The 55,895-nt window shown below is 64.3% G+C and carries 56 protein-coding genes and 3 pseudogenes (1 of these 59 running past the window's edge); 17 read left to right on the plus strand and 42 right to left on the minus strand.

Translation table 11 applies throughout. The features are described 5' to 3' along the window. Positions 1-273: 273 nt before the first annotated feature. From ACLP9N_RS13355 to ACLP9N_RS13370, 4 genes are all read right to left on the minus strand, one after another. On the minus strand, positions 274-501 hold the full coding sequence (locus tag ACLP9N_RS13355; protein ID WP_442407853.1) for a CsbD family protein: 228 nt from the start codon (positions 499-501) through the stop codon (positions 274-276). A gap of 646 nt (positions 502-1,147) precedes the next feature. After that, positions 1,148-1,504 carry a DUF732 domain-containing protein gene (locus ACLP9N_RS13360; RefSeq protein ID WP_442407854.1) on the minus strand — a complete coding sequence of 119 codons (357 nt, stop codon included), beginning with the start codon at positions 1,502-1,504 and terminating at the stop codon, positions 1,148-1,150. Between the two features lie 67 nt (positions 1,505-1,571). Continuing rightward, positions 1,572-2,243 carry a hypothetical protein gene (locus ACLP9N_RS13365; protein WP_442407855.1) on the minus strand — a complete coding sequence of 224 codons (672 nt, stop codon included), beginning with the start codon at positions 2,241-2,243 and terminating at the stop codon, positions 1,572-1,574. Next, a complete protein-coding gene (locus ACLP9N_RS13370; RefSeq protein ID WP_442407856.1) occupies positions 2,225-3,304 on the minus strand; it encodes a PE domain-containing protein in 1,080 nt (359 codons plus the stop codon). The genes ACLP9N_RS13365 and ACLP9N_RS13370 overlap by 19 nt, the downstream gene beginning before the upstream one ends. A gap of 328 nt (positions 3,305-3,632) precedes the next feature. On the opposite strand from ACLP9N_RS13370, the gene ACLP9N_RS13375 reads away from it, so the two are divergent. Continuing rightward, the gene (locus ACLP9N_RS13375; RefSeq protein WP_442407857.1) at positions 3,633-5,060 is read left to right on the plus strand and encodes a PE family protein; all 1,428 of its coding nucleotides are present in this window, start codon (positions 3,633-3,635) and stop codon (positions 5,058-5,060) included. Here ACLP9N_RS13375 and ACLP9N_RS13380 read toward each other — a convergent pair. Further along, positions 5,020-5,406, minus strand: a complete 387-nt coding sequence (locus tag ACLP9N_RS13380; RefSeq protein ID WP_442407858.1) for a transposase — start codon at positions 5,404-5,406, stop codon at positions 5,020-5,022. The genes ACLP9N_RS13375 and ACLP9N_RS13380 overlap by 41 nt on opposite strands. Before the next feature lie 449 nt (positions 5,407-5,855). Here ACLP9N_RS13380 and ACLP9N_RS13385 point away from each other — a divergent pair, with 449 nt between their 5' ends. From ACLP9N_RS13385 to ACLP9N_RS13395, 3 genes are all read left to right on the plus strand, one after another. Beyond that, entirely contained in the window at positions 5,856-6,053 is a 198-nt protein-coding gene (locus ACLP9N_RS13385) for a hypothetical protein (RefSeq protein WP_442407859.1), read from the plus strand. Between the two features lie 1,137 nt (positions 6,054-7,190). After that, positions 7,191-7,457, plus strand: a complete 267-nt coding sequence (locus tag ACLP9N_RS13390; protein ID WP_442407860.1) for a hypothetical protein — start codon at positions 7,191-7,193, stop codon at positions 7,455-7,457. Between the two features lie 33 nt (positions 7,458-7,490). Further along, positions 7,491-7,613, plus strand: a complete 123-nt coding sequence (locus tag ACLP9N_RS13395) for a hypothetical protein (protein WP_442407861.1) — start codon at positions 7,491-7,493, stop codon at positions 7,611-7,613. A gap of 422 nt (positions 7,614-8,035) precedes the next feature. Here the strand turns inward: ACLP9N_RS13395 and ACLP9N_RS13400 are convergent, their stop codons facing one another. After that, positions 8,036-8,875, minus strand: coding sequence for a DUF732 domain-containing protein (locus tag ACLP9N_RS13400; RefSeq protein WP_442407862.1), 840 nt, complete (start codon positions 8,873-8,875; stop codon positions 8,036-8,038). A 431-nt stretch (positions 8,876-9,306) separates the two neighbouring features. Here ACLP9N_RS13400 and ACLP9N_RS13405 point away from each other — a divergent pair, with 431 nt between their 5' ends. Beyond that, entirely contained in the window at positions 9,307-9,915 is a 609-nt protein-coding gene (locus ACLP9N_RS13405; RefSeq protein ID WP_442407863.1) for a hypothetical protein, read from the plus strand. 165 nt (positions 9,916-10,080) lie between these two features. Here ACLP9N_RS13405 and ACLP9N_RS13410 read toward each other — a convergent pair whose 3' ends face one another. The 5 genes from ACLP9N_RS13410 to ACLP9N_RS13430 form a co-directional block, all read right to left on the minus strand. Beyond that, on the minus strand, positions 10,081-11,112 hold the full coding sequence (locus tag ACLP9N_RS13410) for a zinc-dependent alcohol dehydrogenase family protein (protein ID WP_442407864.1): 1,032 nt from the start codon (positions 11,110-11,112) through the stop codon (positions 10,081-10,083). Positions 11,113-11,178: 66 nt separating this feature from the next. Beyond that, positions 11,179-11,943, minus strand: a complete 765-nt coding sequence (locus ACLP9N_RS13415; RefSeq protein WP_442407865.1) for an alpha/beta fold hydrolase — start codon at positions 11,941-11,943, stop codon at positions 11,179-11,181. Further along, the gene (locus ACLP9N_RS13420) at positions 11,940-12,419 is read right to left on the minus strand and encodes a DUF6841 family protein (RefSeq protein WP_442407866.1); all 480 of its coding nucleotides are present in this window, start codon (positions 12,417-12,419) and stop codon (positions 11,940-11,942) included. Before ACLP9N_RS13420 ends, ACLP9N_RS13415 begins: the two co-directional genes overlap by 4 nt. 14 nt (positions 12,420-12,433) lie before the next feature. Further along, on the minus strand, positions 12,434-13,273 hold the full coding sequence (locus ACLP9N_RS13425; protein WP_442407867.1) for an MBL fold metallo-hydrolase: 840 nt from the start codon (positions 13,271-13,273) through the stop codon (positions 12,434-12,436). Between the two features lie 5 nt (positions 13,274-13,278). Then, complete coding sequence (locus ACLP9N_RS13430) at positions 13,279-14,184, minus strand: alpha/beta hydrolase (protein ID WP_442407868.1); 906 nt, start codon at positions 14,182-14,184, stop codon at positions 13,279-13,281. An 84-nt stretch (positions 14,185-14,268) separates the two neighbouring features. Here ACLP9N_RS13430 and ACLP9N_RS13435 point away from each other — a divergent pair, with 84 nt between their 5' ends. Beyond that, complete coding sequence (locus ACLP9N_RS13435; protein WP_442407869.1) at positions 14,269-15,099, plus strand: helix-turn-helix domain-containing protein; 831 nt, start codon at positions 14,269-14,271, stop codon at positions 15,097-15,099. 81 nt (positions 15,100-15,180) lie between these two features. Here the strand turns inward: ACLP9N_RS13435 and ACLP9N_RS13440 are convergent, their stop codons facing one another. Further along, positions 15,181-15,828 (minus strand): S1 family peptidase, encoded by a 648-nt coding sequence (locus ACLP9N_RS13440; RefSeq protein WP_442407870.1) that lies wholly within the window; start codon positions 15,826-15,828, stop codon positions 15,181-15,183. An 18-nt stretch (positions 15,829-15,846) separates the two neighbouring features. Then, positions 15,847-16,596 carry an acyl-[acyl-carrier-protein] thioesterase gene (locus tag ACLP9N_RS13445; RefSeq protein ID WP_442407871.1) on the minus strand — a complete coding sequence of 250 codons (750 nt, stop codon included), beginning with the start codon at positions 16,594-16,596 and terminating at the stop codon, positions 15,847-15,849. A gap of 49 nt (positions 16,597-16,645) precedes the next feature. Between ACLP9N_RS13445 and ACLP9N_RS13450 the strand changes: the two are divergent. Continuing rightward, positions 16,646-18,083 (plus strand): annotated as a pseudogene (locus tag ACLP9N_RS13450) (NAD(P)-binding protein). 244 nt (positions 18,084-18,327) lie between these two features. Beyond that, positions 18,328-19,692, plus strand: a complete 1,365-nt coding sequence (locus ACLP9N_RS13455; RefSeq protein ID WP_442407872.1) for an HNH endonuclease signature motif containing protein — start codon at positions 18,328-18,330, stop codon at positions 19,690-19,692. A gap of 90 nt (positions 19,693-19,782) precedes the next feature. On the opposite strand, the gene ACLP9N_RS13460 is transcribed toward ACLP9N_RS13455, so the two are convergent. The 12 genes and pseudogenes from ACLP9N_RS13460 to ACLP9N_RS13515 form a co-directional block, all read right to left on the minus strand. After that, on the minus strand, positions 19,783-21,021 hold the full coding sequence (locus tag ACLP9N_RS13460) for an acyl-CoA dehydrogenase family protein (RefSeq protein WP_442407873.1): 1,239 nt from the start codon (positions 21,019-21,021) through the stop codon (positions 19,783-19,785). Next, positions 21,018-22,169 carry an acyl-CoA dehydrogenase family protein gene (locus ACLP9N_RS13465; RefSeq protein ID WP_442407874.1) on the minus strand — a complete coding sequence of 384 codons (1,152 nt, stop codon included), beginning with the start codon at positions 22,167-22,169 and terminating at the stop codon, positions 21,018-21,020. Before ACLP9N_RS13465 ends, ACLP9N_RS13460 begins: the two co-directional genes overlap by 4 nt. Beyond that, positions 22,162-22,721: pseudogene (locus tag ACLP9N_RS13470) on the minus strand (carboxymuconolactone decarboxylase family protein). Before ACLP9N_RS13470 ends, ACLP9N_RS13465 begins: the two are co-directional and overlap by 8 nt. A 24-nt stretch (positions 22,722-22,745) precedes the next feature. After that, positions 22,746-23,591, minus strand: a complete 846-nt coding sequence (locus ACLP9N_RS13475; RefSeq protein ID WP_442407875.1) for a TauD/TfdA dioxygenase family protein — start codon at positions 23,589-23,591, stop codon at positions 22,746-22,748. A 34-nt stretch (positions 23,592-23,625) separates the two neighbouring features. Then, the gene (locus tag ACLP9N_RS13480) at positions 23,626-23,961 is read right to left on the minus strand and encodes a hypothetical protein (protein WP_442407876.1); all 336 of its coding nucleotides are present in this window, start codon (positions 23,959-23,961) and stop codon (positions 23,626-23,628) included. 3 nt (positions 23,962-23,964) lie between these two features. Beyond that, positions 23,965-25,227: an aromatic ring-hydroxylating oxygenase subunit alpha gene (locus tag ACLP9N_RS13485; RefSeq protein WP_442407877.1), complete on the minus strand. Its 1,263-nt coding sequence runs from the start codon at positions 25,225-25,227 to the stop codon at positions 23,965-23,967. A gap of 37 nt (positions 25,228-25,264) precedes the next feature. After that, positions 25,265-26,008, minus strand: a complete 744-nt coding sequence (locus ACLP9N_RS13490; RefSeq protein WP_442407878.1) for an SDR family NAD(P)-dependent oxidoreductase — start codon at positions 26,006-26,008, stop codon at positions 25,265-25,267. Positions 26,009-26,047: 39 nt separating this feature from the next. Continuing rightward, a pseudogene (locus tag ACLP9N_RS13495) lies at positions 26,048-26,320 on the minus strand (2Fe-2S iron-sulfur cluster-binding protein); the annotation flags it as partial. Between the two features lie 111 nt (positions 26,321-26,431). Continuing rightward, entirely contained in the window at positions 26,432-26,884 is a 453-nt protein-coding gene (locus ACLP9N_RS13500) for a MarR family winged helix-turn-helix transcriptional regulator (protein ID WP_442407879.1), read from the minus strand. After that, a complete protein-coding gene (locus tag ACLP9N_RS13505) occupies positions 26,871-28,136 on the minus strand; it encodes an amidohydrolase family protein (protein WP_442407880.1) in 1,266 nt (421 codons plus the stop codon). The genes ACLP9N_RS13500 and ACLP9N_RS13505 overlap by 14 nt, the downstream gene beginning before the upstream one ends. After that, positions 28,133-28,462: a hypothetical protein gene (locus ACLP9N_RS13510; protein ID WP_442407881.1), complete on the minus strand. Its 330-nt coding sequence runs from the start codon at positions 28,460-28,462 to the stop codon at positions 28,133-28,135. The genes ACLP9N_RS13505 and ACLP9N_RS13510 overlap by 4 nt, the downstream gene beginning before the upstream one ends. Positions 28,463-28,464: 2 nt before the next feature. Continuing rightward, on the minus strand, positions 28,465-29,730 hold the full coding sequence (locus ACLP9N_RS13515; RefSeq protein ID WP_442407882.1) for an aromatic ring-hydroxylating oxygenase subunit alpha: 1,266 nt from the start codon (positions 29,728-29,730) through the stop codon (positions 28,465-28,467). 70 nt (positions 29,731-29,800) lie between these two features. Here ACLP9N_RS13515 and ACLP9N_RS13520 point away from each other — a divergent pair, with 70 nt between their 5' ends. Further along, positions 29,801-31,252, plus strand: a complete 1,452-nt coding sequence (locus ACLP9N_RS13520; protein WP_442407883.1) for an aldehyde dehydrogenase — start codon at positions 29,801-29,803, stop codon at positions 31,250-31,252. Positions 31,253-31,374: 122 nt separating this feature from the next. Here ACLP9N_RS13520 and ACLP9N_RS13525 read toward each other — a convergent pair whose 3' ends face one another. Both ACLP9N_RS13525 and ACLP9N_RS13530 read right to left on the minus strand, forming a co-directional pair. Further along, complete coding sequence (locus ACLP9N_RS13525) at positions 31,375-31,842, minus strand: VOC family protein (protein ID WP_442407884.1); 468 nt, start codon at positions 31,840-31,842, stop codon at positions 31,375-31,377. Beyond that, complete coding sequence (locus ACLP9N_RS13530; RefSeq protein WP_442407885.1) at positions 31,839-33,074, minus strand: alkyl sulfatase dimerization domain-containing protein; 1,236 nt, start codon at positions 33,072-33,074, stop codon at positions 31,839-31,841. Before ACLP9N_RS13530 ends, ACLP9N_RS13525 begins: the two co-directional genes overlap by 4 nt. Before the next feature lie 109 nt (positions 33,075-33,183). Here ACLP9N_RS13530 and ACLP9N_RS13535 point away from each other — a divergent pair, with 109 nt between their 5' ends. Together ACLP9N_RS13535 and ACLP9N_RS13540 are read left to right on the plus strand one after the other, a co-directional pair. After that, positions 33,184-33,954 carry a sulfotransferase family protein gene (locus tag ACLP9N_RS13535; RefSeq protein WP_442407914.1) on the plus strand — a complete coding sequence of 257 codons (771 nt, stop codon included), beginning with the start codon at positions 33,184-33,186 and terminating at the stop codon, positions 33,952-33,954. A 3-nt stretch (positions 33,955-33,957) separates the two neighbouring features. Continuing rightward, positions 33,958-34,941 carry a zinc-dependent alcohol dehydrogenase gene (locus tag ACLP9N_RS13540; protein ID WP_442407886.1) on the plus strand — a complete coding sequence of 328 codons (984 nt, stop codon included), beginning with the start codon at positions 33,958-33,960 and terminating at the stop codon, positions 34,939-34,941. Between the two features lie 78 nt (positions 34,942-35,019). Here the strand turns inward: ACLP9N_RS13540 and ACLP9N_RS13545 are convergent, their stop codons facing one another. Continuing rightward, positions 35,020-36,174: a TDT family transporter gene (locus tag ACLP9N_RS13545; RefSeq protein ID WP_442407887.1), complete on the minus strand. Its 1,155-nt coding sequence runs from the start codon at positions 36,172-36,174 to the stop codon at positions 35,020-35,022. A gap of 153 nt (positions 36,175-36,327) precedes the next feature. On the opposite strand from ACLP9N_RS13545, the gene ACLP9N_RS13550 reads away from it, so the two are divergent. Beyond that, positions 36,328-36,597: a hypothetical protein gene (locus ACLP9N_RS13550; RefSeq protein ID WP_442407915.1), complete on the plus strand. Its 270-nt coding sequence runs from the start codon at positions 36,328-36,330 to the stop codon at positions 36,595-36,597. Positions 36,598-37,267: 670 nt separating this feature from the next. Then, on the plus strand, positions 37,268-38,842 hold the full coding sequence (locus ACLP9N_RS13555; protein WP_442407888.1) for an LCP family protein: 1,575 nt from the start codon (positions 37,268-37,270) through the stop codon (positions 38,840-38,842). On the opposite strand, the gene ACLP9N_RS13560 is transcribed toward ACLP9N_RS13555, so the two are convergent. After that, complete coding sequence (locus ACLP9N_RS13560; protein ID WP_442407889.1) at positions 38,839-39,630, minus strand: SDR family NAD(P)-dependent oxidoreductase; 792 nt, start codon at positions 39,628-39,630, stop codon at positions 38,839-38,841. The two genes, ACLP9N_RS13555 and ACLP9N_RS13560, sit on opposite strands and share 4 nt — an antisense overlap. 59 nt (positions 39,631-39,689) lie before the next feature. Between ACLP9N_RS13560 and ACLP9N_RS13565 the strand changes: the two genes are divergently transcribed. After that, positions 39,690-40,595, plus strand: coding sequence for an NAD(P)-dependent oxidoreductase (locus ACLP9N_RS13565; RefSeq protein WP_442407890.1), 906 nt, complete (start codon positions 39,690-39,692; stop codon positions 40,593-40,595). Here ACLP9N_RS13565 and ACLP9N_RS13570 read toward each other — a convergent pair. Together ACLP9N_RS13570 and ACLP9N_RS13575 are read right to left on the minus strand one after the other, a co-directional pair. Beyond that, complete coding sequence (locus tag ACLP9N_RS13570) at positions 40,578-41,408, minus strand: SDR family oxidoreductase (RefSeq protein WP_442407891.1); 831 nt, start codon at positions 41,406-41,408, stop codon at positions 40,578-40,580. The genes ACLP9N_RS13565 and ACLP9N_RS13570 overlap by 18 nt on opposite strands. A gap of 135 nt (positions 41,409-41,543) precedes the next feature. Then, on the minus strand, positions 41,544-42,503 hold the full coding sequence (locus tag ACLP9N_RS13575; RefSeq protein WP_442407892.1) for an enoyl-CoA hydratase: 960 nt from the start codon (positions 42,501-42,503) through the stop codon (positions 41,544-41,546). 144 nt (positions 42,504-42,647) lie between these two features. Here ACLP9N_RS13575 and ACLP9N_RS13580 point away from each other — a divergent pair, with 144 nt between their 5' ends. The 3 genes from ACLP9N_RS13580 to ACLP9N_RS13590 all read left to right on the plus strand — a co-directional run bounded on the left by ACLP9N_RS13580 (position 42,648) and on the right by ACLP9N_RS13590 (position 44,927). Beyond that, on the plus strand, positions 42,648-42,812 hold the full coding sequence (locus ACLP9N_RS13580; protein WP_442407893.1) for a hypothetical protein: 165 nt from the start codon (positions 42,648-42,650) through the stop codon (positions 42,810-42,812). Continuing rightward, on the plus strand, positions 42,813-44,276 hold the full coding sequence (locus ACLP9N_RS13585) for an alpha,alpha-trehalose-phosphate synthase (UDP-forming) (RefSeq protein WP_442407894.1): 1,464 nt from the start codon (positions 42,813-42,815) through the stop codon (positions 44,274-44,276). It begins immediately after the preceding gene. Positions 44,277-44,348: 72 nt separating this feature from the next. Continuing rightward, on the plus strand, positions 44,349-44,927 hold the full coding sequence (locus ACLP9N_RS13590; RefSeq protein ID WP_442407895.1) for a hypothetical protein: 579 nt from the start codon (positions 44,349-44,351) through the stop codon (positions 44,925-44,927). 4 nt (positions 44,928-44,931) lie between these two features. Here ACLP9N_RS13590 and ACLP9N_RS13595 read toward each other — a convergent pair whose 3' ends face one another. The 11 genes from ACLP9N_RS13595 to ACLP9N_RS13645 form a co-directional block, all read right to left on the minus strand. Continuing rightward, complete coding sequence (locus tag ACLP9N_RS13595; RefSeq protein WP_442407896.1) at positions 44,932-45,423, minus strand: mammalian cell entry protein; 492 nt, start codon at positions 45,421-45,423, stop codon at positions 44,932-44,934. Next, positions 45,423-46,139, minus strand: coding sequence for a mammalian cell entry protein (locus ACLP9N_RS13600; protein WP_442407897.1), 717 nt, complete (start codon positions 46,137-46,139; stop codon positions 45,423-45,425). Before ACLP9N_RS13600 ends, ACLP9N_RS13595 begins: the two co-directional genes overlap by 1 nt. Next, positions 46,139-47,845, minus strand: a complete 1,707-nt coding sequence (locus ACLP9N_RS13605; RefSeq protein WP_442407898.1) for a virulence factor Mce family protein — start codon at positions 47,843-47,845, stop codon at positions 46,139-46,141. Before ACLP9N_RS13605 ends, ACLP9N_RS13600 begins: the two co-directional genes overlap by 1 nt. Positions 47,846-47,857: 12 nt before the next feature. Next, entirely contained in the window at positions 47,858-49,015 is a 1,158-nt protein-coding gene (locus ACLP9N_RS13610) for a virulence factor Mce family protein (RefSeq protein WP_442407899.1), read from the minus strand. After that, complete coding sequence (locus tag ACLP9N_RS13615) at positions 49,012-50,466, minus strand: virulence factor Mce family protein (protein WP_442407900.1); 1,455 nt, start codon at positions 50,464-50,466, stop codon at positions 49,012-49,014. The genes ACLP9N_RS13610 and ACLP9N_RS13615 overlap by 4 nt, the downstream gene beginning before the upstream one ends. Then, the gene (locus ACLP9N_RS13620) at positions 50,463-51,524 is read right to left on the minus strand and encodes a virulence factor Mce family protein (protein WP_442407901.1); all 1,062 of its coding nucleotides are present in this window, start codon (positions 51,522-51,524) and stop codon (positions 50,463-50,465) included. The genes ACLP9N_RS13615 and ACLP9N_RS13620 overlap by 4 nt, the downstream gene beginning before the upstream one ends. Next, a complete protein-coding gene (locus ACLP9N_RS13625) occupies positions 51,514-52,560 on the minus strand; it encodes an MCE family protein (RefSeq protein WP_442407902.1) in 1,047 nt (348 codons plus the stop codon). Before ACLP9N_RS13625 ends, ACLP9N_RS13620 begins: the two co-directional genes overlap by 11 nt. Continuing rightward, positions 52,560-53,762: a virulence factor Mce family protein gene (locus tag ACLP9N_RS13630; RefSeq protein ID WP_442407903.1), complete on the minus strand. Its 1,203-nt coding sequence runs from the start codon at positions 53,760-53,762 to the stop codon at positions 52,560-52,562. Before ACLP9N_RS13630 ends, ACLP9N_RS13625 begins: the two co-directional genes overlap by 1 nt. A gap of 19 nt (positions 53,763-53,781) precedes the next feature. After that, positions 53,782-54,624 (minus strand): MlaE family ABC transporter permease, encoded by an 843-nt coding sequence (locus tag ACLP9N_RS13635; protein WP_442407904.1) that lies wholly within the window; start codon positions 54,622-54,624, stop codon positions 53,782-53,784. 7 nt (positions 54,625-54,631) lie between these two features. Further along, a complete protein-coding gene (locus tag ACLP9N_RS13640; protein WP_442407905.1) occupies positions 54,632-55,396 on the minus strand; it encodes an MlaE family ABC transporter permease in 765 nt (254 codons plus the stop codon). A gap of 245 nt (positions 55,397-55,641) precedes the next feature. Next, positions 55,642-55,895, minus strand: partial view of a 3-oxoacyl-ACP reductase gene (locus ACLP9N_RS13645; protein ID WP_442407906.1) — the final stretch only. 658 nt of this gene lie beyond the right edge of the window; 254 of the gene's 912 nt are visible here — the last part of the coding sequence; the start codon falls outside the window, past its right edge — the gene reads right to left on this strand; its stop codon occupies positions 55,642-55,644.

Raw genomic sequence — 55,895 nt, forward strand, 5'->3', positions numbered from 1 at the left:
CTGCGATTGCCAAACTGCCCCAACAAGAACAGGATAATGCCGACAATGAGCAGAATCCAACCTCCCCAGACACATATCGTCTCTACGTTGAGCGGCACCCCGGTTAGCTTAGGCAAAAGTAGGTAGCCGACCAAGAGCAAGATGATGCCTAAGATAATCATGCTGCCTCCATATTCTGATAGACGCCGACACGTTGACGTGTCTTGGAAGCGCGAATCCAGAATACGGACTCCAAGCGCGCTTCTTCTTCCATTTGCATCGCTTGCGAGTAGGTCACGGCTGTGACTTCTTGTGGAAGACGTCAATGACCTTCTCGCCGGCTTCCTTAAGTTTCTCGCCGGCCTCCTTAACCTTCTCGCTGGCGTCTTTGAGGTGAGACTTCGTCTGTTCGCGCTGGCCCTCATATTCAGTGCTCTTGTCGCCGGTAACCTTGCCGAGCGCTTCCTTGGCCTGACCGCCAAGACCTTGGATCTTGTTCTTCGCCTTATCCGTATCGCTCACAGTGTGTCTGCTCCTTCTTTTTTGTGGGAATGGATCGAGGGGTGGCCCATACCTCACTGACTCCGAACGCTAATCGCCCTGGTGGTTGGCCAATAAGGGCGAAGGTCACAGAGGAGGGAGCCGATGGTCCCTGGGGCCGGAAGCGAGGGACGCATAGCATCCGACGACAGGCGCAAGATGATTGAGCACGTCGATAGGGGCAAGTTGATTCAGCACGTCGAGTAGGAGGTCGTCATGCTCCGCGAGGCGGGTATCTACCTTCTGGTAGACGGCGGCGATTGCCGCTTTGTGTTGTGAATTGCCCCGGCCACAGACCCGGACTACGGGCCGGGTGAGGCGCTGCTACAGGCGCAGCACTGCCTTAGACGAATCCGGAAATGGAGCCAGAGCCGCTTGGCGTGGAGATCGCGATGAGGCCATGACGCTCATCCGCGCCGCCGTCGATCATCTGTTCCGCCGTGCCCACATATTGCCCACAATTCGCCCACAGTTACAGACATCTCCAGTGATCTCGGGTGATTAACTTCCGCTGTTAGAAAGGCTTTTCGGCCTCGTGTGCTGGGGCGTCAGGCGAGTTCAATCCTGACAGGGGGCTCAACCTGGCTTGTATGACCTCGGCTTGAACCGCCCCGGGCGATTCAACGGTTTATGTGCAAAGGGTGGGGGCGTCGCAGTCATTACCGGGGCAATAGATCGAGTGTGCGGCGTCGACCATGGTTCCGACGTCTAACAACGTGACGCCCCTCGCGTTCATGTGGGCGTGAATGTCGTCGGCAATCTGTTGTGGCTGCCAACCCCAAGTGAGGTCGTAACAGATCAGGTGCGCCTCCCCAATAAGTGCCTCTTCCGAGTTGGGCGGCCAAGTGAGGCCGACGGCGCGCAGTTTTGCGAGGTATGCGTCATCAGCGGGAGTGGTGGCATTGGCAATCGCAGTGCTGCTAACCAGGGCAGCGCCAGCCATCATGGGGATGGTAAGTCCGGCCAGCCAGCGAGGTGAGGGCATTTGATTCCCTTCCTTCCTTCTTGCGTGGGCGATGCCGTCAGTCATGTGCGGATGACAGGCCACCGCGTCAGGAACCAATCAAAGCATCGATCAGGCTCTGGGTGACCGTGAACGGGAATTCGATTGCAGCCGTGCCTACTTGCACAACGCCGTACCGGACCGCGTTCACGATCGTCGCCGGATCGCCGGTGAGGAGGGCCTGCAAAACGTCGTAGGACGCAAACTGTGGCGCCGTGATGAGGTTACGCACATCGACGAACAGCGAGGTCGGCAATGACGCCGGCGGGACGGGTGTCCCGTCCCAACTTTCCATCGTCCAACCACCCTGAGGACTGCCGTCCACCACTACAACGCCGGTGTTGGGCAGCGGGTGGGTGAGCATCAGTAAGGGCTCGGGGTTGTTGACGGACATCAACGTCCCGACCTCGATTGCAAGTTCGCTCGAGTACGCCACGTCGGTGATCTGGCCGTCCGCGGCCACGACCGGGTTCGCCATCGCGGTGTTGTACATCGTTTCAAGCGCACTGTTAAAGCCCTGGTAGAAAACCACCCCGTTGGGGTTGGTGGAGCCCGGGATCAGCATCGCCGCGAGGGGAAGTCCGTGAGTCCATGCGATCGGGCCCACGATGTAGAGGAGCCCCGCGGGAATCTGCCCCTTGCCCTCGAAAATGCCGGCATTGATCTCGTTGAGCCCGGGCAATTGCTGCGCGGTCAACCCCGTCAGGGTTTCCAACGGCATGGCGGTCTGCTGCGCCTGATCAACTGCGAGTCGAAGATCCCGGCGAAGGGTCCCTGCGACTTCAGCACAGCAGCGATCGCGTTGGCCTGTTGCTGGCCCACCGTGTTGAGTGGAGCTCCGGGTATCGCCGTGTCGATGATGTCCGATGCGTTGCTGTTGGTCTCCCCGTGCCGCACGAATTCAATTTGAATCGGCTGATGGCTGCCGCCGGTGCCGGTGAAGGCTGTAGCGCCGGTGCCGATGACCAGCCCGCGATAACCAGCGGCTCTAGCGACACCGCCAGCACCGGCGGCACCGCCCGCGGCGCCGTTGCCGAATAACAGCGCCTGGCCGCCGTTGCCACCGTTGCCGCCGACACCGCCCGCGCCGCCCACGCCGCCGTTGCCCATCAACAGGCCACCGTTGCCGCCGACGCCGCCAGCTCCGCCGGCAAACCCGCCACCACCGGCGCCGGCGTTGCCGATCAGCCCGGCCTTCCCGCCGTTACCGCCGTTCGCAGCCATACCGCTGGTCTGGGTGTAGCCGGCCCCGCCATCACCGAACAGGAGACCGCCGGCGCCGCCATTGGGGGCCGTCGCCGTTCCGGGGGCCCCGTTGCCGATCAGATCGCGCCCGAACAGCGCGTCGGTGGGCGCATTGATAATCGGGTCGAGTGCTTGACCGGTCGGGCTGCTGATCCAGGCTTCGCCGGTCGCGTGTATCGGCCCGTAGACCAACGTCTGAAATCCGTTGGAAGCGGCGGTATTCACCGCAGTCACGACCCCCTGCAGCGTCGTGTCGATGGTGGCCTCTGTACCCGCATACGATGTCGCCGCCGCGCTCAGTCCGCGCACAAACTGCTCGTGATACGCCGCCGCCAGCGCTGCCACCGCCTGATACTGCTTGGCGTGCGTGCCAAACACCGCCGCGATGGCCGCCGACACTTCATCGGCGGCCGCTGCGGTTACCTGAGTCGTCGGTGCGGCTGCAGCCAGATTGCCGGCACCCAGTGTCGAACCGATCTGCGCTACATCGGTCGCGGCCGTCTCCAAGATTTCCGGAGCCACGAGCATAAGTGGCATCTCCCTCCTTGGTGTTACCGCCTGTCAGCTAGCCATATTGCAACGCACCGCCGGAAAAGACGGGTGTATCCCGAAAATGAACAAGCAATGGATTTGCAGTCCAGGACCAACCCCGACTGACACCCGCCAAGTGCCGATAGTCCTCATGTCGATAGACAAATCACCATCCGCGCAGGCAACTATCCCGTAGCCCCGTAAGCGGGTGCGGCGGCTCATGGGAATCGAACGTGATAGCGCGTTTGCCGAATTTTCTGACGCGTCAATCTGACGCGAGTACATTTTCGAGCTGTCCTGAGGTTGTCAAACCACCGCGGATCGGAGCTCGCAGATGTCGTCATACATGATCGCAGCACCGGAGGCTTTGGCCGTAGCGTCGGGGGACTTGACCGGGATCGAGGAGGCGATCAACGAGGCCACCGCGGCGGCGGCGCCCTCGACGACGGGGATTGTCGCGGCGGCTGGCGACGAGGTGTCGGCGGCCATCACGAGTTTTTTTGGCAGCTACGCCCAAGAGTTTCAGACGCTGAGCGCGCAGGCGACGCAGTTTCATGCCCAGTTCGTGCACGCGTTGGGCGCGGCTGGGGCCTCATACACTGCCGCTGAGGCTTCGAATGTGTCGCTGCTGGTGCAGGGGCTGCAGCAACAGTTCTTCGACCAGGGATTTTTTTCGCCTTTCATCTATCTGACCGGGCAACCGCTCTTCGGTAAAGCTGCCGTCGGGCCTGCCGTCACCGGCACCACCGGCCCCGGTCTGGGCGGCAGGCTGCTCACCGGCTTTTTCAACGGCAGTCTCGGGAGCGGCAGCGGCGGTGTGTCGCCGGGGCCGGGGACCCCCAACGGGGTGACCGGGGTCCGGGAGGGGTTCTCCTACCTGGACATTCCGGTCGGTCCCCATGGCTACGACGCCCCGGCACGCTGGTACTTCCCGACGCAGGCAAACGGTTCGGTGGATGCCCGCGGTGTCATCTATCTGCAGCACGGCTTCCTGGGAACGGGTGGCTGGTACAGCGATCTGGCCATCGCCCTGGCGGAGGGCACCGACAGCATCGTGGTCGTCCCCACCGTGTCGTCGATTCCGTTGCCGAACGGCGCCTGGCTGAGCGGCACGCAGATGCAGCAGGCCGTCGGCTCGTTGTTCCTGGGCAGCGAGACGGCGCTGAACATCAGCGCGAACCAGGCCGGTTACCACGGCACGCTGCCGCAAAGTTTCATGATGACCGGACACTCCGCCGGCGGCGGCCTCGCCACCCTCGCCGCCGGCGATTACGTCGCGGACCTCGGGGCGAACACGGCCAGCAACCACCTTCTCGGTGTGGTGATGTTCGACGGGGTCGCAACGAGTTCGACAAGCTTCGCGGCTTCGATCGCCAACCTGCAGACGTTGAACATCCCCGACTATGTGGTGGCCGCGCCGCCACAGGCGTGGACCGCTTTCGGTGCCACCACGAATCAACTCGTCAGTCTGTACCCGGGTCAGTTCGTCGGGGTCGAGCTGGTCAACGGCTCGCATGTCGACTCGCTGCTGGGCGATAAACCCGTCGTCGACTTCCTCGCGCAGCTGATCACGAAGTTCTCCCCGGGCGGCAACACCGCGGCCGTGTACACCCTGTCCACGGGCTGGATCGATGACATCTACGCCGGGGCGGGCCCGACCGACCCGATCTACGGCCTCTACGGGACCACCGGCGGCTACCTGCCCCCGGGCGGCCAGCAGATCATCCTGGGCCCGGCCACCGGGATCGTACTGCCGGTGTAATCGACCGCCGCGTCGGCGACGATCTTGGCCACCGCCTGGGGTACATGGCGCCGTAGTCGATCTCGAGCGCCGTGATCGCGACCCGAGCCTTGTCGATATCCTCGGCGCGGTAGATCTCTTTGAGCTCCGCCGGCGCACCGGGATGCGTCGACTTCGGCAGCGCGGCAAGAACATTGGCCTGCTTGGGCCGCCAGCAGCGCTGCTGCGGTGTCGGAGAACACCTCTCGCACGGCCTTCCAGAACCCAACGCGCCGTCAGCGACCGCGAGCACCGGCGCGCGCATGCCGCGGCGGCGGCAATCGCGCAGCAGATCGGCCCAGGCGTCCGAATTGGCAGGAACTCTCAAGGTCCCACGCGGAGGCAGACGACTAGCATTCGTGTTGGTGGGTCGTAACACTTGCCGAGCCTCGGATGCGGAAGTCGGCAACGATATCAATTGCCGTTGGGGCTTTGATGTCAGCGGGAGTGTCGCTCACGCTGCCACCCAATCGCCGGCTCCCACACCGCCACCGGGTACACTGAAGTGCCTGACATCCGACGGCCAGCCGCCACAGCTCAACTACCTGCCGCGTATAAGGTCTGAACAGCGCAAATGCATAGCCCTGCAACTTTCATGCGATTGGGGCACGCTATGGCGGGATCAACATCACGCCGAAGTAAAAGGCATAAACATAGCGTATTGGTATGGGGCCCAACGGTTTTCGTGGTTTTCGCTCTTGCGGCGGCGGCGCCCCTCCCGTATCGTGCCAAAGCGGGAGGGCACCATACGGGGCGCGTAACGGAAGGACAGCACCCATGACCACGACCCTGCCTACCCGCGTCGACATCCTCAACGAGCGCGACGACTTCGGGGGCCCCGTGGTGAACCGGGTAATTATCGTCGCCCTCAAGGGCCACCCCGCCGTCAAGGTTGACCCAGCGACCGCAAGCCGCCTGGCCGCCGACCTGATCGCCGCAGTCGACGAAACTCGACGCCCTGTCGTCGGGCACTGAGGGCACACTGCAACCATGAGCGAGGACATCACCGTCGCGGACGCCACAGAGGCGGCGCGCCTACAACAGCGGAGCCAAGGAATGGGTGCGCTGCTAAGGCGGGCGAAGGTTGGGTTATCCGGGCACGGCCGTCGCCGTGGGCGGATAAACCCGAAGTCTTAGTTGATTAGGCTTGTGCATGCGGTAGCAATCCTGATGGAGCGGCGTAGGTGAGCGGCTTCGGACTCGGCCAAGGCGGTCCTGAGAGGCCCTAAGTCTTGGGTTGGACGCTTAAGCGTCGCGGTTATTGACGCGAACGTCGCGATTCACGCACGAGTCTTTTCTGTTCACGCGCAACGGAGGATCGTGGGTCAGCAACAACTGTGTTGTTGGGATCGGTAGCCACAAGCGAACGCAAGAATTTCGCAAGCGGTCGGAGGCAACCTAACGACGCGCTCCGACATGTGAGAACCGAAAGGAACCAACCATGAACACCCCTCGCACCCTGAAGCGGATCATCGCCGGGGCGCTGCTATCAGGCGGCGTCGCGGTGGCCGGTTTAGGTCTGGGCGCAGGTGCCGCCCAGGCCGACGATTGCATCCCTGCACGGGGCGGTTGCTGGTGCCCAGGTATGCAGTTGCCGCTTAACTCAACTCAAATAAATTGGGACATGAGTGTCTGCCACAAGTTCCACGAGGTTCGCGGCCCAAACGGACAGTGGCAGGTTCTCGAAGGGTGGGGTCCTCCTTCGCCCGGCTTCCCGTGGCCATGAAAATGTCTCCACCCGCCGCCCGCGTCTCAGTAAGTCTTTTCAACCACAGCCTTGGTCGGCACGCCGGCCAGATGGTCATAGCGTTTCTGGGCCATGATTTTTTTCCAAAACGTGCTTCGGCTTACAGTCCACCGGAACGGTCGTACTGTAAGGCTTACGGTAGCGATTTCGACCCAACCGGGGTACCCCCCTCCACCAGCCCAGACGGGTGCCGGTACGGCTCTCCGCGAGAATAGCCCCCGACCGTGGTCGAGATCGACTGCAATGCAATGGATCTCATGCACAACGCGAATGCCGCATGGCAAGCGGTGTTTGGCGGGTTTGCCTCCGTGGAAAACAGAGGGATGGGACGGTCTCGTCATAGTGACTGTGACGTAGCCCAAGCTGTGGAGTTGGTCCGCGCGCTACACCATCAACTGCGCGAGATGACCAAACGGTTGGCCTGGGTCGAACGCGAGCATGTCACCCACTCGCACGGCCGAGCATGCGCGATGCGGCTGGAAGCAGTCAGGCTGCGCCGAGACATCGCAGAGGCACAGGTTCACATCGATCGGCTACAGCGCCGCTACCTGAGCGGCGACGAGCGCACCCAGCAGTCGGGCCCGCATTACCGCGTCGCACTGGCGCAAGAATTTCGCAAGCCGTGGCGGTGACCTATGGCCCAAGGGCGGAGAAAGGAACCCGCCATGCACACCATCCGCACCCTGAAGAAGATCACTACCGGGGCGTTGCTATCGGGTGGCCTCGCGGTGGCCGGTGTCGGCCTAGCCGGAGGTACCGCCCCCGCAGATGCCGGTCATCCCGAATAAGTAGTAACTGCCAGCCCACTCCTCTGGTGGGGCTGGGGAAGGGGAATGTCCGCCATCGGTCTTAGTCGCTCACGGCCGATTCTGTGGCCACTACGGCGTATTGCTGAAGCTTCCCAAGGCGGGGCGCGTCACTGGCGAAATCAACAATGCGCGCAAGTTCGGATGCGGACAGGACGACACGGAAGCCATGGTCTCACCCTAATCCCGTACAAGATTCGTGCAAGAAACATGTCTATTTGCGCCTAAAGTGTCCCATACTGCCGCATGGGTGAAAGCGCTGAAACCGCATTTGGAGACACAGAAACCCAAGGTAGAGAAACCGGCACCGCCGATATGCATGACAGCTGAACTATTTGCCGTGCGGATGGACGACGGATGGCAAGCGATGGACTCCGCCGCCCCCGCCCGGCCCGTGATCGAGGTCACGCATGGTGGCAACCCTCGGTGCTGAAACCGTTCTGGTGGCGTGACCCGGAGTATTGGCGGCCTGGGATGGCCGGTAGATCACCTCCGATGCCCTGCAGATCACCTTGGATGCGTTGCAGATCACCTTGGATGCGTTGCAGATCAGAAAGAGCATTCTGGAAGCCCGGCTGGATCTGGTCAGGGCTTGCAGGTTCGTATTGAGGGCAGTACGAGACCACGGCACCGGCCGTGAAGTTGGCGCTTTGATTGGCGTCCCATACCGTCGATCGCTGCACAAAGCGAACGGCCTCTGCGAAGTTGGGTTGCTGCGTGAGGAAATCGCAGACTGCGTGCCCGTGGGTCGTCACGTATTCGTGGCTGGGAACTGGCACGCCGTCCTGATTCAACGCATCGATGAACGACTTGTCGACGATGTCAAGCGGCGGAGCATGTGCTTGCGGCGCAGCCGGGTTCGGTCGCGCACCCGACGGCGGCGGGTCGGCCGCCGGCTGCGCTGGGGGTGGTTTGTGCACCCCGAACATCACCACAAACACGGTGGCGACGGCCAGCAGAGATAGCGGCAGCGCCGCGAGCGGGCCGTAGCGGCGCAGCACACCCGTACGTCGATAAGGCCTGATGTCGCCGGTTTCGTCGCGCTGCGGCCGGGTGTGGGCGATTACCTGGGTCTCACCCGCCGCAACCGCCTCGGTTTCCGACGCCTCGGCGCGGTGGCCTAGGCGCTCGTCGAGCAGCTCGTCGACCTGCCGGCACGACAGCTCACCGCCCTGCTCACGGATCGATTGGCGCCGTAGGGCGATGAGCCGCAATTCTGAGTCGATCGTCTCGCGATCGCGCATATCAGTCAGTCTGAGGGTGTCACGACGTTGTCACAAGTCCCGGTAAACACCGTGCCGACACCGGCAGATACCGGCGAACGTCATTGGATGGGTTTTCCCTGGCCAAAGCCGACTTTCGCCCCTGCGGCGGATACCGACGACCGGCCGATACCTGGCCCGGAGCCGCCAGGGTCGCAGCCGTTCAGCAACGCTGAGATCAGTTGCTTGTTACCGGCCCGCATTTCCAACCGTTTTGGACGTTCCCTGCCTGGACCGGCTGCGAGAAGATAGACGCATGTTCGATGCGTGCACCGAGTGAAGGGCAACCGGGCTTGGCAATACTTCTCCACCAGTGCATCACCTGGGACCAGAAATGGGCGCAGGGTTAGATGTTAAGTACAGTTCTGGGCGTTATTACGGGCGGTGGCATTACATTCCTCACGACAACATACGTGAACTGGCGCAAAGAGAAGAATGACCGAGAACGGCAACGACTGGCTCGCGCAGCCGATCGAGAACAGAAACGATTGGACCAGCTGCGCGATGTCGCTATAAGGTTCGTCCAGAGCGTTGCTAAGCATTCTGTCATTGCGGTGAATGCGGAAAGCCAAAGTCCAGAATTGGTTGAATTGGTGCAACGACTCAAGGATGGCGAGGATCTTGCAACGGCACTGACGGCCGTCAACCTTCGAGGCACCGACTCAAGTGATTTTCAAGTCAATGGACCAACAGCACAGGTAGAAGCCTTGGTAGGGCTGGTCGGGGGAGTCCAAGCGGCACAAGAAGCCGTATCACAGACGCACGCACTTGTGTCCGAAATGCGACTCTGCCTACCAAATCATCTCGTCAATCTAGCCGAGTTAGTTTCCATGGTCAGCTTCCTTCTCCACATGACCTCGAATTTTCCCGAGAACCAGAGATTGCCGGCAACAGCGCTGAATACAGTCCTCGCCGCCTTTGTGAGGGCAGTGCGTAGAGAAATGGGCCTGGATAGGTACGTATCGCAGGGCATAACGTTGACAAATTTGAGTCAAAAAGTACAAGAAATCCTGGGCGAATGACGTCGTTTGCGACTACACCGCACGACGCAAACACCGCACCGGCCGAACCGCGTTGCAGGCGAAGTTCAAAAAGGTCAAACAAGACAAAGAATTACTTCCGGCGCAGCGGCCCAAACGGCTAGAGCCTGTCTAAGACTTACTTCAAGCAGCTGACACCGAGCACCGTCAGCGGCCTTCGGCGTTGGGCGCCAGGAATACCTTGCCGTCGCGTGCGACTGTTTCGGCTTGGGTGACCGCGGCATGAATGTCGTCGAGGGTGAACCTCTTGCCCGGGGACGTTTCCAGGATCCCCTCGCGAATCAGCCCGACAATCTCATCGATCAGTTGTGGAATGGCGGGCCGTTCGGGTGCAAAAAAGCCGGACTTGTCCAGGCGCGGCAGCCAGTAGCCCAGCCAGTAGACCTCGAGGGTGCGCCGGCCTGAGAGGGTGAGCCGCGGGTCGTCGCCCACGCTGATCCCCTCACCGGTAAGCGATCCGTAGACCAGCATATGGCCGTCCTCGGACAACGATCGAAAGATCTCGGTGCCGGTCTGACCTGCGACCGGGTCGATCGCGAAGTTAACACCCTGCGGCCCAACGATTTTGCGCACCTGTTCGTCGATGGGCCCGTCAGTGGACACGATCACTTCGTCTGCGCCGAGCTCCTTGAGTTCCTGCACGGCTTCGCGACGGCGCACCACGTTGATGGTCCGGATGCCGTCGTGTTTGGCCAGCCGGATGATCATGCGCCCCAGTTCGCCGCCGGCGGCGGACTGCAGCAGCCAATCCCCACGGGGAACGGCCAGCACGTGGCGCACCATGAGGATCGCCGTCGCCGGATTGATGAGAAACGACGCGATCTGCTCATCGGCGATGTCGTCGGGGACCGGATACACCTTGGCCGCCGGCACCACCGCGTACTGCGACCAGTTACCGCCGTCGGAGTTGCGGGCGAAGACCCGCTGCCCGACTGTCAGGCCCTCGACTCCTGGTCCCAGGGCGTCGATGGTGGCGACTCCCTCGAATCCGGCGCCGGACGGGAAATGTTCCGCCACACCGGAATAGTGGCCCCGAACGTAGAGCAGGTCGGAGGGGTTGATGGGGGTGAGTCGGATCTTCACCCGTACCTCGCCCGGGCCGGGTTGCGGCATGGGCCGTTCGCTAACGATGAGAACGTCTGTCGGTTCTCCGTAATGATCGAAGCGGATGGCTTTCATTTGCATAACCTTTCTGTGCGGTTTTTCTGTGTGCGGTTGGTGTTAGGTGTGGGTCGTGGCGACCCGTCAGGCCAGGCTTGTCAGGAAGTGCGTCAAGAGCTGGGCAACGGCACCGGGTTGTTCGACGTGGGGCCAGTGGCCGGCGCCGGCAACCTGGACTGTGCGGATGTCGGCGAATCGGGGTGCCACGGCATCGCGGATCAGTTCGGTGGAGGAGAAGGTGTCCTCACTGCCGATCAGCAGCACGGGCGCGCTGACAGTGGACGGTTGGTCTCCGAGCGGATGCCCGGCTGTCCAGGCGTCGAGTTGCTGCTCGGCGGTCACCGGAGGTGTGGCAAGTGTCGCGCTGACCAGCGCCCGCATCACCGGCGCCGAGTCATTGACCAGCCGTGCACGCCGATTCGCCGCGGCGGAGGCCACGGTGCGATCGTGCGCTGCGTGACCGAAGCGGGCTGCCTGCTCGGGGGTTAGCCGGTAACCCGCCAGCGGAACCGGGGTGATCAGCGCGAGCCCGACGGTGATGTTTGGCCGTGCCGCTGCGACCAGTTCGGCAACCTGTGCACCCATGCTTTGGCCCACGACGACCACTGGGCTCTGCGTGGTGGGATCGATGCCGTGGAGCACGTCGAGCACCTGGTCGCGGTAGCCGTCCAGGATCGCGCCGCGGCGAGGCGGACTCGTGTCGTCGACGTGGCGTAAGTTGACGGCCCGCGCGTGCCATCCGGGGTTGGGCAACCGGTCGATCACCTCGTCCCACAGTGCGGCGTTGTCCTGATATCCGGGGATGAACACCACCGTCCCGGCCGTGCCGCGGCCCCAACGCTGTTTCATCGTAGGCCTCCGGTGCCTGTCTCACCCCATGCGTCAGACAGCACGTCCGCACGCGTAGGTCGAAGTTGAATACCGGCGATCCGCCAGCCGGATTCCGCACGTATCACCTCGAAATGCACTGCCAGCCTTTCGATTTCGCTATCATCGCTGCGTCGTCGTGACCAGATCACCTCGATAGCCGCTCCATTGTGGTGGTAGGCCCGCACGGCCTGGTCGACCACGTTGGTGTAGGCGTAACCATTAGCCTTCAACCTGGTGTGCGTTGTGTTGAGCAGCCCGACGACGCTGTCGGCGTCCAGTGCCCACTGGCCACCGTCGGGGTGGTATTTGTAAAGCGGTACGCCCCAGTAGTTCAGGATGAACTCGGGTCCCCTGTCGATGTCCCGGCTGCCGACGCCAACCCAGGTGGGCAGGTAGTCGTCGAAGAACCATTCGGCGACCTCGGCGGTCACGGTTTCTGTTTCGTTGTCTGACATGGCTTTTCCTTGCCTCACGACAGAAGCTCCAGCGCCGAGTACCACACCGGGCCGGGGTTGAGTCGATCCGGATACAGGGCCAGCATCCGTTCGAAATATTCTCGTGGCGTGGGCTTTTCGCCCAGTAGGCGCTGCGCGTCAAGAAGGTATTGGCGCGTCTGGTCGAGGATCGCCCGATCGTCGGGCAAGTCGCGGTTCTTGTGGCCGGCGACCACCGCGCGCGGCCGTAGTGCCTCGACGATCTCGAGCGCGGCCAGCCACGCCTCGATGCCGCCGCCTCGACTCTCCAACAGGTACTGGTGCACCCCGTTGTAGGCAACGTCGCCGGCCACCACCAAGCCGATCGAGGGAACGTGCAGCACGGTGGTGTCGTCGGTGTCGGTGTGCCCCACTTCCACCGCCTCGCACCGATGCCCCTCCAGCATGAAGCCCTCTGCCGGGATCGGTTCGAACACCACCGGGCTATCGGGAATCAGCCCGGGGAAGTCGACGTCCCAGCGCTGCGCGCGGCCAACGGTGGCCTGCTGGTGCATCATCGCGATGGTCTTCTCCGTTGCGAAGGCGATCGCGCCGGGGAAGTGCCGGATGATCCTGTCGGCGCCGAACCAGTGGTCGCCGTGCCCGTGGGTGGCGTATATGTAGGCCAGCCGCTTCCCCGAGCGCTCGATCCAGTCACCCACCCGCTCGATCTGGTCGTAGGTGAATGGCGGGTCGACCAGGACCGCATCGTTTTCGCCGAGCACCAGCGTGGAGGCCACCGGCGAGGACACGATGGGGCTGCCGTCCGGCAGCCGCATGCCCCGCTCGCGGCGCACTCCGTCGTTGACCAATACTTTGTAGCGCAGATCGTTCACGATGATTACTCCTTTGCGGCCAGGTGCTCGACGAACCAGTCGCGGGCCGCGACGCTGGTCAGCTCGAACTGGCTCAGGTACGCGTCGAAGTGACCGCCGGGGATCGTGACGAGCTTCTTGGGCTGCAGAGCCCGTTCGTAGGCCGCCAAACCGGTGTCGGCCAGGGTGATGGTGTCGTTGAGCCCGATGATCATCAGCAGCGGCGTGGGCGACACCCGCGAAACCCACTGCCCTGGTTCATACATGCGCGCGGCCCGACTAGACCGCACGGTGACTCGGTTTTCCCAGTGCACCCCTTCGGGCACCGGTTGGTGGTAAAACGCCACCGCGTCCGGCGAGTGATATGCCGCAGGCGTCTCTGGGTCGGCACTGACGATCAGCTGAGTCGCCGGTGCTGCACCTGCGAACTGGGCCCGGTCGTCGTCGATGAAACTGGCTTCCAGGCCGGCCACCCGATCGGGCGCCACCCGCCGCAGGCTCTGCTGATAGCCACTGATCGTCGGCACCTGGGCGACCACGGCCCGGAGGCGCCGGTCGGTCGCGCCCAGCACCAGCGCGTGGCCGCCGGCATAGCTGGTGCCCCACAGACCTATCCGGTCGGCGTCCACCGCTGGATGGGATTCCAGGTAGGAGATGGCGTAGCGCCAGTCAGCGATCTGCCGCCAGGGGTCAACGTCGAAGCGGGGCTGGCCATCGCTGGCCCCGAAACCACGGTGGTCATGTACCAGCACCACGAAACCGGCCTCTGCGAACACTCGCGCGAACCGGTCCAGGCCGTGCTCGCGGATCCCGGCAAAGCCGTGCGCCATCGTGATCGCCGGTCGCGGTCCCGGCATGTCGGGGACAAACAACCAGCCGCGTAGCGTCACATTTCCTTCGACGCCGAACTCGACATCAATTTGATTGACCATGGATTCGATCCTGTCGAGCAAGCGCCGGGTCCGGGTAACCCCATTGAGGCTGGTAGCGGCAGGGCGACCCTTAAGCTTGGCGGCATGGGCAAGCCCAACCACCTCGGCGACTACCTGCGGGCCCGGCGCGGGCAGGTCACACCGTCGGAGGTGGGACTGATAGCGGGCCCGCGGCGCCGAGTCGCCGGCCTGCGGCGCGACGAATTGGCCCTGCTGGCCGGCATCAGCAGCGAGTACCTGCAACGCCTGGAGCAGGGCCGCGACAGACACCCCTCCACCGAAGTCCTCGACTCGATCGCCCGGGCGCTGCGCATGGACGCCAAAGCGACTGCCTACCTGCACCAGCTCGCTCATCAGACTTCCCATCCGCACCGCCAGCCGGACGCCAAGGATGTTTCTACAGCGATCACAGAACTCATCGATCAGTTCCCCATGCCGGCCATCGTCGTCAATCGCTATCAAGACGTGCTGGCCGCGAACCCGATCGCCCGCGCGTTGTCGCCGGGATTTCAAGTGGGACAAAACCTCTCGCGTTGGCGCTTCCTTGATCCTGCGGCCAAGCACGTGTACGCCGACTGGGACGAAGCCACCGCGCTGGCCGTCGGCGGCCTAAGGGAACTCTCCGCCGACGATCCCGGCGACCCTCGGCTGCGCGCACTCATTAGCGAGTTATCGAGTAGCAGTGAACGATTCAAGCAGCTCTGGGAACGGGCCGATGTGGGATACACCAAAGGGATCACCCGCATGCGCCATCCAGACGTCGGCGATCTATGCCTGTCCCGCACCAAACTTGACCTCCCCCACTCCGGCGGCCAACACATCCTGACCTACCACGCACCACCTGATAGCGCATCGACGCTCGCACTCGACCAGCTCCGAGCATCGTTGCCACGCACTCCGGTGCCTGACGACTGAGAAACGTTGTCCCTTCACCGCCGAACACTGTGATCGGGTAACGCTCGGTGACCAAGTGGGCGCTCGGTCGACCAGCGCACTTCACTGCAGAATGTGCAGGCCCCACTTACCGAGCAGTGGATCCACGGGCACGAAGTATGTCGTGTAATCGTCACCCGGTGGCGAAGACATCAACAGGCCGACCGCACTCACGGTGCCGTCTGGGTTTTTCACGAATCCAGGACTGCCACTGTCGCCCGACAGGCTGTACACGCTGGCTTCGACCACACCACCGTCTGTGCTTTTGACTTCGCCACAGGTCTCACCCGTGACCGCACCGACCTTGCAGAACGGCATGCCGACCTTGACCTGGGACAGGCTCAACACATCCCGGACCGAATACTGGCCGCCGACGTTACCGACTGGCGCACCGACGCTGGGGTCGAGGAGGATGATCGCGGCGTCCTTCTTGTCGCCTTCTTCCTCGCTGGCGGAGATCTTCCCGAGCGGGACGCCATCCCCGTAAGTCCATACCGAGCCGTCGTGCTTGTCGCAGTGCCCGCTGGTCATGAGATAGTAGCTGCCGTCGTTGCTCTGGGCGGCGAAACCCGCTGTGCAGTTGCTGCTTTCATCCGCGACCTGGATGCCCGGCTGCACGGCCTCGGCTGCCCGCGCGGTGCTCGAAAGCATCGTCGCGGCCAGCACCGTAGCGCCGACCAGCCCCAGCCCCCGCAACCAACCCATCATCATCCCGTTCTCCATCTCCGACTAGAGTTTGCAGATCAGTGCGGTAGCGCGCACGTCCTCGCCAACACAAAACCAGATGTGCACTAGGTTATTTCGGCATTCGGAGCGAATCGTTATCGATTCGTCGAGTTTGATCGGCTTACGGTATTCCACGACCGCGCGGTAGGGCGGTTCCGAAAGCTGGGCAAGATCGGGAGCATGCGCAAGCACCTCGTGCACCCCCTGCCAGTACACGGTGTTGTTGACGTGTTCGAAGTGATCGCCATCGGTGTGCCGCAACGCGAACGGCGTAGCCGTCGCTGCGGCCTCGAGGGGACGGGTGAGCCAAGGACGCCACTTGAGGCGATGGTTTTCCGTCGTGGTCGCCAGACGGTTGAAGAACCCCTCGGCCATGCGCGAGGGCGTCAACGTGTCCTTGTTCATGTTGATCCAGAACCCCTCGGTCTCGATGCGGCCACCGGTGGATCCGTCGAGTCGCACGCGCATGCTGCACCATCGCGACGAGATTCCCGAGCACCAGCGCCGGAACGTAATGTCATTCGGCCAGTCGAGCGGCTCGATGACATCGATGACCGTGCGCTGAACGATCCAATGTGGATGAATTTCGGCGTACTCAGCGTCGACCAGGTGCTCGGCACCGACCTCTTGGATATAGCGCGCGATCCCGTCGAGGCGGACGCGTCGCTGGTCGTCGATGTCGCTGGTGAACAGCTTCCAGCCGGTACGGAATACGTAGCCGCTGTCGGGCAGATCGCTCAGCGGTTCACTCACGTCAAGGCGCCTCCCTTGGTACGCATCCTGCCGGTGGGCACGCGCTCGTATGGTAACGGGGGACCGGACGCGGCCGGAGCGGAGGCGAATGATCAAAACGGACTACGTGATCGTCGGCGCGGGCGCCATGGGTATGGCCTTCGCTGACACCGTGGTGTCCGAAAGCGACGCCCACCTGGTGATCGTCGACCGGGGTCACCAGCCAGGTGGGCATTGGACGCGGGCCTATCCGTTCGTGCGTCTGCACCAGCCGTCGGCGTTCTACGGCGTCAACTCGCGCAAGCTCGAAACCGGCGCCATCGACCGGGTGGGGTGGAACAAGGGACTGCACGAGTTGGCAACCGGCGGCGATGTTTGTGCGTACTTCGACCGCGTCATGCAGCAGGAACTCCTGCCGACCGGGCGCGTGTCGTACTTCCCGATGAGTGAGTACCTGGGTGCCGGCCGGATACGAAATCTCGCCGGGACGCAGTTCTCCGTCGACGTGCGGCGGCGCGTTGTCGATGCGACGTATTTGCAGACGTTGGTTCCGTCGATGCGCCCGCCGCCGTACCACGTTGCCGACGGTGTGGAGTGCGTACCACCCAACGCGCCGCCCCAGGCCGCGCCCGGCCACCAGCGCTTCATCATCGTCGGGGCGGGCAAGACCGGCATCGACGTCTGTCTTTGGCTGTTGCGCAACGGAATTGAGGCTGAGCACCTCACCTGGGTCATGCCCCGCGACGCATGGCTTCTCGATCGTGCCAACGTGCAACCGGGAGCGGAGTTTGCAGACCGCTTCAAAGCCAATTTCGCGGCGCGGCTGGACTCCATCACCGCGGCCACCTCGCTCGACGACCTGTTCGCCCGGCTGGAAGCCAGCGGCGTTCTGTTGAGAATTGATCCGAACGTCCGGCCCACGATGTACCGGTGCGCCACCGTGTCGCGTCCAGAGTTGGATCAATTGCGCCGCATCGAGCGGATCGTCCGGATGGGCCACGTGCAGCGGATCGAACCCGGCACGATGGTGCTCGCGGGCGGCACTCTCGGCGTCAGCGGGCCGGCCCTCTACATCGACTGCAGTGCGGATGGCCTTGAAAGACGCTCCGGCGTGCCGGTATTCGATGGCGACCGCATCGCCTTGCAGAGTGTGCGCGGTTTGTCAGCAGGTGTTCAGCGCCGGGCTCATCGCTCACGTGGAGGTCAGCTACGACGACGATTCGACCAGGAATTCGCTGTGCGTACCGGTGCCCCACCCGAACACCGACCTGCATTGGCTCGACATGACACTGGCCGAGCAGCGCAACGAAATCAGCTGGATCGAGCGGCCCGAATTGATGGATTGGTTGGCGACGTCGCGACTCAACCTGATGCGTGGCCTGTACGCCCCAATGCTCGAGCGGCAGCGCGCGCGAGAACGGCTGCTCGGGATCGTCAAATCTTCGCTGCGCAAAGCCAACGACAAGCTCGAAGAACTGATCGACGCGTCCGGAATACGACCCTTGTAATCTTGCGGGGTCGAGGCCTGGGGAATCACCGAATGCGCGCAGGTGACCCGGCCCGGCCACCGCACGCACAGATCGGGTAACAGTTGCTCGAAGACAGGCGTGTCCCTGAAACAGTTTCGGTGTTGTGCCTGAGGTACGGGTATCGCGGTTTCTCGTTCGGTCTCTGTAATCCCTTGGTTCACTTCGGTTTCAATAGTCACACGGGGGGGCATTCTTGTCAGTGGGCGCTCGTAAAATTTGAGGCATGGGTTCGAGTACGCGTGAAGAGATCGTCGAGGTCTTCAACGCGTTCGATAGCGACGTAGACCGCTTGTGCGACTTGTCATTTGACGTGTTCACCACCCCGGAACGGTTGCGGGCGTTGGAGCGCCTGGAACGGGCGGCGCGTCGCCTGCGGGCACCCCAGCACGCGTTGATCAACCAACTCGCCGAACAGGCCGGCGCAGAAGAGCTCGGCGGCACGTTGCGCGGCGCGTTGGCCGACCGGCTGCATATCAGTCCCGCCGAGGCCAGCCAGCGTATCGCCACGGCCGAAGATCTCGGTGAACGCCGCGCGCTGACCGGGCAACCGTTAGCGCCCCAACTCGGTGCCACCGCAGCAGCCCAGCGCGACGGACTGATCGGCGACGGGCACGTGAGGGTGATCCGCAGCTTCTTCAAGCAACTGCCCGCCGAGGTGGACCCCGGCACCCGCCAGGCCGCCGAAGCCGATCTGGCCGGCAAGGCCCGCGGGCACCGCCCCGACCAACTGGCCGATTTCGCACAGCTGCTGATGTGCTTTCTCAACCCCGACGGCAACTACACCGAACAGGACGTGGCCCGGCGGCGCGGAATCACCCTGGGCAAGCAGGAATTCGATGGCATGTCCCGCATCAGCGGCCTGATCACCCCGCAGCTGCGCGCCGCGATCGAAGCCGAACTGGCCAAGCTGGCCGCGCCCGGCATGTGCAACCCCGCAGACGACACCCCCGTCTTCGACGCAGAACCCGACGACCAGACCCGCCGCCGCGACACCCGAAGCCAGGCCCAACGCAATCACGACGCTTTCCTCGCCGGCTTCCGAGGCCTGCTCGCCTCCGGCGACCTCGGGCAGCACAACGGCCTACCGACCACCATCATCGTCACCACCACGCTCAACGAGCTAGAAGCCGCCGCCGGCCGCGCCCTGACCGCCGGGGGCAGCGTGCTGCCCATGTCCGACGTCATCCGCATGACCGGCGACGCACACCACTACCTGGCCATCTTTGACGGCACCAAGCCTCTGGCCCTCTACCACACCAAACGCCTGGCCTCCCCCGCACAACGCATCATGCTGCTGGCCAAAGATCGCGGATGTACCAAACCCGGCTGCGATGCGCCCGGCTACTGGACCCAGGTCCACCACGTCAACGGCTGGGCAGCCACCCGCCGCACCGACATCAACCAACTCACCCTGGCCTGCGGACCCCACAACCGACTCATCGAAGACAGCGGCTGGACCACCCGCACCAACGCCCGAGACGAAACCGAATGGATCCCCCCACCACACCTGGATCACGGCCAACCCAGAACCAACACCTTCCACCACCCCGAGAAACTACTAACGCCCGACGACGACGAACCCGTTTGACGCCAGGAAAACGCGCCTGCTCGACATGTGCCGCGCGCCCCCTCCCATCCAGCCCAGCTGTTGCGACGTCGCGGCATCGTAAGACATGCGCTAACGGCGTCCGGCGCGTTCGTTGTGCCTGACTTGGTTGAAGGGCAGGCCGCGATCTGCGGCGTACTCGCGTGGGAAACCCAGCACCCGTTCGCCGATGACGTTGCGTGCCATCTCGTTGCTGCCGCCGCCCAGCGCGACGGTCTGGCGAGAAAGGTAGCGCTCCCCCACCTTGAGTAGGTCGTGATCGTCGTCCACCACGCCGCTACCGCCCGTGATGTCCATGGCCGTGTCCACTTCCAGGAAGGTGACATCCGAGTGAAACAGCCGAATGATCGACCCGGCCGCCGGAGGTAATGACCCATCACGGACAGCGCGGGACACGTGGTCGACCAGTCGGTCGCGCACCATCCGGCGGGCCAACACCCTTCCCACCTTGTCCTGGGTAGCCTCGTTGTCGGCCTGGCCGGCGGCCTCGGCAAGCGCGAAGAAGTCGGTCAGCACAGTCTGGGAGGCTTCGTGGCCGCGGCCACTGGCGAATTCCGATCCGTGTCCGACCGCGCGCTGCTCGTGATACAGCAACCGCGACGCGACTTCCCAGCCCTTGTTGACCTCGCCGACGACGGCGTCGTCACCCACACGCAGGCCGTCGAAGAATTCCTCGCAGAACTCCGTCGACCCGTCGACTTGCTGAATGCGGCGCAGGGTGACGCCGGGCGCGTGGATGGGAACCAGGAACATCGTCAGGCCGTCATGCTTGGGCACCGTCCAGTCGGTGCGAGCCAGCAGCAGGCCGTAGTCGGCTGCGAATGCGCTGGTGCTCCAGGTCTTGGCGCCGTTGATGACCCACGCGTCCCCGTCGCGGTCGGCGCGGGTGATCAGCCCGGCGAGGTCGGAGCCGCCGCTGGGTTCGGAGAGCAGCTGGACCAGCACCTCTTCACCGCGCAGCGCCGCCGGAATGTGTTGGCGCTTCTGCTCTTCGCTGCCGGTATCGAGCAGGCTCGCGCAGCAGATGGTGAAGGTGGGCGTGTTGAGGATCAACGGCATCTCGTATCCGACGGTCTTGGCGTCGAACGCCTTTTGGTAGGCGACGCCCAAGCCGAGACCACCGTATTCGCGAGGGAAGCAGATTCCGGCGAATCCGCCTGAGTACAGACGCTTTTGCAATTCACGGACGCGCTGCCAGGCGGCGTCATCGCCGCGGGCAGCGAGTGGCGGTTTGGCGGGATCGAGCCGCGGCATGTTCTCGGCAAGCCACGTCCGGCCTCGCGTCGCAAAGGCCTCCACAGATTCGGTCATGCCGCCGACTCCGCGTTGCGCAGTCCCGCATAGATGGCCCGATGATGCTCGGCGGGCGTGCCGAACATGGAGCGGTACAACATGATCCGCCGCAGGAACAGGTGCAGGTCGTGTTCCCAGGTGACACCGATGCCGCCATGAAGTTGCACGCAGTCCTGAGCGATCGTGCCGGCATGCTCGCCGAGGTAGGACTTGGCGGCGCTGACGGTGAGCGCCGCCTCGGGGCTACGGGCGCCAACGTCTTCGACCGCACCGTCGGTGATCGCCCGGCTGGCTTCCAGCCACATTTTCATATCCGCGAAGCGGTGTTTGAGCGCCTGGTAGGACGCCAGGGGGCGGCCAAAACTGTGTCGGTCCAGCGCCCATCGGATCGTGATACCCAAGACGGTGTCTAGAATCCCGACGAGTTCGGCGCACTGCAGCACCACCGCGATCTGCGCCTGGCGATCGATCAGTGCGCGCGCCTGCGCTATCGACCCGACTTCCGCGGCCGTGTCGACGCGCACGCCATCGAAAGTCACTCGCGCGTAACGCTTTACAAGGTCCAAGGACCGCTGCGGCGTTACGCTGACTCCGGGAGCGTCGGTGGGTATCAGGAACTGGCGCGGCCCCTCCTCGCTGCGCGCCACCACCAGCAACAGCGCGGACTCGGCGCCCGCCTCCACCCGGTGCTTGACACCGTCGATGCGGTAGCCGGAGCCGGTGGGCGTGGCGGTGACGTTCGGCTGCTGCGGAGCGAAAGGCCGGTCGGGTTCATCGACTGCCCAGGCGGCCACCGTCGCGCCCGCCATCAGGGATTCGATCACCGCGGCGTGCTCATCGCGGTTGTCAGCGTCGGCCAGGCCCGCCAACACGATGCTGACCGGGTGTAACGGTCCGGGAGCGACGGTATGTCCGAGGTTTTCAGCGATCAACGCCAGGTCCTTGACGCCGTCGCCGGACACGCTGCCACCGCCGAGTTCCTCGGGCACCAGCAGGCTGGTCCAACCGAGTTCGGCCGCGCGGGCCCACCACTCGGGGTCGAACGAAACGTCCTGGCCGTGTAATGCGCGCACCTGATCGAGCGATGCATGCTTGTCCAGAAAGGCGCGCGCGGTGGAGACGAACAACGCCGTCTCGGGCCTGGTGGCATCAGTGGCATCAGCCATCTGGGTGTTCGTCCTCGATTCCGAAAGTGTTCACTGCCATGGCCAGTGAGCAATAGCAGCCTACGGTGAACACTAGATCCATGCGCTGCCGGTCATCGAAGTGCCTGCCGAGCTCGGCCCACGTTGGATCGGAAATGGTGCTGTGTTCGTCCAGTTCGTCGACCGCACGCACTACCAGGCGGTCCTGGTCGTTGACGACCGTGCCGTCCGAATCGCGTCGATTTCCGAGGCGGTCAGCCCCGCCCGCTGCGCGATGGGGACGTGGTGCGACCACAGATAGGCGCAGTCGCGCCGGTGGACGATCCGCAACACCGCGATCTCCCGAGCCCGCGCGGACAAGTTGGAGTCGATGAGCAGGTATGCGTTGAACTTCAGATAGGCGCGGGTCAAGTCCGGGTGGCGCACCATGGTCGCCAAGACATTGCCGGCGTCGCGAGCATTGGCGCGCTCGGGCGGCAGCAGGGCGGTTACCGCGGCGCGTGCCCGATCGTCCCATTCCTCGTCAGGCAGTGGCGCCAGCCGCAACGGGTGTTGTGCAACTGACTTTGGCATGTGTTGCTCCTCGGGTTTACGAGATCACTCGATCGGTTGGTCGCCGAGCACGGTGGTGCGCAGCATCTCCCGCGGCGAGTCCGGGTCATACGGGGCGGCGCGGTGCAGCACGCCCTGGTTGTCCCAGATGACGGTGTCTCCGACCGACCAGCTGTGCCGGTAAACCTTGTCGGGACCTGTTGCACGGTTAAGCAATTCGGCCAACAACGCGCGTCCCTCATCGAGGTCCATGCCGACGATGTAGTCGGCGGAGGCGCCCAGGACAAGCGATTTGCGGCCGCTACGGTGCGTCCATACCAGCGGATGTTCATGAGTGCGCCGTTGCCGCCAGCGCTGTACCTGCTCCGGTGTGGGGTTGGGGGTGATGCGGCGCTGTGAGGCTTCCAGGGAATGCACCACGCGCAAGGAGCCGAATCGTCGCTTCTCCTCGTCGGTCAAGTCTTCATAAGCCGCATAGGAGTTCGCGAACTCGGTCTCACCGCCGCGTTCGGCGACCGCAACCGCCGACAGCAGGGTGGCTTTCTGCGGGCACTCCTCGCTGAGGGGGGTACATCCGTCGATGTGCCAGTCGAACGTGGCCCGCAGATAGGCGGCCGAGGAGTTCTTCGAAGTGTCCAGTGTGATCGGGTAAATACCCGCCACTGGATGGTGGCCGTCCGAGGAGTAGTCGACCTCGCCGAGCCGGCGGCAGAACTCCACTTGCGCTTGGGGATCCAATCCCAGTCCGCGAAAGACCAATACACCGTTGTCTTCCAGCGCCTCCATCACTGCCTCGCCGAGCAGGTCATCGGAAGTCAGCCGGTCTGCGTCGACGCCGAGGACCTCGGCGCCGACCGACGAGGTGAGCTTGTTGATGGCGAGCAGACTCATGCTCTGTCCCTTCTCAGTCTGATACGGCGGCCGGTCACGGCACTGGTTCGCCGACGCGGTCGAGGACGGCGTCGGCGGAGTCGGTGGGTTTGGGCTGGCCGAAGATTTCGACCGCCATCGCGACCATCACCAGCGAGTAAATGAGGTGCAGCAGGTTCAGCGCGTCCTCGGGCAGCTCATCCAGGGAGAACTTGTCGCAGTACTCGATGGCCTCCTCCAGGCGCGGGAAGAAGGCGTGGTAGAACTCCCGCATCTCAACCATGCTGCTGGCCAGCCGCTGGTTCCACCGCTCGGCTTCGGTTGGCAGACACCAGGTTTGCGCAAACCCCTCGAGCTCTGCGAACGCACTCGGCAACAGGGTCTCAGCCATCGCTCACACCCCCACCGGTTGGGTTTCGCGCTGATATGCCTCCACCCAATCCACGACCTCTTTGTGGAGATGGCGCACCAGGATCTCCTGGTCGTTGAGGGGAAACTCGTCGACGATGCCGGTTTCCAGGGCCGCCTGAGTGCCCCCGAGCATGCCGGCGTCCTGCAGGGCGAACTCCTTGAGCACCACCGAAGCCACTTCGTGCGCGATGCGTTCCCGCACAGTGCGGGCCGGGTGGAACGCGGTGTAGGCCTCGAATTTGTGGGTGTTGTGCGACGTCGGCCAATACCGGTACAGCAGATACCAGCCGCCGTAGATGAGGATTTCCAGGTTGGGGAAGATCTGAAAGTTGCTGATACCCCAGGGCTCGATGCCACCCGGGCTGAGCCCGGCGGGCAGATCGCCGATGTCGGGAGTACGCCACGGCCCGACAAGCCCACTGCGGGTGGCGCGTTCGATCGGATACATGTATTCCGGCGCCATCAGCCAGCGGCGGGTACCCGCCGTCGACACCACTCGGTGCGGTCCGTCGATCTGGAAGTGCGCGCACTCGAAGCCGGCGTTCGGGTCGCGTACCGCGGAAGGCACCTGCTGGGGATGCAACGACGGGACGTGGTAGTACTCCTGGAACGCGTCGGCGAAGATCTTCCAGTTGCTGTTGTTATGGGCCACGAAGTCGTAGCGTTCGGTGAGCTTGCCGAACGGGTAGTCGTCGAGCCCGGTGACCATCGGGCCGAGGAACTCACGCAAGTTCTGTCGCGGCCGCTCATCGAGGTTGATGAAGATGAACCCATTCCACACATCGCAGTGCACCGCGCGCAGACCGTAGTCGGCGGTGTCGAGGTCGAAGAACTCCGGCTCCTGCTGCACGAACGTCAACGCGCCGTCGAGGCTGTAGCGCCAGCCGTGGTATTTGCAGGTGAACTGCCGGCACGTCCCGCTGGTTTCCTCATGCGGAAAGTCGTTCCACACCAGCTTGTTACCGCGGTGGCGGCAGACATTGTAGAATCCCCGAATCGCCTCGTCTTTGCCCTTGACCACGATTACCGACGTGCGGGCGGCCTCGATCTCTTTGGTGAAATAGCTGCCCACGCGCGGCAGCTCCTCGACGCGGCCGACGTTGAGCCAGGCACGTTTGAAGACCGCCTCACGTTCGAGTTCGTAGAACTCCGGCGATGTCGAGTCCCGAAAGGAGATCGGGCCGGTGCCCAGTTGTGGGTAGTGCTCGGTCCAGCTGCCCTCCGCCGGCTTAGGCCATCGACCCATCAGAACCTGCCTTTCCCTGTCAGTCCCTGCCGGCCGCTCACATCACGGCCCCGCCGTTCACGCCGAGCACCTGACCGGTGATGAAGCCGGCCTCTTCCGAACACAGGAATCCCACCGCCGCGGCGATGTCATCGCCGCTGCCGAGGTGGCCCATGGGAATCCGGCGGGCCATTTCCTCATTGGACCCCAGGTGCCCCTGGGCCTGCGACTGATGCTGCATCGGCGTCTCGATGCCCGACGGGGGGATGTTGTTGACGGTGATGCCCATCGACGCGTATTCGTTGGCCAGCGATTTGGTCAGCGTGATCACCGCGCCCTTGGAGGCCGCGTAGTGCGCCATCCGCGGCGAGCCTCGTTGGGCACTCGATGACGAGATCATCACGATGCGGCCCCATTTGGCCGCGATCATGTCCGGCAGCGCCACCTGACAGCAATGGAACGTGCCGGTGAGGTTGACGTCGATGATGCGCGACCAGTCCTCGGGCGTGATCTCGGTAAACCGTCCGAAGCCGACCATCCCGGCGCTCGTCACCAGAATGCTCACCGGCCCCAACTCGCTGCGCACCTTGGCGAAGGCCTCCTCCACCGCGGGGCGGTCGGTGACGTCGGCCGCCACACCGAGCGCCTCGACCCCTTCGTTGCGAAGGTGCTCCGAAACTCGTTGCGCCGCTTCTTCGTTGACGTCCAGCACGGCAACCTTGTGGCCGCGCCGGCCCAGCTCGTGACAGGTCGCCTCCCCCATGCCGGATGCGCCGCCGGTTACCACCGCCACCCGTGTCATCGCCTGTGCCTCCTTGCTGGGTGTCCAGTCACGCTTGCCTCATTCATAGACCACCGTTACCGAATCAGTAGTAGGCAAGGACTGGCAGGTCAAGACCCAACCCTCGGCTACCTCCTCCTCGGTGAGCGCGTCGTTGTTGATCATCCGTGCGCTGCCGTCGGTCAGCCGTGCCATACATGTTCCGCACGAACCGGTTTCGCACGACGACGGCGCGTTCAGGCCCGCCAGGCGCGCCGTCTGCAGCAAGGTGTCGCCTTCCCGGTACCCCACAGTGGTGGTCCGGCGGTCCAGTTGAATCGTCACCTGCTCCGTCGTCGGGCCCCCGGTTTTCGGAGTCGTGTCGACGTCCCCACGTGCGCTCATCTGCCCCATCGAGGCGAGAGTATCAAGTACTTGTCACAAATATCAAGTACTTGACACCGGCTACGGCTCGGTGCGCTCAGTGAACAAGGTGTGGCCGGTGCCCTTTTCGACGACACGACCCAGCAGGTCGTGCAGCAGCCGCTGCTCGTCGCTCGTCAGCACACCGAAAACCCTTTCATGCGCGGCCAGCGCGTCGGTCAACACCGCCGAGGTCACCGCGCGTCCCTCATCGGTGAGGTAGGCCTGCATGATTCGCCCGTGTTGCGGATCCTGCTTGCGCTCCACCAGACCGCGCCGCTCCAGCGCGGCCAGCGCCAGCTGGGCGCCCTGTGGGCTGATCAACAGCCGTCGGGCCAGCTCGGCGCCGGACAGGCCGGGTTCGTTGGCCAGCTGACGCATCAGACCGATCTGCGCGGTCGTCACGCCGTGGGCGCTGATGGCCTCGTTAACCGTCGTCAGCGAAAAGTGAAAAGCCTGCTTGAGCAGCCACAGGATGTTGTCAGTGAGTTCCATGTTCTGCTCTCGGAGGGTTCCGGTGGATGCGGCCGTCTTTCATGACGAATCGGACGTCGAGCGTGGTCGAGATGTCTTGGGACGGGTCTCCCGGCACCGCAATGACGTCGGCGAGATACCCCGGCGCAAGACGGCCGAGCTCGTGATCGGCCTCGATCAGCTCGGCGCTGGTCACCGTCGCCGCGCGGATCGCCTGCATGGGTGTCATGCCGCGGCGCACCAGAGCGCAGAGCTCCTCGGCGTTTCGCCCGTGCGGGATCGCCGGCGCGTCGGTGCCGCACGCGATGCGCACGCCGGCGGCAATCGCCTTGGGTAACATCGCCTTTGCCCGCGGAAACACCTCGTCGGCCTTCTTGCGCAACTCGGGGGCGATCCGGTCGACGGCCATCGCCTCGGTCAGATAAGTGGTGGAGACCAGAAAGGTGCCGTGGTCGACCATCATCTGGATGGTCTCGTCGGTGGCCAAAAAGCCGTGTTCGATGCAGTCGATGCCCGCCCTGATGCAGGCCCGGATGGCGCTGTCGCCGATGGCGTGGGCGGCGACGCGGACCCCGGCGCGATGCGCCTCGTCGGCGATGGCGACGAACTCCTCGTCGGAGTACTGCTGGGCACCCGGCGCGGTGCTGTGCGACATCACCCCGCCCGAGGCCGATACCTTGATCACCTTGGCGCCGTGGCGAATTTGGTAGCGCACGCACGCGCGTACGTCGGACACCCCGTTGGCGATACCTTCGGCCACGCTCAGCGGCATGACGCCGGGCGCCATCCGCTGGAACACCGTCGGGTCGAGGTGCCCACCATAGGGTGTGACAGCGTGACCCGCGGGCACGATCCGCGGGCCGGCGTGCCACCCCTGGTCGATCGAGCGCTGCAACGCCACATCAAGTAAGTAACCACCGGTCTTGACCATCAGACCGAGGTTGCGCACCGTGGTGAAACCCGCGTCCAGCGTGGTGCGGGCGTTCACCGCGCCCCGCAGAGTTCGGTACACCGGGTCGTCTTGCACACCATGCATGGGGTTGGGCAGACCCTCCGGTCCACCGGGACCGCCGATGAGCAGATTGAGCTCCATGTCCATCAGGCCCGGCAGCAGCGTCACATCGCCCAGGTCGATCTCGGTCGCCGAATCGGGCAGTGGATCAACGGGATTCACGGCGCTGATGCGTTCGCCCTCGATTACCAGGACGGCCGGCGAGTGGACCTGGCCGGCGTCGACGTCGGCCCAGCGGTCGGCACGCAGCACGATGGTCACGGCACGGGTTCGGAGACGCAGTCCAGGGTGGACGCACCCGAGTCGGGCACCCGCGGCTGTTTCCAGCATTCCACCGGGAAGGACACCATGATCATCGAATACAGCAGGTGCATCAGGTTGGTGACGTCCTCGGGCAGGTCGTCGAGCGGGAACTTGTCACAGTAGGCGACGGCCTCCTCAGCCCGCGGCGTAATGGCGTCGTAGAAGGCCTGCATCTCGGCCATCGAGCTGTTCAGCCGCTTTTGATAGCGCTGTGGCTCGCTGTCGAGGCACCAGTCGGAAAACCGTTCCAGGTCGGCGAATTCGCTTGGCAGCTTGGCACTCACGGCTAGACCCCTGCCGTGTTGCTCTGGTAGTCGGCGATCCAGGCGGCGGTCTCTTTGTGGAGGTGGCGCAGCAGTATTTCCTGGTCGTTGAGCAGAAATTCGCGCACTACACCCGACTCGACCATGCTCTGGGTGGCTTCCAGCGTGTTGGCATCCTGCAGCCCGTATTCCTTGAACGTCACCGCGGCGAGTTCCTGGGCGATCCGTTCGCGCGGGGTCCGTGGCGCAGGGAAGTACAGGGTGCCCTCGAACACGTGAGAGTTGTGGGACGTCGGCCAGTAGTGGTAGGTCAAATACCAACCCTGGCCCCAGATCAAGATGACGAAGTTGGGGAATAGCTGAAACGAGTCCAGCCCCCACGGGTCGCATTTGGCCGGGTTGACACCGCGGGGAAGCTCGCCGAGATCGGGCTGGGCCCAAGGCCCGAACAGCCCGCTTTGACAGATGTCGTCGACGGGCTTGCGCATGTCGGGATCCATTTCCCAGGCCCGCACACCCGACGTGCTGACCAAGCGGTGCGGGCCGTCGATGCGGTAGTGCGGCGCCTCGAAACCGGCTTCGGCCGCGGCCTTGGAGTACTTGCTCGGCGATTGGCTCGCGTGCAACACGGGTGCGTGATAAAACTCCTGGAACGCGTCCATGTAGAGCTTCCAATTGGCTTTCACCTCCGCGCGGTAGTACCACCGCGAGGTCATCTGCCCGAATGGGTATCCCTCCAGATCGGTGATCATCGGGCCGAGGAATTCTCGCAGCGACTGCTCGGGCTCCTTGGCGAAGTTGACGAAGATGAACCCTTCCCACACGTCACAATGCACCGGCACCAGCCCGTAGCGACTCTTGTCGAGATCGAAGAACTCGCTCTCCTGTTGCACGTGGGTGAGCTTGCCGTCCAGGTCATAGCGCCAGGCGTGGTATTTGCAGGTGAACTGCCGGCACACGCCGCTGGTCTCCTCCAGGGGCATGTCGTTCCAGACCAGCTTGTTGCCCCGGTGCCGGCAGATGTTGTGAAACGCGTTGACCTCACCCGCGGCGTTGCGGACCACGATGATCGAGGTGTTGGCGACCTTGAGCTCCTTGGTGAAGTAGCTGCCTTTGCGCGGAATGCTTTCCACACGGCCGACATTCAGCCATGCGCGCTTGAAGATCGCCGCGCGCTCGAGCTCGTAGATGTGCGGGCTGATGGAGTCCTCGTAGGACACGGGCCCCGTGCCCAGTTCGGGATAGTGCTGTGTCCAGCTGCCTTCGGGCGGCTTGGGGAAGCGAGCCATGTCTGCTGACCGTATATGCTGAACACCGCCATCGCAAGTAGTTGATATTGCGGGTTGGAGGAGGAGCTACGTGCACCGACACGAGAAGCTGTTCATTGGCGGGTCATGGGTTTCGCCTGAGACCGACGACACGTTCGAGGTGATTTCCCCGCACACCGAAGCGCCCATCGCGCTGGTGGCGGCCGCGGCCCCGGCCGACGTGGACGCGGCCGTGACCAGCGCACGCACAGCGTTCGACCAAGGCCCGTGGCCGCGTCTGGATCCCGCCGATCGGATCGACGCGATGCGCCGACTCGCGAAAATCTATGCGGCACAACAGTCTGCGATGGCCGAGCTGATCACCGCCGAAATCGGCGCGCCCATCAGCTTTGCCCAGCGCGCCCAGGTCGGGCTGCCGTCGATGATGATGAACGCGTTCTGCGATCTCGCCGAGGGGTTCGGGTGGCGGGAGACCCGGCGCGGTTTCTTCGGGTCCGACCTCGAGCTGCGTCGTGAACCCGTCGGCGTGGTCGCCGCGATCGTGCCGTGGAACATGCCGCAGTTCCTCATCGTCACCAAGCTCATCCCTGCGCTGCTCGCCGGATGTTGTGCGGTGGTCAAGCCGGCTCCGGAATCCCCGCTGGACGCGCTTCTCCTTGCCGACTTGATCGAGCAAGCCGACTTGCCGGCAGGTGTGGTGGGCGTGCTGCCCGGCGACGCGAAAGTCGGCCAGCAGCTCATCGGCCACCCCGGTGTCGACAAGGTGTCGTTTACCGGCTCCACCGCCGCCGGGAAGGCGGTCGCGGCGGCCTGCGCGGCCGACCTCAAGCGGGTCAGCCTGGAACTGGGCGGTAAGTCCGCTGCTGTCGTCCTCGACGACGCCGACCCGGCCGCCGTCGCGACTGCCGTCCGGTCGGCGAGCCTGTCCAACTGCGGCCAGATCTGTAATGCGCTCACCCGAATTCTGTTGCCGGCCAAACGAAGCGACGAGTTCGTCGAAGCCCTGGCCGCCGAGATGACCTCGCTGCGCATCGGTGACCCGACCGACCCCTCGACACAGCTCGGCCCGCTGGTCGCCAAACGACAACGGGACCGCGTCCGCGACTACATCACCGAGGGCCAGCGGGAGGGCGCCCGCGTTGTCGTTGGCGGTGCCGACATGCCCGACGGTATCGGGCGGGGCTGGTACGTGAAGCCGACACTGTTCGCCGACGCCGACAACGCCATGCGTATCGCCCGGGAGGAAATCTTCGGCCCGGTCCTCACCGCGATCCCCTACCGCGACGAGGACGACGCCGTCGCCATCGCCAACGACTCCGACTACGGTCTGGCCGGCTCGGTCTTCACCGCCGACCCCGACCGCGGACTGGCCGTTGCCGGCCGCGTGCGCACCGGGACCTTCGGCGTCAACCAGGGCTACACCATGGACCCGTTCGCGCCCTTCGGCGGGGTCAAAGGCAGTGGATACGGACGCGAACTGGGCACCGAGGGAATCGACGGTTATACCGTCCTCAAGTCGATCTCGGTGGCCGCCAGCCGCTGAATGACATCAAATCACGTGGGCCACATGAGTACCGTCCGCTCGCCATTAGGCAACTCACAAATGCGATATCGCAGGTGACATCACATTCAAGAATCGACTATTGGTCGGTCGCGCAGCGGTCCTCAAGTCACCGTTGCGCCGCCGGCGGTTGACCACCAGTATTCGATGAACGGTTCCATCGCCCTGCTGACCAGCTCGACACGTGGTCCGGTCGGGCCCTTGCAGTACGCCCACAGCAGCGTGCCCGATCCGTCCGGGTTGTACGACTTCGCCTCGTAGCGCATGCCGTTGGATTCCAGTGTCGCCAGATCCGATTCGACGTCGTCGGACCAGTAACCCAGATGGTGGACACCCGAGTCCGCTGGAACCCAAATCGTGCCCGGAGCGGTCTGGATGATCTCCACTCGCGGCGCGTTGCCCGAGTACGCCATCCGCATCGGGATGGTCACTTCGCCGTCGGGAGTCTGCGCGACCTGGTCCACCTCGACCACGTCCGTCCACCGGTAACCGGCCACCTTGGTGAACCAGTCCAGGGTTGCGTCGAGATCGTCGACAACGATGCCGCTGTGGTAGAGATTCTCCGGCTTCACTGGCTTCCCTCGGTTTCTGGGGTTCCGGCGGTTTTGATCGCCTGCTCCAACCACTGCACCTCGCTGAAGTTCTCCCGGCCGCTGCGTTCCAGAAGCGATTCGAGCGCAGGGCGTTTCACCCGCAGGGCAGCGGGGTCGTCCGGTGCGTGTGCAAGGACGATATCGATGAGGTGTAGCGCCTGCAGCGCGTGCCCCTGCCCGAGGTGGGCATCCGCGCGTTCGGTGAGTGCGGTTGTCCCGCCGGTTAATTCGACGATGTCGTGCCACACCGCGGCGGGTGGAGTGTCGTAGAGCTCGGTGGTTGACTCGTAGCGGAACCACCCGACGTGCTCTTCCCAGATGGCCCGTACGATCCACGGCACCTTCCCGTGGACCTGGGGCAGTGCGAGCTCATGCGGAAGGGTGACGTCGCGCATCAGCGTCCAAAGGTCGCTGCCGGCGTTCATTCCGTCGATGGTGCGGTCGCGCAGGTACGCGGTCGCGTCACGCACCTTGGTCATGGTCTGGCGTATCTGGTCGGCGCCGCGGAAAACGTCGTGTCCGTTGATCAGCGTCTCCGGCTCCAGCGCGATGACTCTGTCGATGGACCGGATGAAGGCCATGGCGCTGCGAATCTTGTCTCCCCGCAAGGTGTAGAGATTCGGGACGTGGCCGAAAAACGGCCCCATCAAATTGCCGATGAACACGGTGCGGTGCTCGGGCATCCAGACCACGAGGGCATCGGTGGTCTCACCGCCCGGTGTCGAGTACAGCTCGAACCGGAGGTCACCCAGTTCGAATGCCTGGCTGTCGATGAAGGCGGTGGTGAGCACCGGTTCCGGCGGCAGCTTCATCGCCATCGCGTCGACGTCCATGAACGCACCCCAGAGCGCCATGATGCGCCGGCTGTAGAACGGGTGCAGGCGGCGCCAGTATTCGCGCACGTCGCGGTGGTTGGCCTGGGCGATCGTCTGCACCTCGGCCGCGTTGAACAGATCCCATCCGCCCACGTGGTCGGGATGACCCTGGGTGAACGTGATGACCCGTAATGGCCCGTCGCTCACCCGGGCGAAGCGTGCCTTGATCGCGGGCGCCTCGAAGTCGGTGCCGGTGTTGATCAACACGTCACCCTCGGCCGAGGTGACCAGGTAACTGTTGGCGATGTTCTTGGACATGAAGATCCCGTCGCCGACCTCGACGGCATCCTGGCCGGCCTCACCCTGTTTGATCAGCGCATCTAGGGATTGCGCCATCGCGCCCTGGCCTCCTTGCACGTGGTTCCGGACGTAAACCTAACATTTGTTCTCTATGGCCGTATAGTCTCACTGCGATGGCGACACCCGACGAACTCATCACCCGCGCCTGCGAACGCGCCGGGCTCGACGATTTCGGCGGCGACTCGTGGCGCGAGGGCCTTCACCTGCCGACATCCCGATGGTGCATTGGGATGAGGCCGACGGGCCAACCGAGTGCGTGTTCGTCCAGAACCAGGATTTTAAGGCGTATCTGTGGGAGGCGTTCATGCCTAACTCGGCGTACGCGGACTGGCTGCTGCAGACCGACATGGCCAGCTCCTACGGCTACGAGCGGTCGGTGTTGCAATTGTTGCAGTCGCGCGCGCCGGGCACATGGTCACTCAAGATGCCGTCGCATGCTGTGCACATCGAGGCGCTGTTGGCGACGTTTCCCGACGTGCGCATCGTCTGGGCGCACCGCGATCCGTTCAAGGCCACGGCATCGTTTTTGCGATTGAACTATCTGTCCCGCGCGGTCCTCGGGTGTGCCGTCGACACCGCCGATGTTGTCTCGAATGTGTTGCGGCAGTTGAGAGCACACATCACCCGGCCGATGACGGCGCGTGAACGCATCGGCGACGACCGGTTCTTCGACCTGCACTATTCGGCTCTCATGCGCGACCCCATCGGCGTCATGCGCTCGCTGTACGACTGGGCCGGCGACGAACTGACGGCGTCGACGGAGCGGTCCATGCTCGATTGGGTGCAACGAAATCCCCAGGACCGCTTCGGCGTTCAGCCGTACTCGCTCGACGGGTCCGGCGTCACCCGGGCCGACCTGGAATCCGTCTTCGCCGAGTATCTGGCGGCGTTCGACATCGAACTCGAAGGGATCTGACCAGTGCAGGCAGCGGTCACAACGGAGCAGCACGGATTCGACGTCGTCGACATGCCCGATCCGACACCGGGGGCCGACGAGTTGGTGATCCGTGTCGCGGCATGCGGCGTATGCGGGTCTGACATCAAGGCGCAGCCCTTCATGCCCGCGGGCATGGTCATGGGCCACGAGTTCGGGGGCGAGATCGTCGCGGTCGGGTCGGATGCCCCCGGCTGGCGTGAAGGCACCAATGTTGCTGTCTTGCCGGTTGTTTCCTGCGGCAGCTGTCGGTACTGCGCGGCCGGCGCCGTATCGCACTGCGCACAGACTCGCTATCTCGGGCTAGGACCGGACCGGGGCGGTTTCGCCGAGTTGGCCCTCGTACCCGCCCGGCACGCGTTCGCACTGCCCAGCGAAATGACCAACATCTATGCGGCTTTGGTCGAACCGTTCGCGGTGGGGCTGCACGGTGTGCACAGCGCGCAAGTCGCTCCTGGCGAGGACGTGCTCGTTGTCGGTGCCGGCGGCGTCGGTCTGACGACCATCGCGTGGGCGCGGGCGCTGGGAGCCGGGCGGGTGACCGCCGTCGACCCCGACCCACGGCGACGCGAGTCAGCCGTTGCCATGGGCGCGACCGATGCGCTGGCCTCGGTCGAGGAAGCCGACACCAACGCCTACGACGCGGCAGTGGAATGCGTTGGGCATCAAGGTCTTCTGCAGACATGCCAACCCGCGGTTCGCCCACAGGGCCGCATCGTCATCTCCGGTGCGTGCGCTGAGCCGGTTCCCGTCGAACCGGTGACCGCTCTGCTCAAAGAGCTCAGCATTCGGTTCTCGGTCTGCTACACACCCGCTGAGTTCCGCGAGGTTATCGCCGCGTTCGGTAGCGGCACCGTCGACCCTGCCCCGATGCTGGGACCCGTGCTCGGACTGAACCGGATCGCCGAGGCATTCGACCTCACCCGCGAAGCCCGGGCGCACGGACGGGTTCTGGTCAGGCCCGAGTGACTCCGTGTAACGATCAGCCCCGCGCGGTGGTGGCGCCGGTGGTCGCCGGGGGCGCAATCGCGTCGGCACTCAACGCGATCACGACTGATCAGACCACCGGGTCTTGCTGGCCTTGACCGGTGCGGTGCTCGGCGGCACCTTCATCAGGTTCCCGCGCAGGCTGCCCCGCGCGGTGCGGACGGCCACCAATACCCAGGTGAACAGCAGACCGGCGTAGGCGATGGCCGCGGCCACCCTGAACGCGGGCAGATGGGTATGCGCGGCGAGCTGCGCGGTGCCGGTGACGAAAGTACCGACCGGGAACGTCAGGCTCCACCACGTGAGGGCGAACGGCATCCCGTGCCGCAGCGTGCGCACCGTGAGCGAGGTGGCCAGCGCAATCCACAATACGGCAAAGCCCCATACCGGGACGCCGTAGAGGATCGCGAACGCGTTCATGCTTTGGGCGGTATCTTGGTCGACGGCGATGGCCGCGGCGGCACCGAGAAGCCCTGCGGCCGTGATGGATTGGCCGAGCGGGCCCAACACGATCCACAGCGTCGGCACCCGCGCGCTGCCGGAGGTGCCGTACAGGGTCAGCCGGCTCCAGATCATCGCGATGATATTCAGCGAAGCCACCAATGACAGTCCGAACATCGCGTAGCAGCCATACAGCATGGTCTGGCGTCCAGTTCCGGCCGCCATGTGCGAAAGCAGCAGCGCGCCCGTCGCGGCCGACACCATGGGCGGAACTACCGGCATCAACCATCCGCCGAACGCCGCGTCGGGCTCGACATCGTGCCGGGTGAACATGAGGAAGGGAATGCTGACCGCGGTGAATAGGCCGCCGAGCGTGCCCGACGTCCACAGCACCCAGCCCAGGTCGACGGCAATGCGCTCACCGATCAGGTCCTTGCCCACCAGCACCGCGCCCGCGCCGACCGTCATCAGTGCCATCGGCGCGGCGCCGTAAAAGTGGGCCATCTGCGGATTGCGGGCGTGACTGCGCGCCACGGTCGGGTGGCGCAACCAATGACCGCCGACCACGACGACCAGCACCATGAGCAGCGCGGCCGCGATCACCCACACCACTTCGGCAAATGCGTACAACCCCGCCACACGCACCGGCAGGGTGGCACCGGCGGTGGCGACAATCCCGGTACCCATGACCGAGGCGAACCAGTTGGGCCCGATGTTGCCCAGAACCTCGACGCGCGTCTGCAGCGACGCGCCGTCCTGGTTTGCGGAGGCCATAGCTGTCAGACCCTACTGCCGTTGGCGAAGCCGCGGTCCAGATTCACCGGGTCGGTGGGCACCGGGGCGGCCCGTCGATGACAGTGACGTCGTAACCCGTTGCGGCGCCGGTCATGCCGAGTCAGCTCCAGGTCGCATACACTGCCCCCAATGATGCGTCCGGCGCGACCGAGTCACGCATGGCAGAGGGTCCCGCTTGCGGTCGGGATTGCCGTCGTGTTGGTGATCGCCGTGCTCGCCATCCCGCTCAAGGTACGGTGCGGCGCGCCGGGCCTCGCGTGTGCAGCCGCGGTCGATGCGCGGGGCAACGTTCACTATTACTACGAGGTTGAACCGCTCGGCGTGTACATCGCTGAAACCTTCACGGGCTCGAACATTCGTCTCTGCTACCAGTCGGGCGATGACCTGGAGAAAATCCGCTAGCTCGGGAGGGAACAAGCGCAAACGCCTCAGCAGAACTGGCACGCCGGTCCGTATCGCCGCCCTCGCGGGTTTTGTCGCTACAGCCGTGCTGACCTGTGGTTCCGCCGCAACGGTCAACGCGGCGCCCTCCGATCCGGGTGATCAGACGACCGCGGAACAACGCATCATTGACGGCTACGTTGCGAAGCAGCGGGGTTGCACCCCGGACCTCGCGCCCAACGCCCAGGGCGTCATCTGGGATTCCCCGGGCTTCACACCGAACGTTGGGGCACGGGAACGGTCACGGATGCCGATCCACGACTGGGCGGCCAGTTTCGCGCCGACTGGGTGGACGGCCGCTGGCACATCGTGTATCCGTACTGCTGACGTGCCCGGATCGGGTCGATCTCATCACAAACCGCGCGTGGCCTGCGACCCCGTCCAGGTCTTGTGAGGTTGCCGAACGGTGGTGTGAACATGCTGGTAGCGGGAATATCGTGACGGTGAACCCAACGCCGCTCCGGGTGGGTGAGCCAGCCCACAGTAACCGTTTTGAGGCCTTCTTGATTGGGGGCTTTACAGCAAGCTACCGCATACTTGAGGTCATGCCACCAGCGACATCACCGCAAACCGCCGTTGCGGTATCTGGTGGTGCGCGGGAAATCGGCCCTAGAAATTGGTCAGGTATGTGATGGCGCGCTCCGGCGGCGCGCATCATCGCCATCGCGCCGCTCGTCGGCCGTCGCGAGTCCGCAAGGGGCTAACGCGCGGCTTCATGGCGCTCGCATCGGTGGTGGCGGTGCTGCTGACCGGTGCCGGATATTGGGTGGCCCACGGTGCGCTCGGGGGCATCACCGTTTCGGACGCCCTGAGCCCGGACGACCCGCGATCCAGCGGCGACGACATGAACATCCTGCTCATCGGGCTGGACTCGCGCAAAGACCAGGACGGCAACGACCTGCCCTGGTCGATCTTGAAGCAACTGCACGCGGGCGATTCCGACGACGGCGGCTACAACACCAACACGCTGATACTCGTGCACGTCGGAGCCGACGGAAAGGTCGTTGCCTTCTCGATCCCCCGCGACGACTGGGTACCGTTCACTGGCGTTCCGGGATACAACCACATCAAGATCAAAGAGGCCTACGGGCTGACCAAGCAGTACGTGGCGCAGAAGCTCGCCAACCAGGGGGCGAGCAGCCAGCGGGAACTCGAAACCAAGGGCCGCGAGGCCGGCCGGACCGCGACCCTGCGCGCGGTGCGCAGCCTGACCGGAGTTCCCATCGACTATTTCGCCGAGATCAATCTGGCCGGTTTCTACGACTTGGCCCAGACCTTGGGCGGCGTGGACGTGTGCCTGAACCACGCCGTCTACGACTCGTATTCCGGCGCCAACTTCCCGGCCGGCCGCCAAAGGCTAAATGCTTCACAGGCGCTGGCGTTTGTCCGGCAGCGTCATGAACTGGACAACGGGGACCTGGACCGCACCCACCGACAGCAGGCATTCATATCGTCAGTCATGCGGGAACTTCAGGCTGCCGGCACGTTCACCAACATCGACAAGCTCAAGAGCCTGATGGCCGTGGCGCGCAAAGACGTGGTGCTGTCGTCCGGTTGGGACGAGGAGCTGATCCAACGACTGGGCGGCCTTGCGGGCGGTAACGTCGAGTTCCGGACGCTGCCCGTGGTGCGGTACGACGACATCGACGGCCAGAGCGTCAACATCATCGACCCGGCCGCGATCAAGGCGGAGGTGGCCGCGGCAATCGGCGCCGCCAGCTCGACAGCGCCGACCACGACCACGGCCAGCAAACCCAACCCGGCCACCGTCGTCGATGTGATCAACTCCGGCAGCTTGAGCGGACTCGCCAATGATGTGTCTCGCGCGGTGAAGAAACGCGGCTACACCATGGGTCAGGTCCGTGACCGCAACGCCGGCGAGCCGTCCTCCACCACGATCGAGTACGGTGCCGGCGCAGACACCGATGCCCGTAACCTGGCCTCCCTGCTCGGCCTCGACGCTCCAAACCAACCGGATTCCAGCATCCAGCCCGGACACATCCGAGTCACCGTGGATACCAACTACTCGTTGCCGGCCATGGACGAAACGAGCGACACCACCAGCGACGAAACCACAACCACCACGACGACGACAACCACAACGACCAGCAAGTCCAGTCGCTACGGGTACGACACCACCAGCACCTACCCCAGCCCGGATCAGGGCAAGCCCATCGATGGCGGCGGAGTGCCCTGCGTTAACTAGGCGTGCGTTCCGCCGTCGATGCGGATCTCGGTGCCGGTGATGAACGCGCCGTCGTCGGACACCAGCATCGCGATGACGCCGGCGACCGCGCTGGGCTCGGCCATCCCGACGCCACTAGATTCGACCGTCGTGGGCAGGATCGGCATGAGCCTGGTGAACAGCGACCAGTCGGCGTCTTGGGGAATGTATCCCCCGGTCGCGTCGGTGATCCCGGACTTGATGCTGCCCGGCGCCACGCACACCGCACGCAGCCCGTCCTTGGCGTATTCGAGCGCCAGGGAATGGGTGAAGGCCTGGATTCCGCCCTTGCTCGCGGCGTAGGCGGCCATGTAGGGATGGGCGAACGAGGCCGAGGTGGAGCTGAAGTTCACGATCGCGCTGCGTGAGTTCGCCAACAGCGCTGGCAGTGCTTCGCGCACCACCAGGAAGGTGCCGGTCAGGTTGACCGCGATGATCTGATTCCACAGGTCGATGCCGGTCTGGTGGGTGTGTGCGGCCCGCAATATGCCGGCCGCGTTGACCACCGAATCCAAGCCGCCGAGCTTCTCGACGGCCGAGCACACGCCGTCGATGACGGAGCCCTCGTCACCGACGTTGATCTCAAGAGTTGTCAGCCGCTCACCCGTTGCGGCCTCGTCCGCCCGCACCCGGGTCTTGCCCAGGCCGTCCGCCGCGATGTCGGCTGCCACCACGGTGGCGCCCTCGTCCAGGAGTCGCAGCGCGGTGGACTGGCCGATGCCCGACGCCGCGCCAGTCACCAGGATCCGCTTGCCTTCGAGTCGATTCATGAGGCCATCATCGCAAGCAGCGGTCCACTTCAGGCCATAAATAAGGAAGGGTGGATGCCATGGAGATCGGATTCATCGGCCTGGGGAACATGGGCCGCGGCATGGCCGCAAACCTGCTGAAGGCGGGTCATCACGTCACCGTCTACAACCGCTCCCCCGCCAAAGCGCAAGACCTTGCTCAGCAGGGCGCGACCACTGCCCGCACGGTCGCCGAAGCCTGCGGCGGTGCGGTGGTGTTCACCATGCTGGCCGACGACCAGGCCGTCGAGAACGTGACGTTCGGTGATGACGGCATCGTGGCCTCGCTGCAACCCGGCGCCACACACGTCTCGTCGAGCACCATCAGTGTCGCCATGTCCCAGCGCCTGGCGGCCGCGCATGCCGAAGCCGGTCAGCAGTATGTCGCGGCGCCGGTGTTCGGCAGGCCCGAAGCAGCCGCTGCCGCAAAGCTTTTCGTGATCGCCGCGGGCGACCCGCACGTCTTGCAACCGCTGATGCCGCTGTTCGACGCGATCGGCCAGCGCACGTTCGTGGTGTCCGATGAGCCGCACGCCGCCAACCTGGTCAAGCTGAGCGGCAACTTCCTGATCGCGTCGGCTATCGAGTCCGTCGGGGAGGCGGTCGCGCTGGTCGCCAAGGCCGGCGTCGACCGGCAGCAGTATGTCGACATCCTCACCTCGACGCTGTTCGCCGCTCCGGCGTATCAGACCTATGGCGGGCTGATTGCGCGACAGGAGTTCGAGCCGGCCGGGTTCGCGGCGACCCTCGGACTCAAGGACATCCGACTGGTGCTCGCGGCAGCAGAAGGCCTTCAAGTTCCGCTGCCCGTTGCCAGCCTGCTGCGCGACCGGTTGCTGACCCTGGTGGCAACCGGTGGCGGCCAACTGGATTGGTCGGCCGTCTCGACCCTCGCCGACCGGGACGCCGGCAACGCTGCTATATCAGCCTCAGACCACTCCGCGTAGCCCGTCGGCGCCGAACACAGGTTCCAGCATCGCGGAGTAGTCCGGGCCGCGTCGCAACATCAGCCCGCCGTCGACGTTGATGATCTGCCCAGTGACATAGCTGGCCGCGTCGCTGAGTAAAAACATCGCCATGTTGGCGACGTCTTCTACCTCGCCGGGGCGCGGCAACGGTGTGATTATCCGGTAGTCCGCGCTCAGCTCCGGCGAATTCAGCACGGGCGCAACGAGATCCGTGCGGATCAGGCCCGGCCGGATGCTGTTGACGCGCACCCACGACGCGCCGAGTTCGTCGGCGGCCAGCTGCATCATGTGGTCCAGCGCCGACTTGCTGACCCCGTAGGCGCCGAACCAGCGGTGGGTGTTGCTGGCCGCGATCGACGAGATGCCGACGAACGAACCGCCACCGCCGCGCACCATCTCGCGCGCGGAGTGTTTGAGCACGTACATGGTGCCGTTGACGTTGAGGTCAATGGTCCGTCGCCACAACTCCGAGTCGACCTGGGTGATCGGCCCGATGGTCTCGGAGCCACCCGCGCAGTGCACCACGCCGTGCAGCCGACCGTGCCAGGCCGTCACCGCGTCGACGACGCGGGTGGCCTCCTCCTCGTTGGTGATGTCGGCGGGCTCGAAGCGAACCGAGCCTTGGGCCTTGAGCGCTTCGATCTCTTCGACGGCCGCCGTCAACTTGTCGGGATTGCGGCCGACGATCATGACCGAGGCCCCGGCGGCGACCAGCCCGGAAGCCACGCCCTTGCCTATCCCGCTGCCACCGCCGGTGACGAGATACGTCCGGTTTTGGAATGAAAGCTGCACACGCGCCCCTCTGGAACTGAAACGGGTTCTAGCCTAACCTCACGGCGGAAGCGTTGAGTCAGGGTGCAATCGTTCGAGCAACCTTCGCCACCAACGCAGAATCAAAATCTCTATGCCCGGCCAACTGGCGCGGTGCTACGGCGTATCCCGACGGGCGAGCTTCGTCGGCTTGGCGTTACGCCAGTCCTCGACATCGGGCGGCAAGCCGATCGGGTACCTGTTTTCGTTGTGGGCCGCCCAGTGTGCGTGGCCCAACTCGTGAATGTGAAACGCGTGCCGCAGGGCCTCGGTGAATCCCATCGCATCGGAGGCGGCGTTGACGGAATCCTTGACCAGCATCGCCGCCATGGTGGGCCGCTCGGCGATGCGCCGCGCGAACTCCAGGGTCTTGTCCGCCAGCTCATCGGCTGGAAAGACCTTGGACACCATGCCAAGCCGATACGCCTCGTCGGCGTCCAGCGCATCACCGGTCAAAAGCAGCTCTTTGGCCTTGCGCGGCCCGAATTCCCATGGGTGAGCGTAGTATTCGACGCCCGGCATCCCCATCCGCACGGCGACCACGTCGCTGAACTTCGCGTTGTCGGCGGCGACGATCAGGTCGCACGCCCAGATCAGCATCAGGCCCGCCGAGATCGCGTTGCCCTGCACCTGGGCGATGGTGATCTTGCGCAAATCACGCCAGCGGCACGTGTTCTGGAAGAAGTAATGCCACTCCTGCAGGTAAGTCTTCTCGGCGACCGGATCACGGGTCGCGCCATTTATCCGGAAGCTCGGGAGCTGCGCCGGTCCGGGCGCCCGCTCCGCCAGCGCCAGTTCCGAGCCCAGGTCGTGACCGGCGGAGAAATTCTTGCCGCGCGCCGCAAGAATCACCACGCGAACGGCGTCGTCTGCCTCGGCGCGCAAGAACGCCTCGTCGAGCTGGACCAGCAGGCCGCGGTTTTGTGCGTTGTGGGCTTCGGGTCGGTTGAGCCAGATCCGGGCGATGCGTCCCTCGTCGAGAGTTTCATAGGCCACCAGCTCACCGGAGTCGCCATCGGTCGCCTTAGAACCCGCTTCAGCACCGGCTCCAGCACCGGCTTGGTCGGAGAGTGTCATTCCGCCCACCTCGTTTGTCGTCAGATCCGCCGTGTTTACACATTACGGCCAGTCTGTAAGCGGGCCCCCGTGGGGTCTGGGGTCTCACCCGGTGGCGCCGAGAGATGCCTGCGAGCGAATAGATGCGTCGCCTACAGTTATGTCATGCCTACGAAATCTGATCCTGGCGAAATCGGCGATGTCGAGCCGCTGGCTGACAGCACAGCAAGCCAGGCCAGGCGCGTCGTCGCCGCGTACGCGAACGACGCGGATGAGTGCAGGATTTTTCTGTCCATGCTCGGTATTGGGCCGGCAAAGCTCGAGACATAGATGAAGTCGGAGCGCTACGGGGACTCCGACTTCGTGGTTGTCGCCAATCGACTGCCGGTCGATTTGGAGCGGCTTCCCGATGGAACGACGGCCTGGAAACGCAGTCCCGGGGGGTTGGTCACGGCCTTGGAGCCGCTGCTGCGCCGCCGGCGCGGCGCCTGGGTCGGCTGGCCGGGCCTGCCGTCCGACCGCGACGACGACATCGACGTGGACGACCAGCCGATCGTCCAGGATGACCTGACACTTCATCAGGTGCCCCTGTCCACCGAGGACATCGCCCAGTACTACGAGGGGTTCTCGAACGCCACGCTGTGGCCGCTGTACCACGACGTCATCGTCAAGCCGCTCTACCACCGCGAGTGGTGGGAGCGCTATGTCGTGGTCAACCGCCGGTTCGCCGAGGCTGCGGCGCGCACCGCCGCCCGCGGCGGGACCGTGTGGGTACAGGATTACCAACTGCAGTTGGTGCCGAAAATGCTGCGCACGCTGCGGCCCGACCTGACCATCGGTTTCTTTCTACACATCCCGTTCCCGCCGGTGGAGCTGTTCATGCAGATGCCGTGGCGCACCGAGATCATCGAAGGTCTGCTCGGCGCCGACTTGGTGGGATTTCATCTGGCCGGCGGTGCGCAGAATTTCCTGTTCCTGTCCCGGCAGCTGGTCGGCGCCAATACCTCGCGCGGAGCGGTCGGTGTGCGGTCGCGGCTCGGCGTGGTGCAGCTGGAGTCCCGCACGGTTCAGGTGGGTGCCTTTCCGATCTCCATCGACTCCAGGGAACTCGACCATGCGGCCCGCAACCGCAATGTCCGGCGGCGGGCGCGCGAGATCCGGGCCGAGTTGGGCAATCCCCGCAAGATCCTGCTCGGCGTCGATCGGCTCGACTACACCAAGGGCATCGATGTGCGGCTGAAAGCGTTTTCGGAGCTGCTCGCCGAGGACCGTGTGAAGCGCGACGACACCGTGCTGGTCCAGCTGGCCACGCCGAGCCGCGAGCGGGTGGAGAGTTACCAAATTCTGCGCAACGACATCGAGCGCGAGGTCGGCCACATCAACGGCGAATACGGCGAAGTCGGTCATCCGGTAGTGCATTACATACACCGACCGGTACCCCGCGATGAACTCATCGCGTTCTTCGTCGCCAGCGACGTCATGCTGGTCACCCCGCTGCGGGACGGGATGAACCTGGTGGCCAAGGAGTACGTCGCGTGCCGGTACGATCTCGGCGGCGCGCTGGTGCTCAGCGAATTCACCGGGGCCGCCGCCGAACTCAGGCAGGCCTATCTGGTCAACCCGCACGACCTCGAAGGGGTCAAGGACACGATCGAGGCGGCGCTCAACCAATCGGTCGAGGAGGGGCGGCGCAGGATGCGGTCGCTGCGACGCCAGGTGCTTGCCCATGACGTGGATCGCTGGGCGCGGTCATTCCTGGATGCGCTCGCCGAGGCGCAGCCGAACGCTGAGTAGCTGCGGCGAACCCATGGTGTTGGGGCCGAAACGCTGTGATACTCAAACCACCAGCGTGAAGGGAGGAACGACGTGAATCTCCGTCGCGGGCTGGCCGCTGGTGCCGGCATCTTCTCAGCCGTTGCGCTGGGAATCGCGCTGGAATCGGGCGACCCGGCGACTGCGGTCGCACCACCGCCAGACGGCAATTACTCCTTCAACCAGGCGGGCGTGTCAGGGGTGACCTGGACGATCACGACGCTGTGCGATCAAGTAAACGGAAGCCGCTACTACAAGGACTATTCCAACCCGGACATCATGGCCAATTTTTGTGCTTTGAACATAGTGAGCGCTACCGCCGAACAGATCAGTCGTCAGGACAAGCTGCATAATTACAGCGGCAGAGCCCGGCTGGTGAGCCAACATTGGACCTTCAAAGTAGACGTGGCCGACGGCGTTTCGTGCCCGGGCGGCGGTACCGCGGCATCCACCGAAACCTATGCGTTTGACGACGAGACACTCACCGGCACGCATACCAGTTTGCACGGCGCCGTCTGTGGCCTACAGTCGGAGATGAGCAAGCAACCGTTCTCGCTGGCGCTCGTCGGGCCCCCGCCCAGCCCGATCCAGCGTTATCCGTTGCAATGCAACGACATTGGGATGTGCTTCTGACCGTTTAGATCGGTGTGATGAAGGCGATCAGCCATTTGCCGCCGATCCGCTTGAAGTCCACCCGCAACCGGCTGCCGTCGTAGAGCGGCTGCCGCGATTTGTCGGTCACGGTGCGGTTCATGTAGACCATCACCGACGCCGAATCACGTTTGGCGGTAATGACTCCCACACCGACGACGTTGGCCTGCACGACCACCTCGCGCTTCTTGGCCTCCGGAATGATCTGCGCATTGGCGCTCTTCTGAAACTCCTGGCGATAATCAGGCGTCAGCAACGGGTACGCGGCGGCGAGACTGCGTTCGACGGTCTGGTAGTCGTAGGCGAAGACCTCGGGTATCTCCTTGGCGGCCAACTGCGGCAGCACCGCGCGCGCTGATTGCTCGCCTTGGGTCTGCACCCGCTCCCAGTAGAACCAGCCCCCCGCCGCGGACAACCCGACGATAACCGCGACCAGTGGGGGGCCGGCGACGGCGACCAGCCACCGCCGCCGCCGCATCAGTTACCCCCGTCTGGATATTTCAGGTCGTAGCCGCTCATCCGCCCGGTGTCGTCCTCGTGCACGATGATGCGCAGGCGGTATGGCATGGACGGCTTGTTGACTCCGTCGATGTCGGCCACCGTGACCCGCACCGACACCAGCACTGAGGCGTTGTCGGTGACTGCGTCGATGCCCTCCAGGGCAGCACCGTTGACGACCGCCTCCGATGTCGCGTTGGTGGCGCGGAACAGGCCCTTGAGGTTATCGACATTGTTGTTGGCGCTGAGCATGCCGCGCAGCGGTCCGCTGGTGCCGTTGACGAACCGGTTCACGCTCTCGTCGATGTTGTCCGGCTTGTAGCTGAACATGTTGACCACCGTCTGCGTGGCGGTGTCGACGAAGCGCTGGTCGCGAGCTTGTTCGGCTTCGGCATGCCGGTGCTGGATTACCAGGGCGGTCAGGCAGCCGGCCAGCGCGCCAATCGCCAACAGCGCGGCGGCAAACGAGACCCATCCGACCAAGAACCGGTGGGGCTGCCGTCGTGGCGGCGGCTTGACGCGCGCCGGCTTCTTGGCGGGGCGCTTTGGGGTCGCCTCGGCCTTGACGGTGGCGGCGCCAGTGGCGGCAACCGTCGCGTCAGCGGCCGATTCGGGTTTCGGGGGGCCGGCCGCGCGGGATGCCCGCCGACGAACGCGCTGTGTCGTCGGCTGCTCTGTCGTCTCTAGGTCCGTCACTACATGGGCCTGGGATCAAGCATGAGGTCCACCCAATTCTCGGCGCTGGATGCGCCGCTGATGCCGGGCGCGAAGATACCAGTCCCGCCTGCCGGGTCCTTGAAGGCGCCGGTGTTCTGGTCATAGGTCGTGTAGCCCGAGCCACTGGCCTGCGGTTGCGGGCCGGGCGCCGGGGCGGGGGCAGCCTCCGGAGCCGGGCCGGTGCCTTCCGGCGGTGGCGGCGGTGGCAGCCACTTCGGATACGGGAGCTGTGGCGGCACCGGCGGGACCCCCGGCGGCATCCACGACGGGTTGAACGGCGGCGGCCCGCTGTCGTTGGGCGGCGGCGGATCGAACGCCGGCTGACGCGGCACCGGCCCGGGCCCCGGCACCACACCGGGTGGTGGCGGCCCAGCTATGGGAGTGCCCGGGTCGGGATCGGCGCCCGGCGGGATATACGGGAACTTGTTGGGCGGCAAAACGTTTAGCCCATTCGTTACCGGTGTGTCGTAGGGGACCGGCGGGCCGCGCCAGGGGTTGCGGCCAACCGGTACGAAGCCGTTCGGGTCACGACACAGCTGAATCGTCGGCGCCCGTTTGCCCGGGAACTCCTGGCACGGATAGTTGCGGGCGCCGCGCACGGTGGTGGGATCGTTCTGAGCGGCTTTGCAGTACATGTCTTTCGGGAGTTCGCGCAGCGTCTCGTCGGCCGGCGTGCGCATCAACGGCGGGGGCAGGAAGCCGACAGCGCACGGCGGCGGGTCGTTCAGGTCGAGCTTGAAGTCCAGCTTGGCGCCCTCGTCTTGAGGGGCGCCACCGGCAGCCGTGCTGATCGCGGCGAACAGCGCCGGCAACACCACCAGCAGCTGCTCGATCGACTTGTGGTAGATGACGCCCACCCGGCCCAGGTTGGCGAGGCTGGCCGCCAGCGCCGGGAAAGAAGGGCGAATACCGGAGAACGCGGTGTTGGCCTCGTCGATCGCGTCCGGGGCGGTAGCCAGCGTCGAACGAAGCTGCGGGTCGGCCTGACGCACCTCGGAGGTGAACCGCGCCAGCCCGTCGGCGAGTGACTTGATGTCACCGCCGGCGCGAATCTGGGCCTGCAGGAACGGGCCCGCCTGATCGATCAACTGCGAAACTTGCGGATAGTTTGCGTTGGCCTCGTCCACCAGCAACCGGGTGGATTCGAGCAGCCGGGCCAATTCCGGACCCGAGCCGTTGGCCGCGGTGAAGGTCTCATGCAGCAGCTCCCGCAGCCGGGTGTCACCGAGGCTGTTGACCAGAGTTTCGGCCCGTTTCAGCAGGTCGGCGACATCTTGGCCAATGCGGGTGTTATTCCGGTCGATCCGTGATCCGTTGCGCAACTTGGTCGATGACGGCTTAGCCGGCGGCACCAGGTCGATGTACTGCTCACCGATGGCCGACACACTTTTGACCGTGGCGGTGACGTTCGACGGGATGGCGGTGCCGCTGTTCAGCCGCATTTGGGCGTCGACACCATTGGGGTTCAGCCCCACCGACTCCACCCGTCCGACGGCGACACCGCGGTACGTGACGTTGGCGTTCTTGTACAGACCGCCGCCGGCGACGAAGTCGGCGGACACGCTGTAGGTCCCGAGGCCGAATGTCGCCGGCAACCGCAGATAGAAGATCCCCATCACGGTCAGCGTGAAGACGGTGACCAGCGCGAATATGGCCAGCTGGATCTTGGTGAGTCTGTCAATCATCTGCGCCGCCCCCTACTGTCCTGACGCCGTACCGGGCGGAATCTTGAATGGGTCGGCCGCCTGTCCGGACAGGTTGGCCAGCTCGCCGGTCAAGAAATCGGGCGGGTTGATGACCTCACTCATGTGCATCATGTTCGGATCAAGTGCATACGATGTGGTGAAGAACGTCTCACCGATCCGGCGCAAGGTGAGGTCGAACGTGGTGAACACGTTGAGGTAGTCACCGCGCACGGCCTGCTTGATGCCGAAGTTCGGGAACGGGAACGTCAGCAACAGCTGCAGCGAGGTAACGAAATCTTTTCGGTTGTCGTTGAGGGCCTTTGCGACCGAGTACAAGCCTTTGAGGTCTTCGGCAAAGTCCACCTTAGTTTTTGAGAGCACGTGCGACGAGACCGTCGCCAGCTTTTTCAGCGCAGCGAACGCGTCGACGATGTGGTCGCGGTTCTTGTTGAGTACGCGAATCGCTTCAGGCAGTGTGTCCAGCGCCCGGCCCAGATTGTCCTTGTCTTGCGCCAGGATCGCGGAGAAGCGGTTAAGCCCGTCGACCGCGTCGATGATGTCGTTGACCTGCCGGTTAAGTCCCGCCGTCAACTCGGCGAGCCTGGGGACCAGGTCGACGAACTGGCTCTGCCGGCCGACCACCGCCTGGTAGGTCTCGTCGGTGATCTCTTCCAGCGCACCGACATTGCCCTTGTTGATCACCACACCGAGTGCCGAGAACACCTCTTCGGTGGTGGGAAAGCGGCCCGTGTGGGACTCCGCGATGCTCGACCCGTTGACCAGCGTGCCGGTCGGCGGCTGGTCAGCCGGGCGAGCCAGGTCGATGTGCAGCGAACCCAGCAGCGACGTCTGGGATACCTTCGCGGTCGCATTGGCCGGCAGCACCACGTTCTTGTTCAGCGCCAATTTCACTGCGGCATAAAAGGATCCGTCGGGCCCCTGCCTGGCTTCAATGCCAGCGACGCTGCCGACGGTGACGTCGTCGACCATCACGGGCGAGTTCTGTGGCAGCGTTGCCACGTCGGGCAGTTCGACGGTGATCTCGTATGCACCAGTGCCATGACCGGCGGTGCCGGGCAGCGGCAGCGAGTTCAGCCCGCCGAACTGACAACCGGCCAGCAGCGCACTGCCCGCGGCCAATACACTGCCGCGCAACCAGATTCGCTTCATCCGCCGGCCCCTTGTTCAGCCGGCAGCGGCCCAGGAGCTTGGGTCGGCGCTTGGCCCGGCGGGGGACCTGGTAGGGGACCGAACCCACCGCCGGAAGCGGAACCGGGCGCGAGACCGGCAGCCGGGCCGGCTGGCGAGCCCGGAGGCGCGCCGGTCTGCGGGGCCGTCGGAACAAGCAGGGCCTGCAGATCCGCCGGGTTCTGGGCGGCGGGCGGCGTCTTGGCACCGTTGGCCGGGATCCAGGTGAGCTGTGGAATCGGAGTCGCCGACTTGGCTTCGGTGGCCGGGGTGTCGTAGATGATCTGACCCTTGTACGCGGTGATCGTGTTGAGCGGGTGAAACATGATCGGCGGGTAGTTGACGGCGAGCCGGCGCAGCACCGGCCCAAGCCGCTCACGACAGATCTCGGCGCGCCTGTAATAGTCGGGCGCTTTCGGTCCGCCGGCAGTCTCGAAAGACCCACCGCAGATGAACTGCACGGGATTGGCGAATTCGGGTATCGACAACAGGCCGTTCAGCGTTCCCTGCGCGGGATCGTAGATGTTGTAGAAGTTGGCGATGCCGGGGCCCGCCACGTGCAGCACCTGCTCGATGTTGTCGCTCTGGTCGCTCAGCGTCTGCGCGAAGTCGTTGAGTTTGCCGACCGTATCGATCAACGTCGAATTGTTTTCGTGCAGGAATCCCCTGACGTCGGAAAGCGCCTGGTTGAGTGTGCCCAGGGTGTTGTCGAGATGGCGCGAGCTGTCGGCGAGCACCTGTGACACCGAGGCGACGTTTCCGGCGAACTGGACGATTTGGTCGTTACTCGCCGAGAGTGCGTTGACCAGCACCTGCAGATTCTTGACCGTACCGAAGATGTCGCCGCGCGAATCCCCTAGGCGCCCGGCAGTTTGGGAAAGCTCACGCAACGCGTTGTGGAACGATTCGCCCTTGCCGTCGAGCGTGTCGGCGGCCTGGTTGATCGCCGCCCCCAGGGGCCCTTGCATCTGTCCCGTCGCCGGACTCAGCTGCACGGCCAGTTGGGTCAGTGCCTGCTTCACCTCGTCCCACTCCACCGGAACGGCGGTGCGGCCCAGATCGATGCTGCCGCCGTCGGGCAGCACCGCCCCGCCGGTGTATACGGGAGTGAGCTGGATGAATCGCGCCGCCACCAGGTTCGGCGACATGATCACGGCCCGCGCGTCTTTGGGCACCTTGAGGTCCTCGGACACCGACATGGTGATCTTGACGTCGGAAGGCCGCGGTTCGATCGCGTCGATCTCGCCTATCGGCACTCCGAGCATGCGTACCTGATCTCCGGGATAGATCCCGACAGCGGACGTGAAGTAGGCGACGATGTGTCGGCCGCCGGGGCGCGATGCGAGCACATAGACGCTCCCCACCAGCATCGCGACCAGCGCGATGCTGATAACCGTCCGCAGCCCACGGGCGCCCAAAATCCGCTTGATCATGGCGATTTCGGCCTGATGATCCAGCGCTCCTGGATAAGGCCGCGCAGATAGTCGGCGAGGCTGGCCGGCAGCTTGCCCGGCTGGTAGAAGAAGTCGAACATCGCCGCGAGCAGCGGCGCCGGGATCACGCCGTAGACGTTGACGTTGAATCCGGGTCCGGAACCAACCACCTCGCCCAGCTCGGTCGCGTAGGTGGGCAGCCGCTTGAGGGCCTCGGTGATGTAGTCGCGGCGCTCGTTGAGGTTGTCCAGCACCAGGTTGAGCTTGCTTAAGGCTGGCCCGAACTCCTTGCGGTTGTCGGCGACGAAGCCCGAAATCTGCTGTGACAGACCGCTTATCCCGGAAATCAGCTGACCCAGCGCGGCACGTCGTTCATCGAGCGCGGCGAACAACTCGTTACCGTCGTCGATCAGCTTGTTGACCTGTGCGGCGCGTTCGGACAACACCGATGTCACCGACTTCGCGTGCGCCAGCAGGGCTTGCAGCGCCTCGTCGCGACGGTTCAGCGTGCGCGACAGCGACGTCACCCCGTCCAGGGCACCGCGCAGGTCCGGGGTGGCGTCGTGGAGCGTGTCGGTGAGTACCCTCAGGGCCTGTTCGAACTGAGGCTTGTTAAGATTGCTCGCGTTCCCGCCGAGATCCTCGAGCGCACCGGCGAGCGTGTAGGGCGTGGTCGTCCGGCTCAGCGGGATGGTGGTCGCCTTGCCGGCCCCCGCCGGGCTCACCGAAATGGAGCGCTCGCCGAGAATGGTGTCCGTCCGGATCGCGGCCAGCGACTGGTCGCCGACGGCGAGGTGGCGGTCCACGCTGAAGGTGATCTTGGCACTGTCGCCGGCCAGACCCACGGCGGACACTTTGCCGACCTTGATACCCGACACATACACGGAATTACCGGGTGTGATGCCGGCGGCGTCGGAGAAGTAGGCGTCGTACGTTTTTCCCTGGGGCCAGAACGGCAACCCGGCGTAGCCGAATGCGATCAACACGACGCAGATCACCAGCACCAGGCCGAAGATGCCGGTGCGGAGCGGGTCGCGATCGCGTTTGCTACTTGACAAAAGCGCACCTCCCGTGGCTGGGATCCACCTGGCCGCCCAGCGGCAGCAGGATGTCGCCGCCGGCCGGCCCGTTGATCTTGATCGTCACCGAGCAGAAGTAGATGTTGAAGAAAGACCCGTAGGCGCCAAGCGCGGCCAGTCGCAGGTAGTCCTCGCCCAGTTGCTCGACGTCGTGGTTTACCTCCGCCTTGCGGTCGTCCAGCTCGGTGGCCAGCGGCCGGACGTTTTGCAGAATGCCCTGCAGCGGCCGACGTGAATTCTGCAACAGTTGCGTCAGATCGGTGGTCGTCGACGCGAGCGGCGGGATAGCGCCCGCGATCACGTCCCGGTGTTTGGCCAACCCGGTGATCAATTGCTGCAGCTGGTCAACGCTGGCCGAAAATTTCGCGCTCTTCGCGTCGATGGTCCCCAACACCGTGTTGAGGTTGTTGATCACGTCACCGATGAGCTGGTCGCGTTTGCCCAGCGCCGACGAGAAAGCGCTGGTGTCGGCCAGCACGTTCGACAACGCTCCACCCTGACCCTGCAGCAATTGAATGATGGCGCTGCTGATCGTGTTGACCTTGTCGGCGTCCAGTCCCTTGAGCACCGGCTTTAGTCCCCCCAGTAGCGCATCGAGATCCAGCGCCGGCTGGGTGTGTTGCGAGTTGATCGTCGCGCCCGGCGGTAGCTTCCGCAGCTCGCCTGGACCGGACGTGATCTCCATGAACCGGTCACCCACCAGGTTTTCGTATCGGATCAATGCACGCGTGGACGTGTACAGGGTGTAGTGCTTGTCGATTCCGAATTTCACGTCGACGGTGTTGTCGGGGTTGAGCTTGATGCCGGACACCGCACCGACCGGCACTCCGGCGATGCGGACCTTCTGGCCCGCCTTCAGCCGCGACGCGTCGGTAAAGGTTGCGTGATAGGTGCTTTCGGGGCCGAACCGGAAGTCACCGAAGACCACCACCAGGCCCGCGGACACCAACAGCATGGCCACGGTGAAGACGCTGACCTTGATCACCATCGACCGGTGCGAGGGCAGGGCCGCCATCAGAAGTCGTCCCGTTCCGCGAAAGCGCCGTGGAACAAGAACTGCAGCGTGGAGGGCGCGTCAAACTGCAGCTCGGTGAACGGCTCGTAGGGAATGTTGGCGTTGTCGGTGACCAGGAACGGCGAGCGGAAGAACGACCCGCCGGTCTGCTTCGTCGGAATGTCCGGCAACCCGCGGCAGTTCGGACCTCCGGACGCGTTGACCTGCGGCAGGGACTCCGGGTAGGTGTACGACGGCGCGCCCAAGACGAAGCTCGACGACGTGAACAGCCCCGCTTTGCGGACCCCGATCAACGGGGCGAACTCCTTGATGCCTCGCCCAATGCCCTTGAATAGGCAGCCGAATTCCGGCGAGTAGTCGTGGGCCACCTTCACCGGGGCCCGCAGCCTGTTGATGGCGTCGATGAAGTTCTGCTCGGCCGGCTCCAACGTCTCATAGGCATTGTTGGCCAGACCGATGGTGGCCAACAGCGCGGTGTTCAGGTTGTGCTGCTGGTCTACGACCGTCTTGTTGATCGTCGGCAGGTTGTCGAACACGGTATTGAGGTCGGGCGCGGCGTCGGCGTAGGTGTTGGTGACGATGGCCGTCTTGCGGAAATCTTCCTGCAGAGCGGGCAGCTTCGGATTCGCCTGCTGCGTAAGGGTATTCAGTCCGGACAGCAGCGCGCCGAAGTCATCGCCATGCCCACGCAGGCCTTCGGCCAGCGCGCTCAGCGTCCCGTTCAATTCGACGGGGTCGATCTTGTGCAGCAGATCGATGAGCGACTGGAACAGGGTGTTGACTTCCAGCTGCACCGCCGAGGCCTGCACGAGCGCATCCGGGCGCAGCGACTTCCCCGAAGGTGCTTCGGGCGAAAAGAATTCCACCGACTTGGCACCGAAGATAGTGTTGCCCGCGATGTGGACCGTCGCGTTGGAAGGGATGAATCCCATCTCGCCGCTGTTGATGGCCAACGTCAACCGCGCCTGGTCGCCGGCATAGCTGATGTCTTCGACCTTGCCGACCTGAATGCCGCGGTACTTGACCTTGGCGCCCTTCTCCATCACCAGACCGGCCCGCGGCGCGGCGACCGTGACGGTGTCGGTCGACGTGAAAGCCGCTGTGTAGGAAAGGTATGTCAGCACGGCGAACGCGACTATCAGTCCGGCCAGCACCGCCGCTGCCAGCCGGACCGCTGTGCGTCGCGATCCCGTGCTTGCCATGTTTCTCCCTAGGGTCTCCTTATCCAGAGAGGTTGAAGTTACCTTGTGCGCCGTAAACCGCGAGCGAGATGAACAACGTAATGACCACGACGACGATCAGCGAGGTCCGCACCGCCTGACCGACCGCGATGCCGACGCCCACCGGCCCGCCGCTGGCGTTGTAGCCGTAATACGTATGCACCAACATCACCGCGATAGACATCACGATCGCCTGCAGGAATGACCACAACAGGTCGGTCGGAATAAGGAAAGTATTGAAGTAGTGGTCGTACAGGCCCGCGGACTGGCCGTTGATGAACACCGTGGTGAAGCGAGCGGCGAAGAACGCGGCCAGCACCGACAGCGAGTACAGCGGAATGATCGCGACGAGGCCGGCGATCAGCCGGGTCGACACCAGGAATGACACCGAGTCCACCGCCATGCATTCGAGGGCGTCGATCTCCTCGGAAACCCGCATGGCACCCAGCTGGGCGGTGGCGCCGGCACCGATGGTGGCGGCCAGCGCGATACCGGCGATCACCGGCGCGACAACGCGGACGTTCAGGAACGCCGACAGGAACCCGGTCAACGCCTCGATACCGATATTGCCCAACGACGAGTACCCCTGCACGGCGATGACGCCACCGGACGCCAAGGTCAAAAACGCCGCGACCCCGACCGTGCCGCCGATCATGATGAGCGCGCCCGCCCCAAGCGTCATCTCGGCAATCAGCCGGACCGTCTCCTTGCGGTACTTGGTGACGGCTTCGTGGATGTGGAGCACGGTCTGGCCGTAGAACAACGCTTGCTCGCCGAAGCCGTCGACCGGTCCCGACAGCCGCGAAAAGAAGCTACCAAACCGGTAAGTGATGTCGTAACTCATCGCGCGCTCACTTCGCCGAGATTCGTACGCCGACGGCGGTCATGACCACGTTGATCACGAACAAGCAGATGAACGCGTAGACGACGGTTTCGTTCACCGCATTGCCGACGCCCTTGGGCCCACCCTTGACGGTCAGGCCGCGGTAACACCCGACCAGCCCGGCCATCACGCCGAACAGCAACGCTTTGACTTCGGCGAGAATCAACTCGCGCAATCCCGTCAGCACGGTCAACCCGTTGATGAAAGCACCGGGGTTGACGCCCTGCAGAAAGACGGAGAACGCGTAGCCCCCGGACAACCCGATGGCGCACACCAAGCCGTTGAGCAGTATCGCCACCAACGTGGATGCCAAAACCCGTGGCACGACGAGGCGCTGGACCGGGTCGATACCGAGCACCCGCATGGCATCGATCTCCTCGCGGATGGTGCGGGCGCCCAGGTCGGCGCAGATCGCGGTGGCACCGGCGCCGGCCACGACCAGCACGGTCACCACCGGACCCAGCTGAGTTATGGTGCCGAACGCCGTGCCGGCACCGGACAGGTCGGCCGCCCCGATCTCGCGCAACAAGATGTTGAGAGTGAACGCCACCAGGACCGTGAACGGAATGGATACCAGAAGCGTCGGGACCAAAGACACGCGAGCGATCATCCAAGTCTGATCCAAAAACTCGCGGAGCTGAAACGGCCGACGGAAAGCGGCGCGAAGGGTGTCCATCGACATTTCGAAGAACCCGCCGACGGCCCGGGCCGGAACGGCAAGTTGTCCGATCAACTTGGTTCCCCCCTCTGTTGCTCGCGGCGAAGTCTGTATGTCCCTGGATACGACAAGGATTTACCAGCTGCTCGATGTGAGCCGGATCATATTAACTCAGAACAACTTCGCCGTGTCAATGAACAACATCTTGTGAACGCGGGCGTTAATTTTGCTGGTTAAGGCCTATATAGCGAAGCGCTTCTGACACATGTTCTAGTTGTGTAACGACCTCCTGTTACAGTTCGCAAATCCTTCGACGGACGTTACTGATCCATGAGGCCGGTTGCGGAAAAGTTCTTCTCCGGGTCCCGCCCAGCAAAGTAATCTTGCAATGTGGAACTCAGCTGCGCGGGCTCCCAAGCCTGGCCATCCGCGCTGAACTGACGCTCCACCGTCGGTGCCGCCACCAACGTCACCTTGGGACCGTAGACGATGAACACCTGACCGTTGACCTCAGCGGCTGCCGGGGACGACAGAAACTGGACCAGACTGACCACGTGCTCTGGCGACAACGGGT

Source organism: Mycobacterium sp. (assembly GCF_052144515.1).
GTDB lineage: Bacteria > Actinomycetota > Actinomycetes > Mycobacteriales > Mycobacteriaceae > Mycobacterium.

Bases quoted from the DNA above. Each gene is read 5' to 3' on its own strand.
- ACLP9N_RS13630 (WP_442407903.1), bottom strand. From the start codon at position 53,762: ATGGCAAGCACGGGATCGCGACGCACAGCGGTCCGGCTGGCAGCGGCG.
- ACLP9N_RS13385 (WP_442407859.1), top strand. From the start codon at position 5,856: ATGACCACGACCCTGCCTACCCGCGTCGACATCCTCAACGAGCGCGAC.
- ACLP9N_RS13395 (WP_442407861.1), top strand. From the start codon at position 7,491: ATGCACACCATCCGCACCCTGAAGAAGATCACTACCGGGGCGTTGCTA.
- ACLP9N_RS13435 (WP_442407869.1), top strand. From the start codon at position 14,269: ATGGGCAAGCCCAACCACCTCGGCGACTACCTGCGGGCCCGGCGCGGG.
- ACLP9N_RS13595 (WP_442407896.1), bottom strand. From the start codon at position 45,423: ATGCGGCGGCGGCGGTGGCTGGTCGCCGTCGCCGGCCCCCCACTGGTC.
- ACLP9N_RS13575 (WP_442407892.1), bottom strand. From the start codon at position 42,503: ATGACACTCTCCGACCAAGCCGGTGCTGGAGCCGGTGCTGAAGCGGGT.
- ACLP9N_RS13560 (WP_442407889.1), bottom strand. From the start codon at position 39,630: ATGAATCGACTCGAAGGCAAGCGGATCCTGGTGACTGGCGCGGCGTCG.
- ACLP9N_RS13500 (WP_442407879.1), bottom strand. From the start codon at position 26,884: ATGGAACTCACTGACAACATCCTGTGGCTGCTCAAGCAGGCTTTTCAC.
- ACLP9N_RS13625 (WP_442407902.1), bottom strand. From the start codon at position 52,560: ATGGCGGCCCTGCCCTCGCACCGGTCGATGGTGATCAAGGTCAGCGTC.
- ACLP9N_RS13460 (WP_442407873.1), bottom strand. From the start codon at position 21,021: ATGACCGAATCTGTGGAGGCCTTTGCGACGCGAGGCCGGACGTGGCTT.
- ACLP9N_RS13605 (WP_442407898.1), bottom strand. From the start codon at position 47,845: ATGATTGACAGACTCACCAAGATCCAGCTGGCCATATTCGCGCTGGTC.
- ACLP9N_RS13550 (WP_442407915.1), top strand. From the start codon at position 36,328: ATGCGTCCGGCGCGACCGAGTCACGCATGGCAGAGGGTCCCGCTTGCG.
- ACLP9N_RS13635 (WP_442407904.1), bottom strand. From the start codon at position 54,624: ATGAGTTACGACATCACTTACCGGTTTGGTAGCTTCTTTTCGCGGCTG.
- ACLP9N_RS13545 (WP_442407887.1), bottom strand. From the start codon at position 36,174: ATGGCCTCCGCAAACCAGGACGGCGCGTCGCTGCAGACGCGCGTCGAG.
- ACLP9N_RS13515 (WP_442407882.1), bottom strand. From the start codon at position 29,730: ATGGCTCGCTTCCCCAAGCCGCCCGAAGGCAGCTGGACACAGCACTAT.
- ACLP9N_RS13415 (WP_442407865.1), bottom strand. From the start codon at position 11,943: ATGAAACAGCGTTGGGGCCGCGGCACGGCCGGGACGGTGGTGTTCATC.
- ACLP9N_RS13400 (WP_442407862.1), bottom strand. From the start codon at position 8,875: ATGCGCGATCGCGAGACGATCGACTCAGAATTGCGGCTCATCGCCCTA.
- ACLP9N_RS13430 (WP_442407868.1), bottom strand. From the start codon at position 14,184: ATGGTCAATCAAATTGATGTCGAGTTCGGCGTCGAAGGAAATGTGACG.
- ACLP9N_RS13480 (WP_442407876.1), bottom strand. From the start codon at position 23,961: ATGGCTGAGACCCTGTTGCCGAGTGCGTTCGCAGAGCTCGAGGGGTTT.
- ACLP9N_RS13490 (WP_442407878.1), bottom strand. From the start codon at position 26,008: ATGACACGGGTGGCGGTGGTAACCGGCGGCGCATCCGGCATGGGGGAG.
- ACLP9N_RS13440 (WP_442407870.1), bottom strand. From the start codon at position 15,828: ATGATGATGGGTTGGTTGCGGGGGCTGGGGCTGGTCGGCGCTACGGTG.
- ACLP9N_RS13370 (WP_442407856.1), bottom strand. From the start codon at position 3,304: ATGCCACTTATGCTCGTGGCTCCGGAAATCTTGGAGACGGCCGCGACC.
- ACLP9N_RS13580 (WP_442407893.1), top strand. From the start codon at position 42,648: ATGCCTACGAAATCTGATCCTGGCGAAATCGGCGATGTCGAGCCGCTG.
- ACLP9N_RS13410 (WP_442407864.1), bottom strand. From the start codon at position 11,112: ATGAAAGCCATCCGCTTCGATCATTACGGAGAACCGACAGACGTTCTC.
- ACLP9N_RS13485 (WP_442407877.1), bottom strand. From the start codon at position 25,227: ATGGGTCGATGGCCTAAGCCGGCGGAGGGCAGCTGGACCGAGCACTAC.
- ACLP9N_RS13585 (WP_442407894.1), top strand. From the start codon at position 42,813: ATGAAGTCGGAGCGCTACGGGGACTCCGACTTCGTGGTTGTCGCCAAT.
- ACLP9N_RS13420 (WP_442407866.1), bottom strand. From the start codon at position 12,419: ATGTCAGACAACGAAACAGAAACCGTGACCGCCGAGGTCGCCGAATGG.
- ACLP9N_RS13610 (WP_442407899.1), bottom strand. From the start codon at position 49,015: ATGAAGCGAATCTGGTTGCGCGGCAGTGTATTGGCCGCGGGCAGTGCG.
- ACLP9N_RS13455 (WP_442407872.1), top strand. From the start codon at position 18,328: ATGGGTTCGAGTACGCGTGAAGAGATCGTCGAGGTCTTCAACGCGTTC.
- ACLP9N_RS13555 (WP_442407888.1), top strand. From the start codon at position 37,268: ATGGCGCGCTCCGGCGGCGCGCATCATCGCCATCGCGCCGCTCGTCGG.
- ACLP9N_RS13565 (WP_442407890.1), top strand. From the start codon at position 39,690: ATGGAGATCGGATTCATCGGCCTGGGGAACATGGGCCGCGGCATGGCC.
- ACLP9N_RS13465 (WP_442407874.1), bottom strand. From the start codon at position 22,169: ATGGCTGATGCCACTGATGCCACCAGGCCCGAGACGGCGTTGTTCGTC.
- ACLP9N_RS13615 (WP_442407900.1), bottom strand. From the start codon at position 50,466: ATGATCAAGCGGATTTTGGGCGCCCGTGGGCTGCGGACGGTTATCAGC.
- ACLP9N_RS13530 (WP_442407885.1), bottom strand. From the start codon at position 33,074: ATGGCGCAATCCCTAGATGCGCTGATCAAACAGGGTGAGGCCGGCCAG.
- ACLP9N_RS13475 (WP_442407875.1), bottom strand. From the start codon at position 23,591: ATGAGTCTGCTCGCCATCAACAAGCTCACCTCGTCGGTCGGCGCCGAG.
- ACLP9N_RS13365 (WP_442407855.1), bottom strand. From the start codon at position 2,243: ATGCCGTTGGAAACCCTGACGGGGTTGACCGCGCAGCAATTGCCCGGG.
- ACLP9N_RS13375 (WP_442407857.1), top strand. From the start codon at position 3,633: ATGTCGTCATACATGATCGCAGCACCGGAGGCTTTGGCCGTAGCGTCG.
- ACLP9N_RS13360 (WP_442407854.1), bottom strand. From the start codon at position 1,504: ATGCCCTCACCTCGCTGGCTGGCCGGACTTACCATCCCCATGATGGCT.